General features: G+C 45.7%; 51 protein-coding genes and 1 riboswitch (2 of these 52 cut by a window edge). Of the genes, 14 read left to right on the forward strand and 37 right to left on the reverse strand.

All coding sequences use genetic code 11. From position 1 onward, the window contains the following. A protein-coding gene (locus tag DMI82_RS07240; protein ID WP_110102945.1) for a DUF11 domain-containing protein crosses the window boundary here: on the reverse strand, positions 1 to 888 show its start. The gene continues 1,146 nt to the left of window position 1, outside the view; the window shows 888 of its 2,034 coding nt (coding positions 1–888); the start codon lies at positions 886 to 888; its stop codon lies beyond the left edge, outside the window. Between the two features lie 565 nt (positions 889 to 1,453). On the opposite strand from DMI82_RS07240, the gene arcC reads away from it, so the two are divergent. Continuing rightward, positions 1,454 to 2,386 carry a carbamate kinase gene (arcC, locus tag DMI82_RS07245; RefSeq protein WP_015526125.1) on the forward strand — a complete coding sequence of 311 codons (933 nt, stop codon included), beginning with the start codon at positions 1,454 to 1,456 and terminating at the stop codon, positions 2,384 to 2,386. 163 nt (positions 2,387 to 2,549) lie between these two features. Here arcC and nrdD read toward each other — a convergent pair whose 3' ends face one another. Continuing rightward, a complete protein-coding gene (nrdD, locus tag DMI82_RS07250) occupies positions 2,550 to 4,685 on the reverse strand; it encodes an anaerobic ribonucleoside-triphosphate reductase (RefSeq protein WP_015526126.1) in 2,136 nt (711 codons plus the stop codon). Between the two features lie 199 nt (positions 4,686 to 4,884). Beyond that, a complete protein-coding gene (locus tag DMI82_RS07255; RefSeq protein ID WP_146207143.1) occupies positions 4,885 to 5,436 on the reverse strand; it encodes a hypothetical protein in 552 nt (183 codons plus the stop codon). Positions 5,437 to 5,652: 216 nt separating this feature from the next. Between DMI82_RS07255 and asnA the strand changes: the two genes are divergently transcribed. Then, the gene (asnA, locus tag DMI82_RS07265) at positions 5,653 to 6,663 is read left to right on the forward strand and encodes an aspartate--ammonia ligase (protein ID WP_110102947.1); all 1,011 of its coding nucleotides are present in this window, start codon (positions 5,653 to 5,655) and stop codon (positions 6,661 to 6,663) included. Between the two features lie 48 nt (positions 6,664 to 6,711). Then, on the forward strand, positions 6,712 to 7,146 hold the full coding sequence (locus DMI82_RS07270) for a CBS domain-containing protein (protein WP_021651604.1): 435 nt from the start codon (positions 6,712 to 6,714) through the stop codon (positions 7,144 to 7,146). Between the two features lie 90 nt (positions 7,147 to 7,236). On the opposite strand, the gene nagB is transcribed toward DMI82_RS07270, so the two are convergent. The 6 genes from nagB to DMI82_RS07300 form a co-directional block, all read right to left on the reverse strand. Beyond that, complete coding sequence (gene nagB / locus DMI82_RS07275) at positions 7,237 to 7,977, reverse strand: glucosamine-6-phosphate deaminase (protein ID WP_022426874.1); 741 nt, start codon at positions 7,975 to 7,977, stop codon at positions 7,237 to 7,239. A gap of 17 nt (positions 7,978 to 7,994) precedes the next feature. Next, entirely contained in the window at positions 7,995 to 8,834 is an 840-nt protein-coding gene (locus DMI82_RS07280) for a sugar phosphate isomerase/epimerase family protein (RefSeq protein ID WP_022426873.1), read from the reverse strand. 55 nt (positions 8,835 to 8,889) lie between these two features. Beyond that, positions 8,890 to 9,729, reverse strand: coding sequence for a carbohydrate ABC transporter permease (locus DMI82_RS07285; protein ID WP_022426872.1), 840 nt, complete (start codon positions 9,727 to 9,729; stop codon positions 8,890 to 8,892). Continuing rightward, complete coding sequence (locus tag DMI82_RS07290; protein ID WP_022426871.1) at positions 9,729 to 10,610, reverse strand: carbohydrate ABC transporter permease; 882 nt, start codon at positions 10,608 to 10,610, stop codon at positions 9,729 to 9,731. The genes DMI82_RS07285 and DMI82_RS07290 overlap by 1 nt, the downstream gene beginning before the upstream one ends. 145 nt (positions 10,611 to 10,755) lie before the next feature. Beyond that, a complete protein-coding gene (locus tag DMI82_RS07295; RefSeq protein ID WP_022426870.1) occupies positions 10,756 to 12,000 on the reverse strand; it encodes an ABC transporter substrate-binding protein in 1,245 nt (414 codons plus the stop codon). Positions 12,001 to 12,063: 63 nt separating this feature from the next. After that, positions 12,064 to 13,101, reverse strand: a complete 1,038-nt coding sequence (locus tag DMI82_RS07300; RefSeq protein ID WP_022426869.1) for a Gfo/Idh/MocA family protein — start codon at positions 13,099 to 13,101, stop codon at positions 12,064 to 12,066. Between the two features lie 494 nt (positions 13,102 to 13,595). Between DMI82_RS07300 and DMI82_RS07305 the strand changes: the two genes are divergently transcribed. Then, positions 13,596 to 14,801: an ROK family transcriptional regulator gene (locus tag DMI82_RS07305; protein WP_022426868.1), complete on the forward strand. Its 1,206-nt coding sequence runs from the start codon at positions 13,596 to 13,598 to the stop codon at positions 14,799 to 14,801. A 15-nt stretch (positions 14,802 to 14,816) separates the two neighbouring features. Beyond that, positions 14,817 to 15,875 (forward strand): Gfo/Idh/MocA family protein, encoded by a 1,059-nt coding sequence (locus tag DMI82_RS07310; protein ID WP_022426867.1) that lies wholly within the window; start codon positions 14,817 to 14,819, stop codon positions 15,873 to 15,875. Positions 15,876 to 15,970: 95 nt separating this feature from the next. Here the strand turns inward: DMI82_RS07310 and DMI82_RS07315 are convergent, their stop codons facing one another. The 3 genes from DMI82_RS07315 to DMI82_RS07325 form a co-directional block, all read right to left on the reverse strand. Continuing rightward, positions 15,971 to 16,714 carry an amino acid ABC transporter ATP-binding protein gene (locus tag DMI82_RS07315; protein ID WP_021651603.1) on the reverse strand — a complete coding sequence of 248 codons (744 nt, stop codon included), beginning with the start codon at positions 16,712 to 16,714 and terminating at the stop codon, positions 15,971 to 15,973. After that, complete coding sequence (locus tag DMI82_RS07320) at positions 16,701 to 17,393, reverse strand: amino acid ABC transporter permease (RefSeq protein ID WP_059086976.1); 693 nt, start codon at positions 17,391 to 17,393, stop codon at positions 16,701 to 16,703. The genes DMI82_RS07315 and DMI82_RS07320 overlap by 14 nt, the downstream gene beginning before the upstream one ends. A 144-nt stretch (positions 17,394 to 17,537) precedes the next feature. After that, positions 17,538 to 18,314 carry a transporter substrate-binding domain-containing protein gene (locus tag DMI82_RS07325; protein WP_015526132.1) on the reverse strand — a complete coding sequence of 259 codons (777 nt, stop codon included), beginning with the start codon at positions 18,312 to 18,314 and terminating at the stop codon, positions 17,538 to 17,540. 344 nt (positions 18,315 to 18,658) lie between these two features. Here DMI82_RS07325 and dapF point away from each other — a divergent pair, with 344 nt between their 5' ends. Continuing rightward, positions 18,659 to 19,513, forward strand: a complete 855-nt coding sequence (gene dapF, locus DMI82_RS07330) for a diaminopimelate epimerase (protein WP_015526134.1) — start codon at positions 18,659 to 18,661, stop codon at positions 19,511 to 19,513. Between the two features lie 49 nt (positions 19,514 to 19,562). On the opposite strand, the gene DMI82_RS07335 is transcribed toward dapF, so the two are convergent. From DMI82_RS07335 to DMI82_RS20255, 14 genes are all read right to left on the reverse strand, one after another. Beyond that, complete coding sequence (locus DMI82_RS07335; RefSeq protein WP_015526135.1) at positions 19,563 to 19,877, reverse strand: AzlD domain-containing protein; 315 nt, start codon at positions 19,875 to 19,877, stop codon at positions 19,563 to 19,565. Continuing rightward, complete coding sequence (locus tag DMI82_RS07340) at positions 19,867 to 20,586, reverse strand: AzlC family ABC transporter permease (RefSeq protein WP_015526136.1); 720 nt, start codon at positions 20,584 to 20,586, stop codon at positions 19,867 to 19,869. The genes DMI82_RS07335 and DMI82_RS07340 overlap by 11 nt, the downstream gene beginning before the upstream one ends. A gap of 229 nt (positions 20,587 to 20,815) precedes the next feature. Further along, positions 20,816 to 21,256, reverse strand: a complete 441-nt coding sequence (locus DMI82_RS07350) for a hypothetical protein (protein ID WP_021651595.1) — start codon at positions 21,254 to 21,256, stop codon at positions 20,816 to 20,818. A gap of 1,089 nt (positions 21,257 to 22,345) precedes the next feature. After that, positions 22,346 to 24,718 (reverse strand): ribonucleoside triphosphate reductase, encoded by a 2,373-nt coding sequence (locus tag DMI82_RS07360; RefSeq protein WP_110102951.1) that lies wholly within the window; start codon positions 24,716 to 24,718, stop codon positions 22,346 to 22,348. A gap of 214 nt (positions 24,719 to 24,932) precedes the next feature. Next, positions 24,933 to 26,168 carry a GTPase HflX gene (gene hflX, locus DMI82_RS07365; protein WP_110102952.1) on the reverse strand — a complete coding sequence of 412 codons (1,236 nt, stop codon included), beginning with the start codon at positions 26,166 to 26,168 and terminating at the stop codon, positions 24,933 to 24,935. A 1-nt stretch (position 26,169) separates the two neighbouring features. Next, positions 26,170 to 27,228, reverse strand: a complete 1,059-nt coding sequence (locus DMI82_RS07370; RefSeq protein WP_110102953.1) for a tetratricopeptide repeat protein — start codon at positions 27,226 to 27,228, stop codon at positions 26,170 to 26,172. A gap of 8 nt (positions 27,229 to 27,236) precedes the next feature. After that, positions 27,237 to 28,583 carry a phosphoglucosamine mutase gene (glmM, locus tag DMI82_RS07375; RefSeq protein ID WP_110102954.1) on the reverse strand — a complete coding sequence of 449 codons (1,347 nt, stop codon included), beginning with the start codon at positions 28,581 to 28,583 and terminating at the stop codon, positions 27,237 to 27,239. A 14-nt stretch (positions 28,584 to 28,597) separates the two neighbouring features. Further along, a complete protein-coding gene (locus tag DMI82_RS07380; RefSeq protein ID WP_015526147.1) occupies positions 28,598 to 29,515 on the reverse strand; it encodes a nucleotidyltransferase family protein in 918 nt (305 codons plus the stop codon). Between the two features lie 56 nt (positions 29,516 to 29,571). After that, entirely contained in the window at positions 29,572 to 30,648 is a 1,077-nt protein-coding gene (gene prfA / locus DMI82_RS07385) for a peptide chain release factor 1 (protein ID WP_015526148.1), read from the reverse strand. Further along, positions 30,641 to 31,528, reverse strand: coding sequence for a peptide chain release factor N(5)-glutamine methyltransferase (gene prmC / locus DMI82_RS07390; RefSeq protein ID WP_110102955.1), 888 nt, complete (start codon positions 31,526 to 31,528; stop codon positions 30,641 to 30,643). The genes prfA and prmC overlap by 8 nt, the downstream gene beginning before the upstream one ends. After that, on the reverse strand, positions 31,515 to 32,513 hold the full coding sequence (locus DMI82_RS07395; RefSeq protein WP_110102956.1) for a DUF1385 domain-containing protein: 999 nt from the start codon (positions 32,511 to 32,513) through the stop codon (positions 31,515 to 31,517). The genes prmC and DMI82_RS07395 overlap by 14 nt, the downstream gene beginning before the upstream one ends. Before the next feature lie 92 nt (positions 32,514 to 32,605). Further along, the gene (rpmE, locus tag DMI82_RS07400; RefSeq protein ID WP_015526151.1) at positions 32,606 to 32,809 is read right to left on the reverse strand and encodes a 50S ribosomal protein L31; all 204 of its coding nucleotides are present in this window, start codon (positions 32,807 to 32,809) and stop codon (positions 32,606 to 32,608) included. A 105-nt stretch (positions 32,810 to 32,914) separates the two neighbouring features. Next, positions 32,915 to 34,435, reverse strand: a complete 1,521-nt coding sequence (gene rho / locus DMI82_RS07405) for a transcription termination factor Rho (protein WP_110102957.1) — start codon at positions 34,433 to 34,435, stop codon at positions 32,915 to 32,917. A gap of 251 nt (positions 34,436 to 34,686) precedes the next feature. Then, positions 34,687 to 35,682: an anthrax toxin lethal factor-related metalloendopeptidase gene (locus tag DMI82_RS20255; protein WP_242981822.1), complete on the reverse strand. Its 996-nt coding sequence runs from the start codon at positions 35,680 to 35,682 to the stop codon at positions 34,687 to 34,689. A gap of 160 nt (positions 35,683 to 35,842) precedes the next feature. Next, a riboswitch (cyclic di-GMP riboswitch) is annotated at positions 35,843 to 35,930 on the reverse strand. Between the two features lie 129 nt (positions 35,931 to 36,059). Between DMI82_RS20255 and DMI82_RS07420 the strand changes: the two genes are divergently transcribed. Genes DMI82_RS07420 through DMI82_RS07450 form a run of 7 tightly spaced genes read left to right on the forward strand, consistent with a single transcriptional unit; the run spans position 36,060 to position 40,899 of the window. Further along, a complete protein-coding gene (locus DMI82_RS07420; RefSeq protein ID WP_186582425.1) occupies positions 36,060 to 36,977 on the forward strand; it encodes a transglutaminase-like domain-containing protein in 918 nt (305 codons plus the stop codon). A gap of 21 nt (positions 36,978 to 36,998) precedes the next feature. Beyond that, positions 36,999 to 38,042 carry a type II secretion system F family protein gene (locus tag DMI82_RS07425; RefSeq protein ID WP_110102958.1) on the forward strand — a complete coding sequence of 348 codons (1,044 nt, stop codon included), beginning with the start codon at positions 36,999 to 37,001 and terminating at the stop codon, positions 38,040 to 38,042. A gap of 12 nt (positions 38,043 to 38,054) precedes the next feature. Then, on the forward strand, positions 38,055 to 38,411 hold the full coding sequence (locus DMI82_RS07430) for a hypothetical protein (protein WP_022426852.1): 357 nt from the start codon (positions 38,055 to 38,057) through the stop codon (positions 38,409 to 38,411). Continuing rightward, positions 38,408 to 38,902 carry a DUF4860 domain-containing protein gene (locus tag DMI82_RS07435; protein ID WP_110102959.1) on the forward strand — a complete coding sequence of 165 codons (495 nt, stop codon included), beginning with the start codon at positions 38,408 to 38,410 and terminating at the stop codon, positions 38,900 to 38,902. Before DMI82_RS07430 ends, DMI82_RS07435 begins: the two co-directional genes overlap by 4 nt. Next, positions 38,899 to 39,351: a hypothetical protein gene (locus DMI82_RS07440; protein WP_110102960.1), complete on the forward strand. Its 453-nt coding sequence runs from the start codon at positions 38,899 to 38,901 to the stop codon at positions 39,349 to 39,351. The genes DMI82_RS07435 and DMI82_RS07440 overlap by 4 nt, the downstream gene beginning before the upstream one ends. Beyond that, positions 39,348 to 39,833: a hypothetical protein gene (locus DMI82_RS07445; RefSeq protein ID WP_110102961.1), complete on the forward strand. Its 486-nt coding sequence runs from the start codon at positions 39,348 to 39,350 to the stop codon at positions 39,831 to 39,833. Before DMI82_RS07440 ends, DMI82_RS07445 begins: the two co-directional genes overlap by 4 nt. Before the next feature lie 4 nt (positions 39,834 to 39,837). Further along, a complete protein-coding gene (locus DMI82_RS07450; RefSeq protein ID WP_110102962.1) occupies positions 39,838 to 40,899 on the forward strand; it encodes a type IV pilus twitching motility protein PilT in 1,062 nt (353 codons plus the stop codon). Between the two features lie 172 nt (positions 40,900 to 41,071). On the opposite strand, the gene DMI82_RS07455 is transcribed toward DMI82_RS07450, so the two are convergent. From DMI82_RS07455 to DMI82_RS07500, 10 genes are all read right to left on the reverse strand, one after another. Then, on the reverse strand, positions 41,072 to 41,572 hold the full coding sequence (locus tag DMI82_RS07455; RefSeq protein ID WP_059086725.1) for a COG2426 family protein: 501 nt from the start codon (positions 41,570 to 41,572) through the stop codon (positions 41,072 to 41,074). A 16-nt stretch (positions 41,573 to 41,588) separates the two neighbouring features. After that, positions 41,589 to 42,647: a histidinol-phosphate transaminase gene (gene hisC / locus DMI82_RS07460; RefSeq protein ID WP_022426847.1), complete on the reverse strand. Its 1,059-nt coding sequence runs from the start codon at positions 42,645 to 42,647 to the stop codon at positions 41,589 to 41,591. Between the two features lie 178 nt (positions 42,648 to 42,825). After that, entirely contained in the window at positions 42,826 to 44,001 is a 1,176-nt protein-coding gene (locus tag DMI82_RS07465; RefSeq protein WP_015526165.1) for an NAD(P)-dependent malic enzyme, read from the reverse strand. Between the two features lie 56 nt (positions 44,002 to 44,057). Continuing rightward, positions 44,058 to 45,251 (reverse strand): Ldh family oxidoreductase, encoded by a 1,194-nt coding sequence (locus DMI82_RS07470; RefSeq protein ID WP_015526166.1) that lies wholly within the window; start codon positions 45,249 to 45,251, stop codon positions 44,058 to 44,060. A gap of 294 nt (positions 45,252 to 45,545) precedes the next feature. Then, the gene (locus DMI82_RS07475) at positions 45,546 to 46,280 is read right to left on the reverse strand and encodes a FadR/GntR family transcriptional regulator (protein ID WP_015526167.1); all 735 of its coding nucleotides are present in this window, start codon (positions 46,278 to 46,280) and stop codon (positions 45,546 to 45,548) included. Between the two features lie 252 nt (positions 46,281 to 46,532). Then, entirely contained in the window at positions 46,533 to 48,134 is a 1,602-nt protein-coding gene (locus DMI82_RS07480; RefSeq protein WP_110102963.1) for an ATP-binding protein, read from the reverse strand. A gap of 154 nt (positions 48,135 to 48,288) precedes the next feature. Continuing rightward, positions 48,289 to 50,748: a glycoside hydrolase family 3 protein gene (locus tag DMI82_RS07485; protein WP_110102964.1), complete on the reverse strand. Its 2,460-nt coding sequence runs from the start codon at positions 50,746 to 50,748 to the stop codon at positions 48,289 to 48,291. A 20-nt stretch (positions 50,749 to 50,768) separates the two neighbouring features. After that, complete coding sequence (locus tag DMI82_RS07490; protein ID WP_044961860.1) at positions 50,769 to 51,614, reverse strand: carbohydrate ABC transporter permease; 846 nt, start codon at positions 51,612 to 51,614, stop codon at positions 50,769 to 50,771. Further along, entirely contained in the window at positions 51,614 to 52,567 is a 954-nt protein-coding gene (locus DMI82_RS07495) for a carbohydrate ABC transporter permease (protein WP_110102965.1), read from the reverse strand. The genes DMI82_RS07490 and DMI82_RS07495 overlap by 1 nt, the downstream gene beginning before the upstream one ends. Positions 52,568 to 52,639: 72 nt before the next feature. Continuing rightward, a complete protein-coding gene (locus DMI82_RS07500) occupies positions 52,640 to 54,007 on the reverse strand; it encodes an ABC transporter substrate-binding protein (RefSeq protein ID WP_110102966.1) in 1,368 nt (455 codons plus the stop codon). A 173-nt stretch (positions 54,008 to 54,180) separates the two neighbouring features. On the opposite strand from DMI82_RS07500, the gene DMI82_RS07505 reads away from it, so the two are divergent. Continuing rightward, positions 54,181 to 54,921 (forward strand): helix-turn-helix domain-containing protein, encoded by a 741-nt coding sequence (locus tag DMI82_RS07505; protein ID WP_110102967.1) that lies wholly within the window; start codon positions 54,181 to 54,183, stop codon positions 54,919 to 54,921. Between the two features lie 137 nt (positions 54,922 to 55,058). Here the strand turns inward: DMI82_RS07505 and DMI82_RS07510 are convergent, their stop codons facing one another. Then, positions 55,059 to 57,671: the 3' portion of a GH36-type glycosyl hydrolase domain-containing protein gene (locus DMI82_RS07510; protein ID WP_110102968.1), read on the reverse strand. Its footprint extends 87 nt past the window's final position; the window shows 2,613 of its 2,700 coding nt (coding positions 88–2,700); its start codon lies beyond the right edge, outside the window — the gene reads right to left on this strand; it ends in the stop codon at positions 55,059 to 55,061.

The raw sequence follows: 57,671 nt of genomic DNA on the forward strand, positions 1-57,671 counted from the left end.
GAAAAAGATCTCATCCTGCCCGTTCTGCTCCACGTTCAGCACGCTTTCCAGCTTTGTGATCTCTGTAGCTTCACCGCTCTGGCTCCTTACAGAAATCTGCTGTACAGCCATATTTTTCGGGACAGAATCCGTTTCCGGAACAAAATACTCAGAAATATACGTGACCAGCGTCAGTTTTTGAATCTCCTCAGACTCATATTCCTCTTCGTCACCTACATTTTCTTCTCCGGACGCCGTTCCTTCCGGTGTGAGCGGACCCGTTTTCTCCTGCTCTTCATCCTCCGGCTGTACTGTTTCCCCGGATGCCAGCTGCTCCATGTGCTCATATCCTTCCTCCATTTCTATTCCGATTCCTTCCACAACCTTATTCACCGGCAATTCCTGTTCTGTCTTCTCTTCCTGCTGCAAGTCATCCTCATCCTCTGGCTGCTCCTGTTCTGTCTCTTCTTCCTGCTGCAAGCCATCCTCTGGCTGCTCCTGCTCTGGCTCCTCTTCCTGCTGCAAGTCATCCTCTGGCTGCTCCTGCTCTGGCTCCTCTTCCTGCTGCAAGTCATCCTCTGGCTGCTCCTGTTTTGTCTCCTCTTCCTGCTCCACCGATGGATCTTCAATCTCCTGAAGTTCGTCGTCCCACTTCTCATTTTTCTCCTTATCCTCCGAAAACCTTCTCCCGGACAGCCATTCATTCAGGCCGCGGATCCGGATCCCAAGCTCCGCCTGTCCGGATTCTCTGTCTTTCCAGAACACACTCTGATCGATAAACGGTGCCTGTCCCGGCAAAAAATCTGCTCCCAGAGTCAGCTCCGGTTCTATTGTTCCTCCCAGCATGGCTCCTGCCAGCACTGTCACAATTCCGGCTTTCTTCATCTGTTTCCATATTCTGTTTTTCATGGCTCTTCCTCATTTCTGCCTGATCTGGCATTTCTTATACACATGTTTTTTTTACAGAAACTTACTTTTCCACAGACAAAGGCATCCCTCCCCGGCAAATGATGCATGATCAATATTTTTTTCGATAAAATAAAATGGATTTCTGCATCGAAACGATGCGTGAACAGATCCCGCAGAATGCAGGATCAAGACTTTTTCAATGTATCACATTTTCAGACCATGCGCAACCGGATATAAAAATTATAAAGTTTGTTTAAACTTTCTTTATAAATTTTCCATTTCTTTTAGATTAACGACATATTTTAAACATATTTTCTCTATATAATAGGTGTTGGATAGATGAAAAACCACTCTCTATCTCCCCCCTCAAAAAATAGTAGGAATCAAACCGTCTGACTGGATCAGGCGGTTTTTCCTGTCTCGGAAAACACTCGATTTTCTATTGCATTTCCCACATAGGTCTTTTATAATAAAATATAATATTCGTGCATCGTTTTCGATGTACTCGTTACTGAATACAGTAACTGATTTCATTCCAATTTTTAAGAGAAACGAGGTATTTCCTATGAGCGAAAAAACCGTAGTAGTTGCATTAGGCCACCGGGCACTTGGCACCACACTTCCAGAGCAAAAAACAGCTACAAAACTCGCAGCGAAGGTAATCGCAGATCTGGTAGAGGAGGGAACCCGCGTAGTGATCTCCCACAGCAACGGTCCGCAGGTAGGGATGATCCACACCGCAATGAATGAATTCGGTAAGGCACATCCTGATTATACATTTGCACCAATGTCCGTATGTTCCGCCATGAGCCAGGGTTATATCGGCTATGACCTTCAGAACGCCATCCGTGCTGAGCTTATCTCCAGAGGGATCTACAAACCGGTCAGTACAGTTCTGACACAGGTTGTCATCGATCCATACGATGAAGCATTTGCAGAGCCAGAGAAGATCATTGGACGTGTTCTTAACGCAGAAGAGGCCGAGGCTGAAGAAGAAAAAGGAAACTTTGTCACAAAGGTGGGCGAGGGCCAGTACAGACGTATCCTTGCAGCACCGAAGCCACAGAAGATCGTAGAGATTGAAACCGTAAAGGTCCTCTCTGCAGCAGAGCAGATCGTCATTGCCGCAGGCGGTGGCGGAATCCCGGTTCTTGAGCAGGGAACTCAGCTGAATGGTGCCAGCGCCATCATCGAGAAAGACCTGGCAGCAGGACTTCTTGCAGAAGAACTGAACGCTGACACTCTGATGATCCTTACAAGCGTCGAGAAAGTAAGCCTTGACCATAATACGGATCACGAATCTTATCTGGATACTATTTCCACAGAAGATGCCAAGAAATATATTGCCGGCAAACAGTTTGCGGCAGGCTCCATGCTTCCTAAGATCGAAGCAGGTGTTTCCTTCGTGGAGAAGGGAACCGGACGCCGTACCATCATCACAGACATGGCCCATGCAAAAGACGGCTACCGTGAGAAGACCGGAACTATCATTAAATGATCATTTTACGGACTCAGAATACAAAGTGAACTATAAAACTTCACTTTACATAAAAATATCCCGCAGACGGCTGCTGGTCTTACCGGCAGCTCTGCGGGATATTTTTTATACTGTCTGACTCTACATCCGATCACTGTTACACAGTTGATCGGGCAGCCAGTATTTACATAGATTTTCGCTCAGCGATCTCAGCCATCTTCGCCTCATTCAGGCGGGTATCTCCATGGACACGGCTGTAGGAAAGATATCCGTTCATACGGTCGATCTTGGTCAGATTTCTGGAACCGCAGACAGGGCATACATCCATCTCCAGTTCCTCATGACCACAATCGTCACAGTATGCAAGAGAAAGGTTCACTCCCTCATAATATCCCAGATCCATGGCTCTGCGGATCAGTGTACGGATAGCTTCCTTATTGTAGCCGATCGGATAACGTACATACTGAATCTTACCGCCATTGCAGAGCTCCCAGAAACGTCCCTCCAGATCCTGTTTCTCGATCGGAGTTACATCCTCTGTTACATGGCAGTGGAAGCTGTTGCTCACATATGGTCTGTCAGAAACGCCCTCAATGATTCCATACATCTTACGGAACTGCTCTACCTGCAGGCCACAAAGACTCTCTGCCGGTGTTCCGTAGATCGCATAAAGATAACCATCTTCCTTCTTGTACTGATTTACCTTGTCATTGATATATTTCAGGACCTCCAGAGCAAACGCCCCATCCTCGGCAATGGATTTGCCATTGTAAAGTTCCTGAAGCTCATTTAACGCTGTGATACCGAAGGAAGCTGTCATAGGCTTCAGGATCTTGCCAATCTTTTCATTCGGTTTCAGATGTCCGCCGTAGAAACCGCCTTCACAGTATGCAAGCGGGTTGGTGGATGCACGCATCTGTCCCAGATATTCGTAAGTGCGGATGTGCAGGTTACGGATCATTTCCAGATAGAAATCCAGAACCTCATAAAAATCTCTGCTCTCCGCTCTGGCCTTTGCAAGGATCATCGGAAGATGAAGGCTTACCGCACCAATGTTAAAACGTCCCACAAAAACAGGCGTATCATTCTCATCCGCCGGCTCCATACCGCCACGCTCATACCACGGACTTAAGAAAGCACGGCATCCCATCGGGCTGATGACCTTCTTGTATTTCCTGTACATACTGGAAATATAGCCTGCGCCGGACATAGACAGCCAGTCCGGATACATGGTTTTGGAGGAACACTCCACACCAGCCTCAAAAATATCCTCACAGCACTTTCCTGGACCATGGATCTCTTTGTCATAAAGGAATACGATCTTCGGGAAAAGTACCGGTTTCTTGTGTCCGGCCTTACCCTGTCCTCCCTGATGGACCTCAAGAAGGGAAATCGTACACATCTTCTCAAACTGCTCGGTTCCGAGACCAAGTGTCACCGTAACAAACGGATAATCACCTCTGGAAGAACCGACGGTATTCAGCTTGTACTCAATTCCCTGCCAGCCCTGGTCATAATCCCTGCGGACCTTATCAAGAGCATACTCAATAGCTCTCTCCTCACGGCCACTCCAGCTCTCGTCCGAGTATTTCATAAATTCGGAAATATATTTATCATAGCTCTTCTTTGCATACGGTGCCAGGATCTTATCAACCTCCGGCACTGTAAAGCCACCATACTGCTGTGCTGCTGTACTGAGAATGATATCCCCCATAACATCAAAGGCTGTATCCAGAGTCTTCGGCTCGTTATACCAGACATTTCCCATCTCAAAACCGCCACTTAAAACAGCTGCCACATCGAACAGACAGCAATTCATGGTATCCAGACGTGCAGACTGGTCATGAATATAAATGTAGCCGTCCTTACATGCCTGAAGCTCATTACGGTTCATAAAAAACTTCCGATAGAGTTCCTTGTTCAGCTCATTAAAGATCAGGCTTCGTTTCGTGGCAACAAGGGCGCTGTCTGTATTGGCATTACTTTTATCACCGATATAACGGATCGCCTGACTCTTGGTATAGACATCATCCATCATATGGATAAAATCCAGCTTGTAATTCCGATAATCACGGTAGCTCTTGGCAACTGCCGGATTCACACGCTCCAGAGCCCCCTCCACGATGTTGTGCATCTCCTGGATCTCGATCTCATTCTTTCCAAGGGAATCCGCATGCTCCTGGGCAAAACGGCAGATAAAATCCTTCTCCTCGTCTGAAAAAGTATAAAGAATACGCTCTGCGGATTTGTTCACGGCAGCCACGATCTTCTGCGGATTAAACTCCTCTCTTGTCCCGTCTTTCTTGATCACATATAACATTGCTCATCCCTCCCTGTGCTATATATAAGTCGCTATGCAAATACTATATATAGTACCTATATCCTCTATATATTGTTTTTCATCTATATGTTGTGCTAGGCATGAGTATAACACAGCTGAGGAGAAAAGAAAAGGGATATTTCTGTATACACGAAAATACAGACACTTAGCACTGCCTGATCTCACTGCAGAAATATTCTCACAAATTCGTTCCGATCCAGTCTGCAAGAAAATCCCATAATTTCGGAAGCAGAATGGCCAGTGTCACTATAAACCATATGATCCAGCCTGCCCCGCTGCTTTTCTGATCTTTTTTTTGCTGTTTTTTTCCCTGATCTAAAACTTCTGCACGATTTCTGCCCACCGTTGTTTTATTCCTGGTATTAACTGCCGCTGCAGTCTTACGTCCGGCTGCTGCACCTGTATTCCGGCTTCCGGTTAGATTCCGATTCAAATCGGTATTGCGGCTTGCATTCGTATTCCGGTTTATGTTTGTATTCCGGTTTATGTTTGTATTCCGGTTTGCGTTCGTATTCCGGTTTACGTTTCCGTTATGTTGTGTTGTTTGATCAGCATCCTGTCCATACTGCCGCATCATATCCCGCACTTTGGCGGAAGCATGTTTATAATGTATCTCCCGGGGCTCATTCAGATGATATAACACCTCATCATTTCTGTAAGGCATCCCACATAATGAACACCTGCCATTTACAACCTTACCCCCACAAACCTGACACCTTTGACCTGCCATAAGCTCCCTCCATTCTATCCGTCAAAACGGATATTTATATTTCCATCGTAAACATAAGCATTCTTTTTTCAGTATATCACACCAGGCATTTAATACCCAGTATTTTTCTACGATACCCCAAAAGACTTCCCCTCTCATTATATTGCCACTCCACCCATTTTCTGTTATAATACCCCACAGAGCAATAAGCCTAAAAATCATCAGGAGGAGCCGATAATGAATACAATCACAATCCCCGCAACCTATCATGCAGACCTGAACCTCCATGACACACAGATTGCGATCAAAACCGTAAAAGATTTCTTCCAGCAGACACTCTCCCAGAAGCTGAACCTTCTTCGAGTATCCGCTCCAACATTTGTAGCACCGGAATCCGGCCTTAATGACAACCTTAATGGTGTAGAGCGCCCGGTAAGCTTTGATATCAAGGCTATCGAAGGAAGCAACGCCGAGATCGTACACTCCCTTGCCAAATGGAAACGCTACGCACTGAAAAAATACGGATTTTCTCACGGAGAAGGTCTTTACACAGATATGGTAGCCATCCGCCGGGATGAAGATCTGGACAATATCCACTCTGTTTACGTAGACCAGTGGGACTGGGAAAAGATCATCTCCAAAGAAGAGCGTTCCATTGAAACTCTCAAGGAAACCGTACGCACCATTTACAGTGTCCTTCGTAAAACTGAGAAATACATGGCTGTACAGTATGACTACATCGAGGAGATCCTTCCGAAGGATATCTTTTTTATCACAACTCAGGAGCTTCTTGACATGTATCCGGACTGCACACCGAAGGAACGTGAATATCGGATCACCCGTGAAAAGGGCGCTGTCTTCCTTATGAAGGTAGGAAAAATGCTCACCAACGGCGAGCGCCACGACGGACGTGCCCCGGACTATGATGACTGGGAACTGAACGGTGATATCCTCGTATACTATCCGGTACTTGACATTGCCCTTGAGCTTTCCTCAATGGGAATCCGTGTTGATGAGGACGCACTTGACCGCCAGCTTACCGAAGCAGGCTGTGATGACCGAAGAGAGCTTCCATTCCAGAAAGCAATCCTGAACAAAGAGCTTCCGTACACCATCGGTGGTGGTATCGGACAGTCCAGGATCTGTATGTTCTTCCTTCGTAAAGCACACATCGGAGAAGTACATGTCTCTCTCTGGCCGAAGGAGATCACAGATGCTGCAGAGACACACGGACTTCAGCTTCTCTAAAACAGCCTACAGATTTATTTATAATTTTCGCGGAAATGAGGTAATAACGTGAACATTCTGTTTTTTCTGATTCCCAAAAGCGAAGTAGCCTACATCTTTGAGGATGAAACTCTTCGCCAGACCCTCGAAAAAATGGAGCACCGCAAGTACTCCTGCATTCCTATCCTCACCATGGACGGCAAATATCTCGGCACCATCTCAGAGGGAGATCTCCTCTGGGGCATGCGCCGTGCAGATATCCACGACATCAAGGAAACAGAGGGAATCCCAATCATGGCGATTCCACGCCGTGCCACCTACAAACCGGTCCATGCAGATTCCAATATGGAAGATCTCCTGGATCGCGCCATTAATCAGAACTTCGTACCGGTGGTAGATGACCAGGGCTCCTTCATCGGAATCATAACCAGAAAATCTATCATCAAATACTGTTACAACGAAATAAAAGCCGCACAAAAAACTGCCGGTGAAGAAATCCACTGAGCAGCGGAAAGAAAAAGGATGGCTTCCGTTCCTGCACAGGTAGGAATCGGAAGCCATCCTTTTTTGATCCGGCAGTTGTATTCCGGATTTTTATTTTATTTTTTCGCGGATCATACTCAGTGCATCTTCATCTGCCACAACCGTGAGATCCGGGTGAAGCTGCAGGATAGATGCCGGAACCTTCGGTGTGATCGGTCCGTACAGGGAATTATACAGGGCTTCTGCCTTGGATGTTCCCGTTGCCACAAGAAGGATCTTTTTTGCAGCCATGATATTCCCGATTCCCATAGTGTAGGCCTGTTTCGGGACCTCATCCATGCTTTCAAAAAACCTTGAATTGGCCCTGATGGTACTTTCTGTCAGATCCACACAATGGGTTTCTTTTTCAAAGGCATCTCCTGGTTCATTGAAGCCGATGTGTCCGTTCCCGCCGATACCAAGCAGCTGCATATCCACACCTCCGGTTTGCCGGATGATTTCGTTATACTGTGCACATGCCTTATCGCTATCCTCTTCCAGTCCGTCAGGCACAAAGGTCCGTGCTTTGTCAATATTTACATGGTCAAAGAGATTATGATCCATAAAATAGCGGTAGCTCTGGTCATTGTCGCCGGAAAGTCCCTTGTACTCATCCAGATTCACACTTGTCACCCTGGAAAAATCCAGATCCCCTTTTTTGTACCATTCTACCAGTTGTGCATACATGCCCACAGGCGTGGAACCGGTAGCCAGTCCAAGAACTGCATCCGGTTTCATGATAATCTGTGCAGACATGATATTGGCTGCTTTTCTGCTTACATCCTGATAATCTTTTCCTGCGTAAATAATCATAGTTTTTTCCTCAGCTCTTATTCTGCGATCAGTTTATCCAGAAGCTCCTTGGCCATACGGATATCTTTTTTCTGTTCCTCACCGGAGATCTCACGCTCAATGGTAATATCTCCCTGATAACCGATCTCTTTCAGCTTTGCAATAAATGCAGAATAATTTACTTTACCCTGGCCAAGGGGAACCTCATCACCCAGATGATGTCCATCTGTTGGATATTTTCCATCTTTTCCGTGAATTCCCATGACATACTCACCGAAAACCTCCAGAGCATCTACCGGATTTGCCTTTCCGTACATGATCAGGTTTGCAGGATCAAGGTTAATTCCCACATTTCCTTTTCCGACAGCTTTCTCAATATCCTGGATCGCACGCTTTAATGTTACAGGAGTCTCCTGTCCTGTTTCAAACAGGAAGTTCTGACCATTTTCCTTACATTTTTCCACAATAGCCTTACATGCAACCAATACTTCCTCGTATTTCGGGTCGTATGGATTTTCCGGCATATAGCCAACGTGTGTTGCCAGGTCTGTCACATGGATCTTTTTCGCAAAGTCAGAACCTTCCATAAGCATCTTCAGTCTCTCAACTCTGTAATCAGACGGAATCAGGCCAAGTGTCAGCTGTCCTTCATAGAAATCCCATACTCTGCGGCCTTCCCATCCGCACCAGAATGCGGTTGCGTGGATCCCGTATTTCTCCAGACCTTTATTAATAGCCTCTGCCATAGCATCGTCCTGAAGTGTTGGACGATCCCAACATACCAGCTGGCAGCTATCCACACCCATTTCCTTCAGCTCCGCAAATTTTGCATCAATATCTGTATTGCTTGTAAATTCGATCAAAACTCCAACTTTCATAGGTTCTGTTCTCCTTCCAGTATTATCTCATATTATACTACTTATACCACCAAGATCAGCCTTTTACCGCACCGGCAGTAATACCACCTACAATATGCTTCTGCATCACAACAAAGAAGATAAGACTCGGTATCATGGACATTACGATTCCGGGAAGTGCATGCTCCCAGTCTGCTGTCTGTGCGGAAAACTGCATGTACAGTGCATTCTGGATATTCATTGCCACTGTGTTTCCGCCAACGATCAGCTGGTTGGTGATGATATCATTCCAGGTTGCCAGTGCATCCAAAACAACGACCGTCGTGAGGATCGGTTTCAGAAGCGGAAGTACAATGCTGAAATAGGTGCGGATCTTACCTGCGCCGTCAATACATGCACACTCTTCCAGATCGATAGGAACATTTTTTACAAATCCATGGATCATGTATACTGCCAGAGGCATACATAAGCCCACACTTACCAGAATATATCCGGTTCTTGTTCCAGTCAGTTTCACGTTGGAAACCAGTCTTGTCAAGGTGATCATGTAAGACTGGAACGGAACCATCATCGGCATGATGATCAGAACAAAGCATATTTTGCTAAGTCTGCTTTTTGTTCTTGCGAGCTTATAGGCTGCCATCGGCGCCATAAGCACTACCAGGATGACAGTGCAGAATGTATAAAGCAATGTATTAAAGATCAGAGACGGGAAACCGAATTTCGTCCAGGTCTCCATATACATCTTCAGGCTCCATGACTTGGGCAGAGCCAGAAAGTCCTGCAGCATATCATTATAGGGTTTAAATGAGTTTATAAAGATCAATACCAGCGGCATCAGCCAGAAGATCGCACATACAAAAATAATGATCGTCAGTGCATTCACCTGCCGCAGGTTCTTTGGTTTCTTCTTCATTATGCCTCAACCTCCTTACTCTTGGTAATCTTCATCTGAATTGCTGTAATGATCAGAACAAATACTACAAATACAAGAGATTTGGCAGTAGCAAGACCATATTTGCTGTTAACAAAAGCTTCCTTATAAATATTATACGCAACGGAAACAGTTGAATTCGCAGGTCCGCCCTTTGTAAATACCATGATAATATCGAATAACTTAAACGCAAATGTCATTGATGTCAGCATACAGATCGAGATCGCAGGCATGATCATCGGAATTGTGATCTTGCGGAATACCTGGAAAGAGGTTGCTCCGTCGATTCTTGCCGCTTCCAGAAGCTCTCCCGGAACTGCAATGATTCCTGCGATATAATTGACCATGTAAAAACCAAGATTCTGCCATACTGCCATGACAACAACTACATAAAAAGCAAGCTTCGGTGTTCCAAGCCAGCTCCAGTTAAAGAATTCCCATCCTGTAACACTGTAAAGAGCCTCAAAGCCAGGTCCCAGGATAAATTTCCAGATCAGACTGATCGCTGTCAGACTGATGATATAAGGAATATAATAAAAAGCACGACCAAGACTGTTCACTTTGTTCTCACGTGCCATTACGACAGCGACTGTGAGAGAAACAATGTTTACGATAACAACATAAAATACTGCAAATTTAAGAGTAAATCTGACACCTTTCCAGAAAAGCGGGTCAGCAGTAAAGATCTTCACATAGTTGGCAAGTCCTACAAATTCCATGTTCTTGCCGATTCCATTCCAATTAAATACCGAATAGTACAGATTCATTACAAATGGAATATCTGTGGCAAACAGTACAAAAACGACTGCCGGAAAGACAAACAATGCAAAAATTGCCAGATCCTTTGTTTTTTTGTTTTTCAATCCTATCCCCTCCAGAAATTCATTTTTTCTTTGGTTTATATTTGGGAAACAGGCAAAGCTGCTGCCTGTCTCCCTCTTTTGTCAGTTACATTCCGTCAGCCCAAAATCAACAAATCTGTTTCTCTTCGGCTCCTGGAGTTCCTTGTTACTCTGCTGATGTCCAGAAATCCTGGAAGAGCTGTGTTACTTCATCTGCGCTCATGTCTCCAAGCATGTAAGACTGGAGATACGGACCACACTCATCTGCGTAGCTGCCAGGAGCAATCGTGTGGATCCAGCCGTTTGTCTTTCCAGCGTCGATATAGGTCTTGGCATCATTTGCAAGAGCGCCGGTCACTTCCATATCAGACTTTGCACCAGGAACAGCTCCTACACCTTCTGCCATCCATTTCTGGCCTTCTTCGGATGTAAGGATAAACTCACAATACTCTTTTGCAAGATCCAGATTCTTGGAATCTTTATTTACAATATAAGTCCAGTTACAGGAGGATAATACAGTTGCATCATCTTCACCGGCGCCTACCGGGAATGGAAGAAATGCAAGATTTGCATCCGGATTAAAGGAATCCAGTGTAGACTGGCACCAGTCACCCATATGGATCATAGCTGCATCGCCGTTTGCAAGCATATTCTCTGATGTCTCCCAGTCAACCTCAAGCGGCTTGTCCGGACCATACTCTACAGCAAGATCAAGGAACTTGTAAAGGTTCTCCCAGTTAGGCATATCTGCAAATGCTGTCTCACCGGATTTGATCGCATCTACTGTCTCAGCAGCTGTTTTGTCTTTGTCGATCATGAAATGTGTTGCAACCTGTCCTAATACCCATGTTTCCTTTGCAGCAAGTGCAAACGGAGTGATGCCTGCATCCTTCAGCTTCTTGCATGCCTCTTCCAGCTCATCCATGTTTGTCGGAAGCTTGTCGATACCAGCTTTCTCAAAGCAGTCCTTGTTGTAGATCAGGCCCATGTTCTCATAGGTCCATGGAAGAGATTTTACATTTCCCTCGTCATCTTTTCCAAGGTTTACAGCGTCCTCATTGAACTTGTCCAGAACTTCTGTATCATTGCTCCAGTCGTAAGCATAATCATAGTACATTTTCGCTTTTGTTCCGGCCTCAGCATCAAATACGTCTGGTGTATCACCGGAGTTTACTCTGGACTGAAGCAGTGTGTCGTAATCGTTGGCTGCATGCTGTACATCAACAGTCACACCCGGATGTGATTTCTCGAAGGCTTTTACCATCTCGTCATATTCTTCCAGACCATAAGCATGTGCATCAAATACATTCAGTGTTACATTTTCTTCAGCATGTGCAGTTACCCCTCCTGCAACTACCATTGATGAGATCATTGCTGCTGATAACAGAATAGAAATCACTCTTTTTTTCATTTGCATATCCTCCTTTTGAATAGCTTTTTTTATTTTTCTCACTGCCTTTCAGTGAAAATTTCATTATTTGTTTTCGTGTGTGTTTACATACTCTTTTGCCGCATTCCACTCTTTAATCCCAAGCTGTACGGATCTTACTCCTTCGATCAAAGGAGCAACCTCTACAGGTTTATCTTCTCTGACGCATTCCTGGAAATATTTGATCTCTGTATAATATGGTCCCAGATTGGAGACATTGATTCCCGCCACATCACTCTCGCCTTCATATTCAGCTTTGAGCTCTGGCGTCTCCACAGTTCCGTCTTTCTTATATACTGTCAGGCTCGGTGACTGAGCACCGTTAAATTCTATCGTAGCATCCTCAAAATGTGCACGGAACGCTGCATGGAACTTCATTGCCGATGACTCATCCCAAATACCCTCTGCTGTAGCAAAAACATCTCCGAATTCATACTCCGTGATGATATGATTGATCATGCCACTTTCAAATCTGCTGGCTTTTACCTGGAAGCTGTCCGGCTCACCCAGCATATAACGCAGAAAATCAAGATCATGCACGTGAAGATCCAGCACAACGGAACCACTCTTTTCTTCATTATGGAACCAATCCTCAAATCCCCATTTCACATCTCCGCTGATACGCTCCATAGTAATGGATTTCAGCTTTCCGAATTTTTCTGTGTCGTAAGCTTCCTTCAGATATTTATATTCCTCAAAGGAACGTACTACCTGTCCTACCATAACCTTCTTCCCGGATCTTTTTTCTGCTTCAAGAAGCATCTGGCAATCCTCTTCGGTCAGACATACCGGTTTTTCCACCAGTACATTCATCCCTTTTTCCAGTGCCTTCACTGCATGTTCTGCATGCAGATAGCTTGGAAGACAGATATGTACAATATCCAGCTGCTCCTTTTCGATCAGTTCCATTCCGTATTCATATGTGGCAGCTTCCGGAAAATATGATGCCGCTTTGTCCAGAAATTCTTTTCTGCAGTCAGACAGGGCAACTACCTCAACATCATCCTCTTTTTCTGATAAGACTTTCAGGGATAAGTAATGAGTCGTTCCCATTCCGCCGCATCCAATCACGCCTATTCTCATCTCTCTACCTCTCTTTATTTGTCCAGTGGCCTAACTAATATTTCAAAAAATAAAAGTTTTTTGCAAAAACATCTGTGTTTCTTGTTACAAACTCTCTTTTTTGCTGTTCTTAGCTTGGATTTAGGATAGCATTCTTTGCCGTATCTGTCAACATTCTTTCCCGTTTTTTCGTCTTTCAATGTGCATTTCTTCTATAATAAACAATATCTCGAGTATTTTTTGTGCATTTTGCACATTTGTAATCAATTATTTCTATCACTGTACTATTTATCTCCGTTTTTTTACCAGTCTTCCGAAAAAATGCCTGTATTATATTGCTCTTCATTTTAGAATTGTCGTATTTTTATATTTTTCCTTCTATAAATAGTCAATATTTTCTTTGTACAGCCACATATTGATTATTTTCTGCATCTATGATAGGATATATTTAGTACGGAGACTTTACCATTTTTCGGTACCGTTTATTTTTAAAGGATTGGAGATGAAAAGAAACTATGAAACTTGTTAATCAGCAGGTTATTAAGAACACGAATATGAAACGGCTCTATACTTCCATCTATTCCAGTCCCGGAATATCCAGAGCACACCTTGCCAAGCAAACGAAGCTCAGCAAAACAACCGTATCTACTCTTGTAGATGAACTGATCGAACGGGGATTCATTGTGGACAACGGTATCGGAGAATCCGACAGCATCGGACGTAAGCCGAACTGCCTTCAGGTCCGGATGAACAGCTACTACGTTGTTGTCATGAACTGGCATGAAAATGCTGTCGAAGCTTATCTTGTGGACATTGCCGGTACTTCCGTCTTTCATGAATCACGGAAGCTTTCCGAAGACGAAAATCATGTCGCATGCTCCGGCTCCTGTTTCCAGGAATCCATTCTGGAACACTGTGCTCCTGACCGTATCCTTGGCATCTGCATAGTAATGTCCGCCATGATCGACGCCTCCAGCAATGAAGTATATTCCACGACCCTGAATCTGCCTTCCATGGAAAGCACTCAGATCATTAAATCTCTGAAGACTGCATTCCCGGGATACCCGGTTGATCTTCTCAATGATACCGCCTGCTATTCCTACGCGGAAAAGGTCTATGGCAATATAAAAGAGAAAAATTTTGCTTTTCTCAATTTCGGCCGCGGCATCGGTGCCACCCTTTTCACAGAAGGAAGCATGCTTGGAACTGCCAGTGGTTCCTCTACCCAGTTCGGCCATTATTCCATCGATCCTCACGGTCCGGAATGTATCTGCGGAAATCACGGATGTCTGGAAGTTATGATCTCGGAGCAGGCTCTGAAAAACAGGATCCCGGAATTCGGACAGATTCCATCCTTAAGCGCACTTTCAGAAATCACCTTCTCAGATCTGGGAAAGGCTGCCACCTTCCGCGATCCAACCGCTCTTGCTATGGTAAAGGAGATGGCATGGGAGCTGTCCATCGCCCTGAGTAATCTGATCAGTACCGTAAATCCATCTCTGATCGTTCTTGGCGGAAAGATTCCGGATCTTGGCGAATATTTTCTCAATGAAGTACGGGAAGACCTGAAAAAAACCGGGTTCCGCAGGATGGTAGATAACGTGACTGTCCGTTACTCCCAGCTCCAGAGTGATTCGTTCCTGAACGGAGCCATGAAATACTTTTTTGATATCCACTATTCTTTTACAAATCAGGATCCGACGAATTTTTTTATCGGATGATATAAGGAGGAAGCCATGAAAAAACTGAAAGCTGCTATTGTAGGCTGCGGCCGTATTTCCGTCTCTTATGCGGATGCATTCCATCGTCTCAGCGATGAAGTAGAATTAGCATATGCCGTTGACAAAGATCCAGCTCTTGCCAAAGCCTTTGCAGAGGAATTTAACTGTTCCTGGACTACGGACTTTGATGAGATCCTGGATAAGGATATTGATGTGGTACATCTCTGTCTGCCGCATTTCCTGCACCCGGTCATGGCCATCAAAGCCATGAAAGCCGGCATTAACGTCCTTACCGAAAAGCCCATTGCCACCTGTCTTCAGGATGCAGACAGAATGATCCGTACCGCCGAAGAAACTCATGTAAAGCTGGGCGTTATCTTCCAGACCCGTTACACAAAAAGTGTAGAAAAGCTCCGCGAAATGATCCAGCGGGGTGATTTCGGAAAAATCCTTACCGCACGTTCCTATCTGACCTGGAACCGTCCGCTCGACTATTACAGCGGAAGTGACTGGAAGGGAACATGGGACAAAGAGGGCGGCGGTGTTCTCATCGACCAGGCGATCCACAGCATTGATCGTGTTCGATATATGCTGGATTCCGATGTGGAATGGATCGACGGAAGTGTTCATAATTATGTTCATCATTTTGTAAAAGTGGAGGATGCCGCAGACGCTGCTATCATGTTTAAAAACGGCTGTCTTTACAATCTCTATGCCTGCAACATTTACGGAGCCGATTCCCCGATCAATATTGAACTGATCGGAGAAAAAGGACGCCTGGGTCTTAAGCAGGACATGGGCTATTACGAGCTGGACGGCACCTATGCCGAGATCCGAAACACTTATGAGACCACAAATGTGGGCCCTGATTACTGGGGAAGCAGCCATCACCTGCAGATCCGTGACTTCTACCGTTCTGTCCGTGAGGATCTTCCTGTTGCCATCGACGGACTGGAAGGCAGAAAAACCCTTGAAATGGTAAAGGGCATCTACCTTTCCTCTGCCAGAAGAGAACGCATCTCTCTCCCCTTTGAGGATGTAACCTACAGTGATCTGAACCAGCCGGTGAAATAACTACGTCACTATTCTGTAACTATAAAAAACGGATGCTTTATCTCCTGCAGCATTTCCACAGGAGGATAAAGCATCCGTTTTTAATATTCTTATATTTATAATGTCTTTGAAAGAAACTCTCGAAGTCTCTTATTCTTTGGATTTGCAAAGAATTCCTTAGGAGAATTTTCTTCCTGGATCTTTCCTTCATCAATGAAGAGGACTCTGGTTGCCACCTCGCGGGCAAAGCCCATCTCATGAGTTACCACAACCATGGTCATGCCGGATCTTGCAAGCTCCTGCATCAGTTCCAGGACCTCTCCTACCATCTCCGGATCAAGAGCAGATGTAGGCTCATCAAACAGCATCACGTCCGGGTTCATGGCAAGAGATCTTGCAATGGCGATACGCTGCTTCTGACCGCCGGAAAGCATGTCCGGATAGGAATCTGCCTTATCCGGAAGACCTACTCGCTCCAGAAGCTCCAGTGCCGTTTTTTCAGCCTCTTCCTTACTCATAAGATTCAGAGTCACAGGTGCGAGCATAATGTTCTCTTTTACTGTCTTATGTGGAAAAAGATTAAACTGCTGGAATACCATTCCGATCTTCTGACGATGACGGTTGATATCCACCTTGGAATCTGTGATGTCGGTTCCCTCAAAGAGGATTTTTCCCCCGGTCGGCTCCTCAAGGAGATTCAGGGAACGGAGGAATGTAGATTTACCACAGCCGGATGGTCCGATAATGGCTACTACTTCACCTCTGCGGATCTGTGTGGTGATCCCGTTGAGAACCTGATTGCCGCCATAGGCCTTTTCAAGTCCCTGTACATCCAGAAGCACTTCATTACTTACGCTCATTGGTTCTCAGCCTCCTTTCAAGTCTTCCTACCAGATAGGTAAGGAAGCAAACGATCACAAGATAGATCGCAGCTACTACCAGCAGCGGGAACAGTGCACTGTAGGTCTGGCTTCGGATAATGTCTCCGCCACGGGTCAGATCCATAAGTCCGATATAACCACTGATGGATGTCTCCTTCAAAAGTACGATCAGCTCGTTTCCAAGGGCCGGCAGGATGTTCTTGACCGCCTGCGGAAGAATGATCTTGATCATAGTCTGTGTATAGTTAAGACCCAGGCTCCGTCCTGCCTCAAACTGTCCCTGATCAATAGACATGATACCGGAACGGACGATCTCAGCCACGTATGCAGCAGAGTTCATACCAAAGGCGATAATGGCAACAACTATCTTACCCGGATCTATGGTTGCAAAAATAACATAAAATACGATCAGCAGCTGTACCATCGTTGGGGTGCCACGGATCACAGTCAGATAAACACGACAGATCACATTAAGGATCTTAAGCTTACCTGTCTTATCATGTGTAGAACGGACAATAGCAATGACAAATCCCAGAAAAATACCAAGAAGTACAGCAAAAAAAGTAATGATGATGGTATTTTTCAGACCGGACAAAATGAACTGCCAGCGATTGTCGTCCAGAAAGTTAAACTGAAACTGTTCAATAAGACTCAAAATTTCCACCCTTTCCAAAACTACAGGTTCCGAAATCCGGAAAACATACCCGGATATCCGGAACCTGATCATTCGCTACTGAACCCTGCAACGAATATCTGTTTCTCAGCTTATCCGTTCAGAATCCTCTGATTTCTCTGTGCAAAATTATTTCTTTACAATAACAACCTGCTCTGCAGTTGTGTACGGATCAGTGAAATCAACGCTCTTTTTACGATCCTCTGTTACTGTCATTCCTGCAGCACCGAAATCAGCTTTTCCGGATTTAACAGAATTTACGATCGCATCAAACTCCATATCCTCGACCTTCAGCTCATATCCAAGCTTGTCGCAGACAGCCTGAGCGATATCAACATCAATACCTACGATCTTATCTCCGTCATAGTATTCGTATGGCTGGAAGGTTGCGTTTGTTGCCATGGTAAGAGTTCCCTTGGAGTGATCTGCATCCTTAGGAGTCTCATACGGTGTCTTACCTGCATCATCACCGATGTAGTTATCTCTGATGGAATCCAGAGTTCCGTCATCCTTCAGCTCCTTCAGCGCTTCGTTGAACTCTTTGGTAAGGTCTGCATTATCTTTGGAAAGACAGATTGCATACTCCTCTTTATCAAAAATATCCTCAACGATCTCAAGATCATCGTTTTTCTCAACAAATTTCTTAGCAGGCTCGCTGTCGATCACTACGCAGTCAATCTTACCCTGTTTCAGAGCCATAACAGCGTCATTACCTTTGTTGTATCTCTCTACTGTTGCGTCTTTAACCTCTGTAGCGTCTGCATCACCGGTTGTTCCAAGCTGAACACCGATCTTCTTACCCTCCAGATCATCTGCGCTCTTGATCTCATCTGCTGCAAAAACAGCGGATGTCATAGAAACTGTCATAGCTGCTGCAAGTGCAAGTGCCATAAATTTTCTCTTCATTTTTTCTTCCTCCTGAATTCTATGTACTTTACGTTAACTGTCTCTCTGCTTGTGTCAGTCCAATTCGTAATGTACAGCATAATTATACATCTCCATGCATATTACTTTGTTTTATGATACCATGTTTCTGACAAAATGCAAGCACATAAAATCCATAAATACGAAAATCCACTTCTAATTTACCGGAATTCCACAGGGAAAATTCACTTTTCGATAACAATTGTCCAATATACTATACTATTAAAGGCAACAAATGGAAAAAACCTGCGTGTTTTTTCCATGGGGTCTTGTGTTCCAACAGAAAAAACAAGTATAATATTCAGAAACAAGAGGAGGTTACTATTATGAAATTCACGAAAATGCACGGCATTGGAAACGATTATGTATATGTAAACTGTTTCGAGGAAACTGTTAAGGATCCGGCCGCAGTGGCAAAATTTGTCAGCGACCGTCATTTTGGCATTGGTTCCGATGGTCTGATCCTGATCCGCCCGTCTGAGATTGCAGACTGCGAGATGGATATGTACAATCTGGACGGCTCTCAGGGTGCCATGTGCGGAAACGGTATCCGCTGCGTTGCCAAATATGTCTATGACCACGGCATTGTGGACAAAACTTCTTTAAGCATCGCCACAAGAAGCGGTATCAAATATGTGGATCTTACTATCCGCGACGGCAAGGCCTCCATGGTAAAAGTCAACATGGGCTCCCCGATTCTCACTGCAAAAGAGATCCCGGTGGTTGCCGAAACCGAGCAGGTGATCGACGCTCCCATCACCGTCGACGGAAAAGAATATCACATGACCGCAGTTTCCATGGGTAATCCTCATGCCATCATCTACGTAGACGATGTGAACAGCCTTGACCTGGAAAAGATCGGCCCGTCCTTTGAAAATCACGTATGCTTCCCGGACAGAGTCAACACTGAGTTTGTTCAGGTGATCGACCGCCACACCGTAAAGATGCGTGTATGGGAGCGTGGCTCCGGAGAAACCCTTGCCTGCGGCACAGGCGCCTGCGCAGTTACGGTAGCTTCCATCCTCAATGACAAGGTTGACGGCAGCAAACCGGTTACTGTACAGCTTCTTGGCGGAGACTTAAACATCTCCTGGGAAAGAGATGAAAACCTTGTATATATGACAGGACCTGCAACTACGGTGTTTGACGGAGAGATCGATCTTGGATTTTTAGGTGAATAAATGAAAAAGGAGGGAGCTTTTCGAAGCTCCCTCCTGCATATTATACTTTTCAGATAAATACCAGAACCCTCTCCACGATAAACACCGCCGCACACGCCAGCAGGGCTACTGTGATCAGGCTTTTTTCCTTATATGCAGCAATAAGTGCTACCAGGAAACCTGCTGCACCGGAGATGATGCTGTCTGTGGCCTTCAGGATGGCCGGGAAGGTCATGGCTGCCAGACAGGCATATGGCACATAATACAGAAAGGACTTGATAAACGGGCTTCTGATCTCGTTTTTTGCAAGAGCAAGGGGCAGCATACGGATGAGATAGGTGACAATTGCCATCACCAGGATATAAAGATATACATTATGACTCATGAACGGCTTCCCCTTTCTCTTCCAGCGGGCAGAAATAAGCTGCCAGGCCTGCTACCAGAAGTGTTGTGATAATGATCATAAATCCGGATGATACCTGTTTTAACACCGGTGTCACCGCAAAAACAGTACTGACTGCCATGGATGCCACAACCACCCCAAGAACCGGTCTGCTCTTTTTGGACGGCGGGATGATGATGGCCAGGAACATTCCGTAAATGGCAACGCTCAACGCACTAAGCATAAAATCCGGCAAAAGGCTTCCGGAGATTCCTCCTGCCAGAGTTCCAAGAGTCCATCCGGGAATTGCCACGCACATGGCTCCGTAATTATAAAATACGCTGACCTTTCCCTCCTGGGCCGCACTGATCCCGAAAATTTCATCGGTGATACCAAAAGCAGCGATGTATTTCAGGATACCGGACTCCTCACGCCGGAATTTCTGGGACAGGGAAAATGACATCAGGCAGTATCTCAGGTTGATGATCAGCTGGGTCATTGCCATCTCCCACATGGAGCCTCCCGCAAAAATAATGTCCAGTCCCGCAAACTGACCGGCCGATGTCAGGTTGGTCAGGGAGATCAGAACTGCCTGCCAGATACGCAAGCCGCCGGCAACAGCCATCATGCCAAAGGTAAAGGATACCGCAAAATATCCAAGAGCGATGGGAACTCCATCCTTCATACCTTTTCTGAAACTTTCTCTTTTCATCGATTTCCTCCATTGTATGTACATTCCGTTATAAACGCAGCTGTGCCTACTTCTCCGATCTGTACAGCACTCATCAGAATCTCGCCACAGCTCGTTGTACATGTAAATAAGAGCGTGCCCGGAAACGTTTTTCCTGTTTCCTGACACGCTCTTTTATTGTAGCATTGCCCTGTCAAAACTTCAATACGTGAATACGTCATTCCTGTTTGTCATTTTCCGGAATATATCCTTACGCTTCTTCAACTCCATCCGGATCTACCAGACGATCCAGAACCTTGAATCCATTGTTACGAAGAACGCTCTCTGCAACAAGGAGATCCTCACAGTGCATGATCGCTACCGGGACTTTCAAACCTCTGTGGAAAAAGGTGTAAATGTAATGAAGGTTTACGTTGCTGTCGCCCATGACGCTGAGAAGCTTGTCAAGACCGCCGATCTCATCCTGAAGATCTACCAGGATAGCCTGAGTAATACGGGTCATATATCCGTTTTCTGCCATGATCTGGTCTGCTTTTTCCGGATCATCACATACCATACGAAAGTTTGCGAACTCCGGTGCATCGAAACAGCCGAAGCCGTAGATGTCGATCTGATTCTCTGCAAGGATCTTTGTGACTTTCTGAAGACTTCCCGGAGTGTTTTCTACGAAGACGATATTCTGTTTTACCATGATGTGATTTCCTCTTTTCCTGATTATTTTTTCTTGTTATTGTTTTTCTTATTATTCTTTTTTTATTCTAGCATGAAATCAATTGGAAGTGAATCCCTTTCCGGGAGGGAGCATTTCGCATGCGGTTTTTCCTTTCCAGGAGGGGCATTTCGCATGCGGCTGTGGATTTTCTTTCCAGGAGGAGCATTTCGCATGCGGCTGTGGATTTCCTTTCCAGGGGGAGCATTTCGCATGCGGCAGGTGCGAGGAGGGGAAGCATTCATAGTTGCGAAGGCCATCATCCCCTCCTCGCGCTCCTCCCCTCCCGGCCACGCCGCTGTTCTGTGTTGTGGAATGTGTTACTTTTCTGACGGGATGATGGATTCTACGGTATTGGATATTGTAGGTTGTGCCGATATAAGTAACTGATATGCTTTCTTGATTCAGGTCAAGCGGATATTCGCAATCCGCTTCGCTACTTGCTCATAACTGCTCCGCAGTTTATCAGATAGAGCCTGCACTTCTCCTGATACAAGCAAGTCCTCACCCACTGCTTATTGCTTTTCGCAACCCTGCAGGGGACTTACTTGATTCAGTTAAATATCACAGAACATAAATCTCATATCAGGGAACAGGCCCGCTATGCGGGCCGCTTTTCCGTCCGTCCTCATTCATCGGCTCAGCCTTGAATTCCCGATACAGTCGAATCCATCGCCCTATACAAAACGTATCACACACCACAACGTACGTTCAAAAAAGCGTGCCCGGAAAGGGGGAGCGCGAGGGGGAAAAACGGGCTTCGCAACTTTGAGTGCTTTCCCCCTCGCAAATTTCCGCCGGGAAACAATTCCCGGATTCCCCACGCGGTATCACAGCGATATACATATATTTATACATTAAAGTGTAACACTTTCAATCATTAAACCCATGTATAAGTATACCATCCCGACATGAAATGTCAACCATCTTTCCCCCAAAACGAAAATCCCCCAAAAAAACATAAAAACAAACGACAAAAAATAAAAAATTATATAAAAAAAGACCAGACGCACATCCAAACAGACATACGTCCAGCCATTTTAATTACAATTTACAATTGCCCCAAAGAGCTCAATCCAGCTCTTCATCCACATACTTCTGAATGTTAGAAGCATTCACATACTTCTTAACCTGTGCCCCGTCAGTGATCACAAGTGTAGGCGCCTGACGGATCCCATACTGCTTGACAAGCTCGGGATTCTGCTCAGCATCGATGATCTCCAGTTCTTCGCCTTCCAGCATTTTCTTTGCCATACGGCAGTTCGGACAAGTGCTGGTCGTAAAAAGATATTTATGAGATTCCACAGGCTGGATCTCCACCTCGTCACCCTTCATGGTCATCACACTGGTATGGACCTTTTTCAGCTGGGAATGGGTAATATCATAGAGGGTACGGTTCTTGTACTCCTGGGTCTTACCATCGTTCCAGTTCTGTACAGGACGGTAATATCCTGTGATACGGCTGTAAACCTCAGCCTTCTTTCCACATTTCGGGCAGGTGAAATGCTCGCCGCTGATGTAGCCATGCTCCTGACATACGGAATAGGTCGGTGAGATGGTGTAATAGGGCAGGCGATAATTCTCTGCGATCTTACGTACCAGCGCTGCCGCTGCCTTCCAGTCCGGAAGCTTCTCCCCAAGGAATGCATGGAATACGGTTCCTGAAGTATACAGAGTCTGCAGATCGTCCTGAATATCCAGTGCGTCAAAAATATCCGCAGTGTAATCAACCGGCAGATGAGAACTGTTTGTGTAATACGGAGTGTCGCCCTCTTTTCCTGCTGTTTTGATATCCGGATAACGGCTTCTGTCGTGTTTGGCAAGACGGTATGCAGTGGACTCTGCCGGTGTTGCCTCCAGGTTAAAAAGCTCTCCCGGATACTGCTCCTGATAGTCTGAAAGACGGCTTCTCATATGCTCCAGAACCTCTTTTGTAAACTTCTGGGTTTCCGGATCTGTCATGTCTTTTTTCAGCCAGCAGGCATTTAAGCCCGCTTCGTTCATTCCCACAAGGCCGATGGTGGAAAAATGATTGTCAAAGCTTCCAAGATATCTCTTCGTGTACGGATACAGTCCCTCCTCCAGAAGCCTGCTGATCACATCTCTCTTGATGTGAAGAGATCTTGCGGAGATATCCATCATGTGGTCCAGGCGCTGATAAAATTCCTTCGGCGTTCTGGAAAGGTATGCGATACGCGGCATATTGATGGTAACAACGCCTACAGAGCCTGTGCTCTCACCGGAGCCAAAGAATCCACCACTCTTTTTGCGGAGCTCACGGAGATCCAGACGGAGGCGGCAGCACATGCTGCGGATGTCGCTTGGCTTCATATCACTGTTGATATAATTGGAAAAATACGGAGTACCGTACTTGGAAGTCATCTCAAAGAGAAGACGGTTGTTCTCGGTATCAGACCAGTCGAATTCCTTTGTGATGGAGTAGGTCGGGATCGGATACTGGAATCCACGTCCGTTGGCATCTCCCTCAATCATGGTCTCGATAAATGCCTTATTGACCATATCCATTTCTTTCTTACAGTCTTTGTATTTGAAATCCATGTCCTTGCCGCCTACGATAGCCGGAAGCTCTGCAAGGTCGTCCGGAACGGTCCAGTCCAGTGTAATGTTGGAAAATGGTGCCTGAGTGCCCCAGCGGCTTGGAGTATTTACGCCATATACAAAGGACTCAATGCATTTCTTAACCTCCGGATAGGAAAGGTTGTCTGCCTTTACAAAAGGTGCCAGATAAGTATCAAAGGATGAAAATGCCTGTGCGCCCGCCCATTCGTTCTGCATGATACCCAGGAAATTCACCATCTGGTTGCAGAGTACACTTAAATGCTTTGCAGGTGCAGAAGTAATCTTACCCTCAATACCACCAAGTCCCTCTCGGATCAGCTGCTTCAGGGACCAGCCTGCACAGTAACCGGTCAGCATGGACAGATCATGGATATGGATATCTGCATTTCTGTGTGCATCTGCGATCTCGTTGTCGTAGATCTCAGACAGCCAGTAGTTTGCGGTAACTGCTCCGGAGTTGCTTAAGATCAGACCTCCTACAGAATAAGTAACCGTTGAGTTCTCCTTTACACGCCAGTCCTCAACCTTTACATAGCTGTTTACGATTTCTTTATAGTCAAGGATGGTGGATTTCATATTGCGGATCTTCTCACGCTGCTTACGATAAAGGATATACGCCTTGGCAACATCAGAATATCCGGCCTGGATCAGTACGTTCTCCACACTGTCCTGGATATCCTCAACAGAAATCCGGTTGTTCTCGATCTTATTCTGAAAATCCGCTGTAACACGAAGTCCCAGAAGATCGATCATATCCGAACTGTAATTCTTACCTTTGGCATCAAATGCCTTATCAATTGCCGCAGTGATCTTCCCCATTTTAAATTCGTCTAATTCACCGTCTCTTTTTACTACCTGAAACATAAGAAAATGCCTCCCTCATGCATTTATTTATAAGCGGATATTTCATTCCGCCTCACTTGCCTGCTTACGAACACACTCCGTTTCACGATCTGTGTTCAAAGCGCTGTAGGCTTATTGTATCAGACACGCCTCTTTGCGTCAACATAAAAAGCACCATATATAGTGCCCGTTTTGTTCACGGTACTATATATGGTACTGAGTAGATATTTTAACATTATGTGACTTTCGGATAGATTTCCCGCGGAACTCTTGCTTTTACAGCAATCCCTCCTTCGGTATACTCTTCCGAAAGAAGCTGTCCATACTCACGGATCAGCTGGATCTGACCGGCCTCCGAATAAGGAAAAAGCCGTTCCATATAAATCTGTCCTTCTGCCAGTATCTCAGAAAGAAGCTGCTTAAATTCCTCAAGCCCCTCTCCTGTCCGTGCGGAAATCTTCAGCGTATGGTCTGCCCGGAGATCCCGAAAGTTTTCCCCGGAAACACGGTCCTGCTTGTTAAAAAGTGTGATCGTCTTTTTTCCCAGAGCACCAAGCTCTTTCAGGGTTTCATATACGATATGCATCTGTATCTCCGCCTGAGGATTGGATGCATCTACCACATGAATGATATAATCCGCATATTTGGCTTCCTCCAGGGTACTCTTGAAGGCTTCCACCAGATTGTGGGGAAGCTTGCGGATAAAGCCTACGGTATCCGTAAGAAGAAGCTGCTGTCCATCATCCAGTGTCAGAAGACGGGTAGTCGGATCCAGTGTGGCAAACAGCTTATCCTCCGAAAGCACCGAAGCGCCTGTCAGTGTATTCAGAAGCGTTGACTTTCCTGCATTGGTATAACCGACAATGGCTGCTGTCTTCAGATTTCCCACAGCTCTTCTGGAACGGATCAGCTCTCTGTGCTTTTCTACCTGGGAAAGCTCCTGCTTCAGTGCGGATATCCTGTTCCGGATCAGACGACGGTCTGTCTCCAGCTTTTTCTCACCAGGGCCTCTGGTTCCGATTCCTCCTCCAAGTCGCGAAAGAGAAGAACGTAGTCCCACAAGACGTGCAGACCGGTAACGAAGCTGTGCAAGCTCTACCTGGATCTTGCCTTCACTTGTGACGGCACGCTTCGCAAAAATGTCAAGAATCAGCAGGGTACGATCCATAACCTTGCACTCCAGCTCCCGCTCCAGATTATTCATCTGGGCAGGAGAAAGCTCATCGTCACAGATCACACCATTGGCATCCAGGGCATAGAGAAGACCTTTTACCTCTTCGATCTTGCCTTTTCCGATATAGGTGCCCGGATGTACGGCCTCACGATTCTGAATGATCCTGCCTGCAACCGCCGCACCTGCCGTAGCCGCAAGTTCTCCAAGCTCATCCAGGGATTCCTCCATGTCATCCCCCCGATCTGCCTGGACACCGATCAGGATAACCCTGTCCTGTATTTCCTCAAAATATTCCATATCAGCCCTCCGAAGACGTTCTTGTTTTCAGAAAAGCCCGCTCTTTTTTTGCAGCGGAATCTTCAGGGAACATCTCAATATATTCCTGGACCTTGGTCAGTGCAGTAGCAAAATCCAGCTTTTTTTCATAGGCTACGATCTCATTGAACAGAAGACTCTGCATCTCGTCTGTGGTAGCTGTCGGAAGGCCCTTTGTGATGTTATCAAGAGCGGAATCATAATCTCCGCTTCGGATATCGCACAGTGCCAGACCATTATAGCCCTTGGCGGAATCACCCACTGCAGAAATATACTGCTTGTACATTGCCTGGGCATTTTCCACATCATCCTGGGCCAGATATACCATCCCCAGAAGAAGCAATGCTTCCGTATTATCCTTCTTGGTTGCTTCCAGAAGCTCTTTTTTTGCGTTGCTGTAGTCTTCCATATAATAGTAGACACGGCCTCTGTCACAGTGGTCCTGGGCATCCTTGGCCTCAGAAGAAAGAGCAGCTTCCAGATATCTGGTTCCGTCCGCTTCCATATCCTTGTCCAGATATGCCGCATAGATCTCGATCGCCATATCATAGGTGGAATCTTCTCCATAGGCCTGTTTGAAGTTAGATGCGGCTTCTTCGTAGGAATCCATGGCAAGGGCAACCTTTCCAGTGAGAAAATAACTGCCTGCATCCATGGAAAAATCTTCTCCAAGTGTCTGGCAGTCTGCCATGGCATCCTCGTATTTTCCAGACTTCAGCTCTGCAGTAGCCCGGTAGGACAGGATATCCTTACGAAGGCTTTTGCTTACTTTATCGCAGTTCAGAGCTTCCGTGAAGCTATTCACGGCATCCTCATATTTGCCAAGACGCAGGCTTGCGATACCTGCCCCGCGATAGGACTGTACCAGCTTCACTCCGTTCTGGATAGAGCTCTGGTACTCCTCCAGGGCATACTTGTAGCTTCCCTGGGAAAGATCCTTTCCGGCCTGTTCATATATTTTTGTTTTTTCACTGCCGCAGCCGCCCAGAAGCAAGGCTCCTGTAACGGCTGCAAGAATCAATACGGTCTTTGTTTTTTTCATGGAATTCCTTATTCTGCAACAAGCCCTTCGGCTTCCATCACATCAACAACACTATCTACATATTTATGGCAGAGATCATCCGTTCCCGCTTCTACCATAACACGGATCAGCGGCTCTGTACCACTCTCACGTACCAGGATACGTCCGTCATCGCCAAGTGCCTCTGCGGCTGCCTCAATGGCTGCTTTTACCTTTTCGTTCTCCAGTGCTGTTTTCTTGTCGGAAACACGCACATTCCGGAGAAGCTGCGGATAAACCTTCATCTCCTTTGCAAGGTCGCAGAGTGTGGCCTTCTGATCCACACATGCCTCCATGATCATAAGAGAAGTCAGGATCCCGTCACCGGTAGCGGAATAGCGGCTGAAGATGATATGTCCGGACTGTTCACCACCGATACTGTAATTGTTTTCCATCATGTTCTCGGCAACGTATTTGTCACCAACTGCAGTCTGCTCATAGTCGATGCCTTCACGCTCCAGAGACTTGTAAAGACCAAGATTAGACATAACGGTTGTTACAACTGTATTTCCGTTGAGCTGGCCTTTCTCTCTTAAATATTTGCCGCACACATACATGATCTTATCACCGTCAATGATGTTTCCGTGGTGGTCTACGGCGATACAGCGGTCTGCGTCACCATCATATGCAAAACCGATATCCAGGCCTTTATCTACCACGAACTGTCTCAGAACTTCAATGTGTGTGGAACCGCAGCCACGGTTGATGTTGGTCCCGTTTGGCTCATTGTTGATCACATAGGTTTTTGCACGAAGTGCGTCAAAAACGCTCTTGGCAATGGCGGATGAGCTTCCGTTGGAGCAATCCAGCCCAACCTTGATATTTTTGAAATCATGGCACGGGATAGAGATCAGATGTCCGATATAACGGTTTCTTCCGGATGCAAAATCCACAGTACAGCCGATATCTTCTCCGGTTGCCAGCGGAAGCTCCTCGATCTCGCCGTCCAGATATGCCTCGATACGTGCTTCAATATCTGCGGAAATCTTCTGTCCGTTCTCATTAAGGACCTTGATCCCATTATCATTAAACGGATTATGGCTTGCGGAAATCATGATACCGCAGTCAAAATCTTCTGTACGTACCACATAGGATACACTTGGAGTTGTGGTCACATGAAGCAGATAGGCATCTGCTCCGGATGCGGTAAGTCCTGCCGCAAGGGCATACTCAAACATGTAACTGCTTCTTCTTGTATCCTTGCCGATCACAATCTTCGCCTTGTGATCTCTGCCGTAATACCAGCCGAGATAACGTCCCACACGAAATGCATGATCTGCTGTAAGCTTTACATTTGCTTCACCACGAAAACCATCTGTTCCGAAATATTTACCCATAATGTTCTCCTTTATTACTGATACAGTCCTTCCGGATAAACGCCGTCATCTGTAAGTTTTTTGAATGCAGCCTGTACAGATGCCTTATCCTCCTGATAGGTAACACCGAACCACTCGTCCTTTGTCTCAAGAACATCTACCGCTGCTTTTCCGGAATGGATCAGCTGGTCGATAAGCTCAGGAAGAAGATACTCTTTTTTGATGTCTCCCTCTTTGATCCCGCCAAGGAACTCAACGAAGCCTTTCTCAAGGATCTCCATAAATTCCGGTGTCAGTCCCCACATATTCATGGAAACAAGGCTCTTTGTATCCAGTGTTTCTGCTGTACCATCATCATTTCTTGTCTCTGCGCCGTCTGCTGTCTTGAAGATGTTATGTGTCTCTGTAACGCCCACAAGCTTGCCGTCCTCAATATGGCACACTCCTCTTGTGACGCTTCCGTTGTCACTTAATGTATTCCCAAGGCGGAAACCTGCCATGCAGATGTGCATCGGGCCATCCTGCGGATGATCCTGTACCAGGTAGTCATGCACCTTTACGTAGGCTTCTTTTCCGTAGTAGTCATCTGCATTGATCACAGCGAATGGCTCGGAAAGGACTTTCTTTGCTGCCAGTACAGCGTGTCCGGTCCCCCATGGCTTGGTACGGTCCGCCGGTTTTGTAAAATTGCCCGGAAGATCGTCGATCTCCTGGAATGCATAAGCAACTTCTGTAATGTTGGAGATACGGTCTCCGATCACTTTTTTGAATTCATCTTCAAGGTCTTTACGGATGATAAATACGACCTTGTTGAATCCTGCCTCCAGTGCATCATGGATGGAATAGTCCATAATGATCTCGCCCTTCGGGCCTACCGGTGCAAGCTGCTTGATTCCTTTTCCAAAACGGCTGCCGATACCGGCTGCCATGATCACCAGTGCTGTCTTTTTCATTTTCGTTTCCTCCTGATTTATTATAATTTTTTGAACGCTGTAGCTGTAATCAGCGCTTACTCCTGTTCATTCAGCTTTGTCAGCTTTACTGCCTGGTCTGCTGCGATCAGACTGTCAATGATCTCATCCAGATCTCCGTTAAGGATATTCTCAAGACGATGAAGGGTAAGCTTGATCCTGTGGTCTGTTACACGTCCCTGAGGGAAGTTGTAGGTACGGATCTTCTCGGAGCGGTCACCTGTACCGATCTGGCTTCTCCTTGCCTCTGCCTCAGCGTCATGCTGCTTGGCAAGCTCCATCTCATACAGACGGGAACGGAGCACACGAAGTGCTTTATCCTTGTTCTTAAGCTGAGACTTCTCATCCTGGCAGGAAATCACGATTCCTGTGGGGATATGAGTAAGACGTACTGCGGAGTCTGTGGTGTTGACACACTGACCACCGTTTCCGGATGCACGGAACACATCGAATTTACACTCATTGAGATCCAGATGGAAATCAATTTCTTCCGCCTCCGGCATGATCGCTACCGTACAGGTAGAGGTATGGATCCTTCCGCCGGACTCTGTCTCCGGTACTCGCTGTACACGGTGAACACCGCTTTCGTATTTCAGTCTGGAATATGCACCCTCACCCTTGATCATGAAGGTAACCTCCTTAAAGCCGCCGATGCCGTTCTCATTGAGGCTGAGCATCTCGGTTTTCCAGCGGCGGGACTCCGCGTATTTCACATACATACGATAAATCTCTGCTGCAAAAAGTGCTGCCTCATCACCGCCTGCACCCCCACGGATCTCAACGATAACGTTCTTGCTGTCGTTAGGGTCCTTCGGAAGAAGAAGGATCTTCAGCTCATGCTCCAGCTCCTCCACTCTCTTTTTTGCATCGGAAAGCTCTTCCTTCAGCATTTCACGCATCTCTTCGTCCTTCTCGCTCTCCAGCATGGAAAGACTGTCCTCGATGGTTTCCTTATTTTTCTTATATTCTTTATATGCGTCAACGATTGGCTGCAGGTCGCTCTGCTCCTTCATCAGCTTCTGAAAATGTGCCGGATCGTCGGTTACTCCCGGTTCTCCCAGCTCATTGAGAAGCTCTTCAAAACGTACCAGCAGATCATCCAGTTTATCAAACATGTATTTCCTCCTGTTTCTGTCCAAGCACCACACGGTCAAGGCCCGGCAGATCCTTTACGATCTGAACCCCGGTAAGCCCGGCTGCTTTCATCATTGTACTGACTGCCTCACCCTGGGTGCAGCCGATCTCATACAGAAGCCAACCTCCCGGCTTCAGATATTTCCCGGCCTCTTCGGTGATCTTTCTGTAAAAATAAAGCCCGTCTTCCATTCCGTCAAGCGCCTTCCTCGGATCATGAAGGCGGACTTCTTCCATCAGTGTTTCAATTTCTTCTGTTGCGATATAAGGCGGGTTTGAAATAAGGATATCATATTTCCCACTATCTTTTCCACCTTTTTCACAAAAATACGGTGCTGAGAACAGATCGCTTTCCACAAAATCCGCCCGGTTCTCCACCTTTAGAATACCTGCATTCTTTTTTGCCACTTCCAGTGCTTCCGGTGAAACATCCACACCGGTCCCACAGGCATCCTGCCGTTCCAGAAGAAGGCTGAGCAGGATGCAGCCGGAGCCGGTACACATATCCAGGATCTCCGGTTTTTCCACATCCCCAAGGTGTTTCAATGCCTCTTCCACCAGAGTCTCCGTATCCTGTCTCGGGATCAGCACGTTTTCGTTTACATAAAACTCATAGCCCATAAAAAAAGCCTGATGAGTCAGCTGCTGTACAGGAATATGCCCTGCCCGCCTGTCGATCAGCGTAAGATACTCTGCTGCGGTCTCATCAGACACCGGTTCATCTCCATGCGCAAAATAATATGCCCGATTCTTTCCGGTCTTAAATTCCAGAAGGAGCCAGGCATCCAGCCCGGCTTCTTCCAATCCGTTATCTTTCAGTATTGTTGTACCTTTTTTCAGAATGGACTCAAGAGTCTGCATTTTCTGTCTCCTCTGTCTCATATGGGATGTCCAGGCCAAATTCCTCTTTCAGATAAGCTCTCCAATCAAAAACAGCCTCAACTGCTTTAATGGCTACCTCTGCCATATCTGCAGCAGGCTCCTTTGTGGTGAATTTCTGCATGGCAAGACCTGGTTTACTCATAATGTCCGCAAATTTACTGTCTGTTCTTCCTGCCCACTGGATGATCTCAAAGGAAATCCCCGCAACTACCGGCACCATGAGAAGTCTTCCCAGCAGTCTCACCCAGTAAAACGGCACCGCCACAAACACAAAATGCAGCACAATACTTACCAGCATGACCAGAAACAGAAAGCTTGTTCCACAGCGCTTATGAAACCTGGAGCTCTTTAACACATTCTCTACCGTCAGAGGCAGACCATGCTCCACACAGTTGATACATTTGTGCTCCGCACCGTGATACATAAATGTCCTCTGGATATCCTTCATTCTGGAGATCAGGAACATATATCCCATAAACAGTGCCAGCTTCACAAAGGCTTCCACTATGGTGACCAGAAATTCCGAAGCACCTGCCCCTCGGATCAGACTGGCCAGTACATACGGAAGAAACATAAAAGCAGCCACAGAAACCACCATGGAGGTAGCTACCGTAATGTAAAGAAGCCACTTGAACTGCTTATCCTCTTTGGCTTTCTTTGCAGAACGCTCTTCTTCTGTAAGCTGCTCATTCTTCCTGGCTGTTTCCTCATCTTCCTCGTCTCCTGCGATCTCCGCAGAATACATCAGGCATTTCGTGCCTACCACAAGAGAATCCACAAAGCTTACCATACCACGGATGATCGGTTTCTTCAGAAATGCGTGATTTCCGAAGATACATTTATAATCCTCTACCTTCAGCTCGATCTCCTGGTCCGGGCGGCGCACTGCGATAGAATATTTGTCCTTGTGGCGCATCATGATGCCTTCCATGACCGCCTGTCCGCCGATATTCGATGATCTCATTCATTCTCTCCTGTGCAAATTAAAAATTTTTCAGTTAAAGAAAGGTTGAGATTTCCCAACCTCAACCTTCTCATTTCCTGTATTCGTAATAATTACTTATTCAGGCCGTATTTCTTATTGAACTTATCGATACGTCCACGAGCCTGTGTAGCCTTCTGCTGTCCTGTGTAGAACGGATGGCATTTAGAACAGATCTCAACATGGATGTCCTCTTTTGTAGAACCTGTTACGAAAGTATTTCCGCAGTTGCAGGTTACAGTTGCCTGATAGTAGTTCGGATGGATTCCTTCTCTCATGATTTTCACCTCTCTATATATTTAATATTATTCGTATTCAATTGACGAATTCCATTTTAAACAGCTTGCTAAGTATAACATAGCTTTCCCTAAAATGCAAGGACTTTATAAAAATTTCTGTTTCTTTACAGTCTGTACCAGTTCTGCATTGTTCCTGGTTCTGGCAAAGGTATTCAGGATCTGTTCTACTGCCTCATCCGCTTTCATTCCGTTGAGAGCTTTTCGCATAATATAAACCGCTTCCTGTTCATCCTTGCTGAGAAGCAGATCCTCTCTTCGGGTTCCGGATTTCTGGATGTCAATGGCCGGGAATACCCGTTTCTCCTGTAATTTACGATCCAGGACAAGTTCCATATTACCGGTTCCCTTGAACTCCTCATAAATAACATCATCCATCTTGCTTCCGGTATCCACAAGTGCGGTTGCCAGAATCGTCAGGCTTCCGCCCTCGCGCATATTACGGGCTGCACCAAAAAATCTTTTGGGCATATGGAGAGCCGCCGGGTCAAGACCACCGGATAAGGTTCTTCCGCTTGGCGGGATGATCAGATTATAGGCTCTGGCAAGTCGTGTGATCGAATCCAGAAGAATGATCACATCCTGTTTATGCTCTACAAGACGGCGCGCACGCTCCACAACCATCTCGGAAACTCTCTTATGATGTTCCGGAAGTTCATCAAATGTAGAATAGATCACTTCCACATTCGGTCCCTGGATCGCCTCTCTGATATCGGTAACCTCCTCAGGACGCTCATCGATCAGAAGAATGATCAGATGCATATCTCTGTTATTCCTGAGGATAGACTTGGCAACGTCTTTCAGAAGGGTTGTCTTACCTGCCTTTGGCGGAGATACGATCATTCCTCGCTGGCCCTTTCCGATAGGACTGATCAGATCCACGATACGCATGGCCGTTGTACCGCCTGCACGCTCCATGACAAGTCTCTCATTCGGAAAGATCGGTGTCATATCTTCAAAATTATACCGTCTCTGTCCCTCACTCGGATGGAAACCGTTAATGGAAGATACGTAGAGAAGGGCACTGAACTTCTCTCCCTGGGTCTTGATGCGGATATTTCCCTGGATGATATCACCTGTCTTTAAATTAAAGCGGCGGATCTGGGAAGGAGAAACATAAATGTCGTTCTCACCCGGCATATAATTCTCACATCGGATAAAGCCATATCCATCCGGAAGGACCTCCAGGATCCCGTTAGCCTTTTCACCACTGTCCAGCTGGGTGGATTCTGACGGGACATTCCCGTTCTCCCTTGTAGCTTCCCGGTTATATTCACGGTTGTACTCTCTGCGGATATTTGTGCTTCTGTGTTCCTGATCATTCTTATCACTACGATATTCCTTCCGCTGCTCCTGAAGTCCTTCCCCTGCCGGACGGGTACGATATTCTGTTTTTTCCGAATCATAGCTTTTTTCTTTTACAGTATTTTCTGCCGGTGTACTTTTGTGTACTTCTTCGGGATTTCCTCTGTCGGACTCTTTGGCGTCCTCCTCCAGCATCCGCTCGATCAGTGCCGGTTTTCTCAGAGTAGAAATTCCCTTCATCCCTCTCGCCTTTGCCAGATCCTTCAGCACCGCCAGAGATAATGATTCATACTTTTCTCTCATATTAAATCCTCTATTCTTAAATCTGATAAATTATATATTTGTTGTTTATGGAATCAGATACAACCTGACATGGCTGCACTTTTTTTGAATGAAAGCATGTTTTCAGCTTATGTTTCATTATACACACCTTATAGAGTCTATTGCAAGAAATATTTATCGACATTTTTTTTATACTTTTCTCACAAAAAAGAAAAAAATCTGCCCGGGAGATCTCTTCCCGGACAGATCCAACGTTCCTGTATGCTTCTTTTTTAGCTCCAGAACGGTCCGTATATATCCATAACCCTCTGGATACGTTCATCAGTAATTTTATTCAAAGCCGCCACGATCGCTGCATACGTTTTTGGTCTCTGTCTCTTAAGTGTTGACGGACTTGTTACATACTCAAGCACTGATTCTGCAAAATATTCTGAACTGTTCTGCGTTGCATAGCTTCTGTTGATACCTGTAAATTTGGATTTTTCGCTGTTATAAACTGCGGCAAAATCACTTGTTCTGTCTACGTTTCCCGCAACAAAAGCAAGGAAATGTCCCAGTTCATGGTAGATTGTCTCATTTTCAAAACGAAGGATGATGCTTCTTGAATGTGCGTTAAAGCAGCCTCCGTAGTTAACAGACGGATCGATCGTTACAGTAAATCCAAGCTTCTTGTAGGCTTTGAGCACCCTGCTGTCCATCTTCGGTGCAATGGAAGCAATATTGCTTACTGAATATTTGCTGTCCATGCTGATGCTTTCTACTTTTTTTGTGGAAGCTGCATTCGCTTTGCCGGCAGTAGCTGAAGCCGCCATGACTGTTGTGGTCGTCTGAATGATTGTAGTTACTTTCCGTGTCTGAACGGCTGTTTTTGATTTCTTTGTGTATTTCTGTGTTGTTGCAGTCTTAACTGTCTTTAATGTTTTTACGGTTGTATTTCTGTTTGTTTTCTTTGTGGTCGTACTCTTCTTATTGGTAGTCGGAAGCTTCTTGGTATAAGTCTTGGTCGCCGCTTTTTTCAGCCTAACTTTTTTTCTGGTTGTCTTGGTATTTGAAGTCGTTTTGGTAGTCACCTTCGGTTTTGAAGCAAGTGGAGTGTCGTCCTCTGTGATGGTAGTCTCCACTACCGGATCTGTAAAATCCGGAAATTCCGGAACCTGTGACGACTGCCAGACATTAAAGCCACCTGCCAGTACAATAACAGCTGCAAGGCATCCTGCTAAAGCTTTTTTCCTGCCTGTAAAAATTTTATGGATATCTGTTCTTTTCATATCATTCACACCTTTCTGAAAGCCGACGTTTCAGTTTCCAACCTAAACCGGATTTTAGGCATCAAAAAAGCCGCTTATTCTAACGAAATAAACGGCCGCATTAACACACAGATTCTTGTTCATAGATGTTATCTGAATACGTCATTAAATCGGAATTTAATGCGGCAACCGGCTGTCATAGTCATCCTTCGGACCTTAGACCCATGGCTTTGCGTCCCTGTCTTTCAACAGGTTTGCCTTTATATGCATAGTATATGTTTTTTTCCCTGAAATGTCAACATTTTCCACTGCATTTTGAGCCCTACTCCTGTCTTTTTTTCACGGAATCTGCTATACTGTTCAAAAAGAAAGCATGATATAACAGGAGAACGGAAACAATGTCAAAATTTTTACCAGTCCGTCTCTTTTTTGTATGGCTGCTTTTCGGAATCCTGCTGGCAGGCTGTGGAAATTCTCCTTCCTCCGATGAAGAACCTCCGGTATATTCTCCGGCCAGAGTCCTCACCCCGGAGGCCCCCGGCAAAAAAACACTGGGCAGTTCCCCTCTGATCCTGGATATTTCCAATCAGGATCAGGGGTATCTGACTGCAGAATCCGATTCCGATGATTCCCGCATGAACATTCAGCTTACTGCTCCCTCCGGTGTGGTCTATTCCTATTTTCTGGAACCTGATGAACAGACGGTACTTCCTTTTTCCGAAGGCTCCGGTGAGTATCTCATCACCTGCTATCAGCAGATTGATGGAAACCAGTATGCCGCCCTTTACACGGAAACGCTCACAATAAAGCTTCAGAATGAATTTCTTCCGTTTCTGTATCCAAACCAGTACGTGGACTTTTCTTCCAAAAGTGAAGCCTGCAAACTGGCAGCCTCTCTTGTCAAAGAAGACATGACCGATATCGACATCCTGAAAACCTTCTATACATATGTTACCAGTCATATTTCCTACGATTATGACAAAGCTGATTCTGTCGAAGCCGGTTATCTTCCTGATGTAGATGATACTTTAAGCACCGGCACGGGGATCTGTTTTGATTACGCTGCACTGACTACTGCAATGCTCCGCAGCCAGGACATTCCCTGCAAGCTTCAGATTGGCTATTCCGGTGATGTAAAGCATGCATGGATCGATGTTTATATCCGTGGCAGAGGCTGGGTGACAAAGGCAGTATCTTTTGACGGAGACACCTGGAAGCTGATGGATCCCACCTTTGACGCCAACAGTGATGGTGATGAAGCGATCCAGGAATATATCGGTGATGAAAGCAATTATACGGTACAGTTCACGCGCTGACCTACTAAAGGAGACCTTATTATGAAAAACAAACTGACAGCCCGGGAATTATCCAGTTTCTGCGGGCAGATGGGAATGCTTCTGCATTCCGGCATATCCACAGCTGAAGGACTTCACATCCTCTGTGACGAAAGCAAGACCGATGCAGACCGGCAGATCCTCACACCCCTGATCCGTTCCGTGGAAGAAAACGGTTCTCTTTCCCGGGCTCTTGACGAATCCGGTATCTTTCCCACATCCATGACCGCCTATGTCCGGACCGGTGAGGAAACCGGCTGCCTGGATGAGATCATGGAAAGTCTCAGTTCCCGCTATGAACAGGAGGAAGAAATCTCAGGACAGATACGGTCTGCAGTCACTTACCCGCTGCTCATGCTTGGCATGATGGCTGTTGTGATCCTGGTCCTTCTGATAAAAGTCCTGCCGGTATTTCAACAGGTATTTAACCAGATGGGAATGGAAATGAACGGGGTTTCCCGGGGACTTCTGAATGCAGGCAACGTGATCAGCCGGTATTCCTCTGTTTTTCTGATCCTCGCCGTAGCCCTCATTGGCTGCATCCTGTTTTTCAGTCTTACGGAAAATGGTCACAGCCAGCTGCGAAAAATAGTCATCCATCTCCCGTTTTTCCGTGAGATCCCGGTTGCCATGGATTACAGTCGTCTGACCCAGGGCCTTTCCCTGGGGCTTCGGAGCGGACTTTCCCCGGAAACCAGCCTGGAGCTTACAAAGGATCTGATCTCACAGCCGGTGATACTCGAAAGACTCCGGAAGGCTTCCTCTATCCTGGATAGCGGAGAAACTTTTTCCAGGGCTCTTACAGAATCCGGTCTGTTCGGCGGCATGGAAGGCCGTCTCATCACGATATCCTTCTATTCCGGTTCCAGTGACGAAACCTTCCGCAGGCTTTCCCGGCAGTACACCGAAAGATCCATAGATCTGATCTCACAGGCAGTCTCCATTGTGGAGCCTACCATCGTGATCCTGCTGTCTCTTCTTGTGGGGCTGGTCCTTTTATCCGTCATGATGCCGCTTCTGGGGATCCTCTCAGATTTTGCAATGTAAGGTGGTGACCGCATGGAACTTTTTGAAAGCCGCAGAACAAAATTTCTCAGAGCATTTTTTCTTCTCTTTCCGGCGCTGCTTCTGGTTTTATCCTGCACCTTGTTTGTGGCAGGTGTCAGCAGCACATCCGACCAGGCCGTACACAAAGAACAGGATGCTCTGGAACAAGCACTGAAAAACGGTGCCATCCGTACCTATGCCCTCACAGGCACATATCCCGAAAGCCTGTCCCAGCTTCTCTTGGATTATCATATCACTTATGACAAAACTAAATTCGTAGTAGAGTATGTTCCTAACGGTTCCAATCTCCTGCCGTCTATCAGCGTGATCGCTCTGTCCGGCAGTGCGAAAGGAGGGAATGCCTCATGAATCACCGGAAGAACACCGGACATTCCGTTTCTTCTCTTTTTTCGCTTCTTCTTTTCGGTGTTTTTGTTCTGTTCCTTATACTGATGCTGCTATTTTCCGCCCGAATTTACCAGCAGACTGTGAAACAGACTGACTCCGATTCCGAGCTTGGGACCGCAGCAACTTATCTGACTACCAAATTCCGGCAGCACGACCGCGGCGATGAGATCTTTTCCGGTTCCCTGGATGATATTCCTGCCCTTTGTTTCCGGGACGATATCAAAGGAAAAGAATATATCACGTATATTTACCTGAAGAATGACAGTCTGATGGAGCTTTTCACTGCAAAAGGCTCTCAGGCCAGTTCCGATGCAGGAACCGTCATCTCACAGCTTTCCGATTTCCGGTTTTCGGAAATGGAAAATGGTTTTTACCACTTTTCCCTGGAAAGTACCACGGGAGTCCGCTCGGAATTCCTGCTTCATCGCACTGGCAAAAAGGAGGCATCATGAAAGAATCAAGACATAATTCCGGTACCAGCCTTTTTCTGATGGAAATGATCCTTGCCCTTTTGTTTCTGTCACTTTCCTCAGCTGCCTGCATCCAGATCTTCGCGGCAGCACGAAAAAACCGGCTCCAGGCAGAACAGTGGAACCAGATCCAGGCTCTCACAACCTCAGTGGGCGAGATACTGGAAGGCACTGACGGAACCGATGAACAGTTCCTCTCCCTGCTTCCGGGGGGCATCAAAAAGAACACCAACCTGATCTGGTATTATGACCGTAACTGGCAGAGCTGCTCTTCCGGAGAAGCCGCCTGTGAAATGATCCTGGAAACAGATATTTCTTCTTCAGAAAAATCCGGCGAGCTTTCTTTCCGGCAGCTTTCCAACGGCAGTGAGCTTTACCGGATCACCCTGCGTTTTCCTGTTGATGACTACAGAAGGGAGGCTGTACATTGAAACAGAAGCATACGTTTTTTGTAACTGTCGGCATTCCTTCCTTGTTTCTTATCTTCTCTGTGCTGTGTCTCTGTGTACTTGCTCTGCTTACTCTTGGAAGCTCCAGATCCAGTCTTAACACAGCCAGACATTCTATGGAACAGACCGAAAATTATTACACCGGCTGCGCAAGCGCCACGGAAACCGTTTCAGAAATCCGTGATGATCTGGAGCAATACAGGGAAAAAGCTTCCGATGAGACCAGATATTTTTCCATGATACAAAAGCTTGCGGACACAAGGAACGATCTCAGCTGGGATTCCCACAGTCACACCCTTTCCTTCTCCGTTGGAATTTCCGAGACACAACAGCTTTCTGTAGTGCTTGAGATTTTTTACCCGCAGAAAAAAAGCTCTTCCGCTTATCAGATCCTGCAATGGAACACAGAGCTTACCGGATCCTGGCAACCTGACAACCACCAGAATGTATTTAAAGGAGAATAAACCTATGGATACCCCTATTCCTGAATTTTTAGCAGAAGCTGCCAACCGGCGTGTCTCTGATATCTTTATCATCGCAGGCCGCCCCCTGGCAGAAAAGATCGACGGTCATCTTTTGGACCGTGGTGACAGGCTGATGCCTGATCAGACAGAAAATTTACTCCGCACCATTTACGGCCTTGCGGAAAACCGCGATATATCCCGTCTTATGGAAACCGGTGATGATGACTTTTCTTTTTCCATTCCCGGTGTTTCTAGATTTCGTGTCAATGCCTACAAGCAGCGTGGTTCCCTGGCTGCCGTGATCCGCGTGATCGCCTTCCGGCTGCCGGATCCTGCAGAGCTTTCCATTCCCGAGGATGTGATGAACATCTCCGAATATACCCGTGGCATGGTCCTTGTTACCGGTTCTGCTGGAAGCGGTAAATCCACCACCATGGCCTGTCTGATCGACCGGATCAACCATACCCGGGAAGGCCACATCATCACTCTGGAGGATCCTCTGGAATATCTCCACCGCCATGATCGCTGTATCGTCAGCCAGCGCGAGATCTGTACCGACACCGAAAGCTATCTAACTTCTCTTCGTGCCACACTACGCCAGAGCCCGGATGTGATCCTTCTTGGAGAGATGCGTGATCATGAAACCATCCAGACTGCCATGACCGCTGCGGAAACCGGTCATCTTGTCCTTTCCAGCCTGCATACTCTGGGAGCAGCCAACACCATCGAACGCATCATGGACGTGTTTGAACCATCCCAGCAGCATCAGATCGCCCTCCAGCTTTCCATGGTCCTTCAGGCTGTGATCTCCCAGCAGCTGATCCCGGATGTGGACGGACGCAGCATTCCTGTTTTCGAGATCATGCGCCTGACTCCTGCCATCCGCAATATGATCCGCGACAATAAAGTACATCAGATCGAAGGCGTGATCTCCACATCCGGTCAGGAGCAGATGCGTTCTATGGACCAGAGCCTTCTGGAATTATATAAAAAAGGCCGTATCACCAGGGATACAGCTCTGAAATACGCTTTAAACGCGGACATGCTGAAGCGCAGATTTATGTAAGGATCTTCTCGGTATACCTCTGCCTGATATGTAAAAACACATAAAGAAATCCCTTACCGATCTCTGATATGTTTCCGGAATACAGAACACATATCATTTTACAGATCCGGTAAGGGATTTCTTTATTTTCAATCCGATCTCGATCAAAAAGACATTCCTTCTCTGCGATCGATCAATGCACTACATTTCCTACAATTCCATAAGAAACAATATACATAATGGCACTTGCCATAAAAAGTCCGCACAGGATCGCAATGGAGGATTTTTTGATATCCACCTCAAGAAGAGAGGCGATCAGTGCACCTGTCCAGGCTCCTGTGCCCGGAAGAGGGATTCCCACAAACAGCAAAAGTCCCAGAAATTCATATCTCTTGATCTGGTCACTCTTTCCCATAGCTCTGTTTTCCAGCTTTGTGATCAGACCTCTGAACGTCTTTGTTTTTTTCATCCATTTAAAGATCTGCCGGATAAAAAGCAAGATAAACGGAATCGGAATAATATTTCCCACGATACAGATCGGCAGTGCCTTCGCAGCCGATATCTTCAGCAAAGAAGCTGCCAGAAGGCCGCCGCGAAGCTCCAGTATCGGGATCATAGAAATGATGAACACAGCTCCCTCGGGAGAGATAAACTGTGCAAGGTGGTGTGAAAACCATTGTACCAGTACTTCCATAGTACCTCCTTAACTGTTATTTCTGCAGATATTCCGTCAGGAATTCTACCAGCTTTTTCATCTCCTCATCGGTACCGATGGTGATACGGAGATGATTGTCGATCCTGTCCTTCGGGAAATATCTTACATAGATATGTTTCTCCCTCAGTGCTGCGAAAAGCTCTTTGGCCGGACAGCTCTCATGTGTGGCAAAGATAAAGTTGGATCTGGAATCCTGAAAGGAAAATCCAAGCTTCCTGAGCTCTGCCTTTGTCCACTCTCTTGTTGTAATGATCTTATGGCAGCATTCCTCAAAATATGCCTTATCCTCCATAGATGCCACACCAGCCGCGATGGTAGTACGATCCATGGTATAGGAGTTAAAGGAATATTTCACATCATTGAGATATTTGATCAGCTCCGGATTTCCGAAGGCATATCCGATACGCATTCCTGCTAGGGATCTGGACTTGGAGAAGGTCTGCACAACAAGCAGATTATCATATTTTTCGATCAGCGGCAGTGCGGATGCTGCTCCGAAATCCACGTACGCCTCATCTACGATCACGATACTCTCCGGATTCTTTGCCACGATCTCCTCGATCTCGGAAAGAGGCATTTCCACGCCGGTCGGTGCATTGGGATTAGGGAATACGATTCCGCCGTTTTCACGGAAATAATCTTCCTTACGGATATGGAACTCCTCATCTAATGCCGGGCGCTCATATGGGATCCTTAAAAGATCTGCCCATACATCATAGAAAGAATAAGTAATGTCCGGGAACAGGATCGGTTTCTCTGAATTAAAAAATGTGAGAAAACACATAGCCAGTACGTCATCGGAACCAACGCCTGTAAATACCTGCTCGTCCTTCAGGCCGTAGAACGCGGCAATACTGTGTACCAAGTCTCCTGCTGTCGGATCCGGATAAAGTCTCAGGGTATCGGCATCAAGGGCCTTCAGCGCCTTCTCCACACCCGGAGCCGGTGAATATGGATTCTCGTTTGTATTCAGTTTGATCATGCCGCTCTCATTTGGCTGCTCGCCAGGAGTATACGGCACTACTTTTCGTATATTAGCTTCCCATGGTTTCATGCTGTGCTTAACCTCCTATCATATTCTTTTGCTATTGTACTCACTGCGAAGACATTTGTCAAAGGGTAATACCACCTGCTGGGAAACAAAAAGACACCCGTACCGGGTTACGGAGTACGGGTGTCTGATATATTCTTCTTAATGAAGGGCTGTTTTGGTTCGTATCAGGCGTTTAAGATCAGATACGTGCTACGCCTGTTGCTTTTGCTGCCTCTGCTACTGCTTTTGCGACAGCCGGTCCGACTCTCTTGTCGAATGCCTTCGGAATGATATACTCCGGAGAAAGCTCCTCATCTGTGATCAGATCTGCAAGAGCCTTGGAAGCTGCGATCTTCATCTCATCGTTGATATCACTTGCTCTTACATCAAATGCACCACGGAAGATTCCAGGGAATGCAAGAACGTTGTTGATCTGGTTCGGGAAGTCACTTCTTCCTGTGGAGATAACCTTTGCTCCGCCTGCTTTTGCGTCATCCGGGAAGATCTCCGGTGTCGGGTTTGCGCATGCGAAGATGATGGCATCTTTGTTCATGGTCTTAACCATCTCTGTTGTAACTGCTCCAGGAGCGGAAACACCGATAAATACATCCGCGCCAACCAGCATCTCTGCAAGAGATCCCTGTTTCTTCTGAAGGTTTGTGAGCTTGCTCATCTCTTCCTTAACCGGGTTCATTCCTTCTGTACGTCCCTCATAGATGGCACCCTTTCTATCGCAGAGTGTAACATCCTTGAAGCCTGCTTTCAGAAGAAGTCTGCAGATAGAGATAGCAGCTGCACCTGCACCGTTCATAACGATACGAACATCCTCTTTCTTCTTTCCGACAACCTTCAGAGCGTTTGTCAGACCTGCAAGTGTGATGACTGCAGTTCCGTGCTGATCATCGTGGAAGATCGGAATATCACATTTCTCTTTCAGTTTTTTCTCGATCTCAAAGCATCTCGGAGCGGAGATATCCTCAAGGTTAACACCACCGAAGGATCCGGAGATCATGTAAATAGTATTTACGATCTCGTCTACATCATGGCTCTTAATGCAAAGCGGGAATGCGTCTACATCGCCGAATGCTTTGAAAAGTACACATTTACCTTCCATTACAGGCATACCGGCTTCCGGTCCGATGTCACCAAGACCAAGAACTGCGGAACCGTCTGTTACAACAAGACACATATTCCATCTTCTTGTAAGCTCGTAGGATTTATTGATATCTTTCTGGATCTCAAGGCAAGGCTGAGCTACACCTGGTGTATATGCAAGAGAAAGGTCGTCTTTATTCTCAACCGGCACTCTTGTAACAACCTCGATCTTACCTTTCCAATCTCCGTGCAGTCTTAATGACTCTTTTGCATAATCCATTTTCTTTTCCTCCTTGGATAATTATGATATATTTCATTTCAAAAGGATTACCTGAATTAATAATTACCATTGAAGAATTTACTGTCCTTCGGAAGCTCATAGCCTTCAAAATAAGAGCCAAAATCAAGCTTCAGATAACTGCAGAGATCAGCAAGCTCTACCATGGTATTGTCGTTGACCGGAATGCCATTCTCTTTTCTGTCTTTTTCAGCAGCTACCTCTTTCTCGCCGTGTGTATAGATCCTGTCCTGACCGTCTGCCTTCGGACTCTCCCGAAGCGCCTCAAGATATTCTGAAAAATGCTTGCGGATCGCATCCGGATCTCCGAATGCCGCCGGGTTGATCGCCATAAATCCATGGCAGATACCGGTCTTGTCCGGGAATGTACAGCATTTGTCGGAGGTAACGCCCATGGAAAGAATAGAGCTGAACAGCTCACAGAGCATTCCATAGCCATATCCCTTATGGCTTCCGCTGACTTCCTCGTTTCCACCAAGAGGCATGATTCCGCCGCCCTTCTTGGCTACGATGTTTGCAAGTACATCCGGTGCATTATTGCTGGCATGACCGTTTTTGTCAAGTGCCCAGCCATCCGGAAGAGGCTTGCCCATCTTATTATACATTTCCAGTTTACCTCTGGTTACAACTGTTGTGGAACAGTCAAAGAAAAACGGATACGGGTCTGCAGGCATAGCGACTGCGATCGGGTTGGAGCCCAACATAGCCTTTCTTCCAAAAGTCGGTACCATGATCGCCTCGGAGTTGGTACATGCCATTCCAAGAAGGCCTTCATGGCAGGCCATGTTCGCATAATATCCTGCAATACCGAAATGGTTGGAATTTCGTACACTTACGATTCCCACACCAGTTGTCTTTGCCTTCTCAATTGCCTTTTCCATGGCAAAATGGCTGATCAGCTGACCCATTCCGTTATGTCCGTCTATCACAGCAGAAATCGGTGTCTCAAAAACAACTTCCGGTTTCGCCTGGGGATGAATAGTCCCCTTCTCGATTCCTTTATGGTAACGAACCATTCTCTGCATTCCGTGGCTCTCGATCCCATACAGATCAGCAGTCAGAAGAACATCTTTAATGATGCTTCCTTCTTCCTCAGAAAAGCCAAACGCTTTAAAAACATCTCCGCAGAAATGGTTCAGTGTGTCATAACTCCATTTTACATATCCCATAATCGCAAGTCCTTTCTCCTGATATTTCCGGCAGGTTACCGCCCACGCTGTGGCCTGCTGCATATTTTATATGATACTGCAGGGGTACAGTAACCTTCATCCTGTGCTGTCTCGTCTTATGCTGTCCTGCCTCATGCTATCTTACCTTACGCTGTCTAGTCTCATGCTGTCCCAACTTACGCTGTCTCATCTTATGCTGTCTCGTCATGAAGCCTTCAGGATGCTGCCATAATATCAAACTTTTTTGGTATTACCAATACAGTCCCTATTATAGCACGCGGTCTTACCAAAATCAATAGTGGTCTTACCAGATTAACGGGATTTTTACTGAAATTTTATTTAATTTTTTCAGGTGGATCAGCGATGAAATACAAGGCTGTTCTCCCCCTGCTGCTGCGCAATCTCCAGTATATATTTCTCAATGGTTTCCATATGTTCGCGCATCAGCTTCTCCGCCTGGTTCCGGTCTCCGGAAATAATGGCTTCCACCAGCCTTCTGTGCTGCTCATCCACCTCCAGAGCGGAATTATGTTTCTGCATAATATAGGCTCGGGTGCCGGAAATGATCTCCTCAGTCAGCTGCGCTGCCGCATCCAGGACATTGTAGATCATAGGATTCCCTGCGATCCTGCCAATCTTCGTATGAAGCTTCTTATCAAGACCTGCACGGGCTTTCTCGTCCTCTGAGCTCTCCAGCTGTGCCAGGATGGAACGCAGATCTAATGCATCCTTCTCCGTACAATTCCCGGCTGCAAGAAGCGCAGCCTCCTGCTCCAGCGCAGAACGAAGTTCCTGTACCTGCTGTACATGGCTGTTATTCAGCTGAAAAAGAAGGGCCAGTGGTGCAGAAAGCCACTGATCCATATTCTCGGTAATATAGTTGGCTCCGCCGCGGACCGTTGTGACAATTCCCATCAGCTCCAGTGCCCGCAGGACTTCACGGACAGCAGGTCTGGAAACTCCCAGTGATTCTGCCATAACACGTTCCGCAGGTAAAGTGTCCCCCGGCTTCAGTTCTCCCCGCCGGATATTTTCTATGATCTGCGCTAATATTCCGTCAAATGCTCGTTCTTCTGTAATCTTTGTAAACATGTCGTCCGTTTCGGCCGCCTTCCTTTATTATTGTGTTGCCTTCCTTTACATAAAAATCCCGGAATATAGACAAGTGGATATTTACCATTCTCAGTCATCATGCAGTTCTGCACCAAATGATCGCTCTGCAGCCATTCAGCCAGTCTGTGCATTTTGACTATTTGCCCTCTCTATTTTCCGGACTTTTATAGTAAATATTATACGATAATTCCCCAATTTAATCAATAGTAAATAATAAATTGGTAAGACATATTATTTTATTCCATTATTGAGAATGTTTTCCACTTCCTCCATCTGGCCCAGAAGCATTTTCTGGCGGTCGTCAAAAAGAAGACCTTTATTATGCCTGTAATACTGGTCAGAACCGTTCTCCCGAATGAACCAGAGACTATAATAGTTGGCATTCAGTTCTGTGATAAATGCCACCATTTCCTGGCTGTCCCCAAAAGCAGCTTCCATGAAGTCGAAGACGTTCTGAAGAGTAAGAGATATTTCGTCGGTTCGGTTTTCGTAGGCTTCGGTTTCGGATTCGAAGAGGACTTTCACAAACTCATAGTTCCTGTTTGATGATGGAATTTCCGATTCTGCTGCGGCACTTCCGCCTCCTGCCAGCTCTGAACCTGATCCGGTTTTATCTGATCCGATTGATTCCGATCCAATTGATCCCGAGGTTGATTTCAATCCGGACGCATTTTCAAAGAATGACACAACACGTTTCTGTATACGCTCCTGCTGTTTTGTAAGAAGCTCACTCTTTTTGTCCTTTTCAAAATCCGCCTCTGCTTTTTCCATGAGATTTTTTGCTGTGAGGCTGTCCTGATCTTCTCTGAAGTACACCATATAATCATACAGTTTCGTGAGGTAGGCATCGGTAAGATAGCATTCTGTAAAAAGCTCGCTGAGCTTTCCGTTGAGAAGGCTTACAATGCTCAGATGCTCGTCCAGGGAGGCTGTACGGATCTTGCCCAGAGTAATGGGATCCCACTTTCCTTTCAGGATGTCCTCCACTTTATAATCCGTTCTGTATTTATAATAGAGAGCCAGATAGCTGGCAAAATCCTTCGCGATCATCCTGTGCTGAATGTACTGGCTGACCACCTCACGGTCTACGGTTTTTCCAAGGATCTCATAAACCTGGATCAGACGGGAAAGATCCTCCCAGCCTCTGGCTGTGGCAAAGATCTTTCCGTCTACGGTATTCTCCACCCTGTAGAAATTTTTTCTGCGAAGCTCCAGATAGGAGATCACCGCCGGATGAATTCCCTGCTGATAGGCGTATTCCTTCCATACATCAAAGTCTGCCTCCACATCGATCTTCTTGATACGGTCCAGAGTGACCACATCGAATTCCCGGACGGATTTGTTATATTCTGGCGGGTTGCCTGCTGTGACGATTACCCAGCCTTCCGGCACCTTCTGGTTTCCGAAGGTTTTTCCCTGAAGGAACTGCAGCATCATCGGCGCTAGTGTTTCAGATACGCAGTTGATCTCATCAATGAACAGGATGCCTTCTTTCAGACCTGTTTTTTCCATTTTGTCGTAAACGGACGAAATGATCTCACTCATGGTATATTCCGTGACAGAAAATTCTTCCTCACCATAATTCTTTTTTACAATAAAAGGAAGTCCCACAGCACTCTGCCTGGTGTGGTGGGTAATGGTATAGGAAACAAGAGCAATCCCGCATTCCCTTGCTATCTGTTCCATAATCTGTGTCTTTCCGATTCCCGGAGGGCCCATAAGAAGGATCGGTCTCTGTCGGATTGCCGGGATCCGGTACTCACCGAATTCGTCCTTTAAAAGATATGCTTCTATGGAATCTCTGATCTCCTGCTTTGCTCGTTTTATATTCATGGTATTCTCCTTTTCACGGCATATAAAAAACTGCCTGCAGGATCCTCCGCCTAAAACGGGTTGCCTTGCGCGACATCTGCAAAAAATATGCCTGAATCCAATGATAAATCGAAAATTGAATTCAGGCAAGTTTTTCACTACTATATAATTTTTTTTATTCTGCTGTCAGTGTGTGTATCAGGTTCAGAATACGTCCCGCACACATTCTGACAACTTCTTCCGAAAGCTTTCCGTCTTCAAAAGCTTTTCGGATATTTTCTGCGTCGTCTGCATTACCAGGCATGATAATATCATTTCCTGCTGTCACGCATTTCCACGGAATACTTCCATCTTCCGGAACCGTTGTATTCCAGTCTGACATGATCACACCGTCAAATCCCCATTCTTTTCGGGCAATGGCTGTACAGAGATCAACACTGTTTGCAGCATGGACACCATTCAGTAAATTATAGGAAGACATGATTGCCACTGGTCTGCTTTCTTTAACTGCAATCTCAAAACCACGCAGGTAAATTTCCCTCAGGGCACGTTCTGATACCTGTGCATCTACGCCCATACGATTATCTTCCTGATTGTTGCAGGCAAAATGCTTAACGGTAACACCGCAGCCAGGTCTGCTCTGCACTCCTTTTGTCATGGCTGCTGCCATAGTTCCGGAAAGCAGCGGATCTTCGGAATAATACTCAAAATTTCTGCCGCACAGAGGGTTTCTCTGAATATTAAGACCAGGTGCTAGCCAGAGATCTATGTGGAATTCTTCCATTTCTTCTGCCACTGCTATTCCAACTTTTTCCACAAGGGCAGTATCCCAGGTCTGAGCCAGTGCAGTTCCAACCGGAAATGCCGTACAGAACTGATAATATCTGTCTGCGTTTTCGTGAGTCTCATCTGTTCTCAGGTATCCATTTTCCAGAGATCCAAGGACACCGATTCCATATACTGTGTCTGTTTCTCTGTCTACTTCATAATTCTGCTGAAGTCTCAGTCCTGCCGGCCCATCGGCCATGATCAGTGGGGAAACGCCATATTGCTCATAAAGAGCAGCCGTGGTCTCACCGGCAGAGCCAGGAACACGGATTCCTGCCGCCCCCAGATTACTGGAGATTCCAGCAATATTCCCATAAAACAGCGGGAGCAGATCCTTTGCAGGAATCTTATTTTCCGGTTGGCAGGTGCATTCTGTTCTCTTCTCTGGTTCAGGATAATAGATATATCTTCCAATCTTCTCATTCTCTGCCTTCTCTTTCCATTTCAGAGTTCTGGCAGAAAGATTCTGGCGGTCATAAACTTCTTCAGTAATATCAGTCTGATTCTCAAGGATATTCGTTTTATCCAGGATCACACTCTCCGGCACTTCAAGCATTGCAACCAGCGTAAGCGATGCAATGCTGTTTCCGACCCAGACAGCATAATAACCTTTTTCAGCAATCCAGGCATGCTGCTCTTCGGAAAAATATGCCAGTGTCTTTCTGTCGATCCTGATTTTCAGCAGTTCTTTTTCCCCCGGCTTCAGAAGTTTTGTTTTTGCAAAGCCAGCCAGTCGACGGTATTCCTTCCCTAATTCATCCTGTGGAAGAGACACATAGACCTGCACGACCTCTTTTCCCGAAAAAGTTTCTCCTGTATTCGTTACCTCTGCTTCAACTTCAACGCCATCCCCTGATGTTTTCATCCCATGGAAACGTATCTGCATTTCTGTGTAAGAAAGTCCATATCCAAACGGAAACAGCGGTTTTACACCAAAAGTATCAAAATAACGATATCCTGTATAAATTCCTTCCTTGTACTCTTCTCTTTCAAGCTTGCCATTGAGATAGCTGTATTCCTCTGCACACGGATAATCCTCATACCTTCTGGCCCATGTTGCAGTCAGCTTGCCGCCTGGAGTTACCTTTCCCAGAAGGACATTGGCGAGGGCAAGTCCGCCTCTTTGTCCAAGCTGGGAAATATTCAGGACAGCACAGATATTTTCTGTTTCTTCCAGAATATCTGTCAGTTCTACCGGACCGCCGGAATTCAGGATAAGTACTGTAGGAATCTTCTGTGCATCAAGGAACCGGATATCCTCCCGCTCCCGTCTGCTCAGATAATAATCTCCCTCGACCCTGCGCCTATCCTTTCCCTCACCGGAAATCCTGCTTACCACATAGATTGCTGTCTGGGCATCGACAGTATCTTCTGCTGTGACTGCACGGCCTTCCGGCATTGCAAAGGGATTTTCCGCATAGGCATCAAAAGGATTTTCCACAAACTTTGCTTCTTCCAGTATTTTTTCTTTCCATGCCCGGCGTGCTTCTGCGTATATTGACTCATAATTGGCCAGCCATTTCTCGCTTACGACCTGAATACCGTTTTCTTTCAGTCCCTGATAAATAGAAATGTTACTTCTGTTATTCACATCACCGGAACCTGTTCCGCCTTTCACTGTCTTTCCCGCACCGGCGCCGTATAAACCTATTTTCGTGGAAATATTCAGAGGGAGTATTTTTTTATCATTTTTCAGCAGTACAATACCCTCCTCTGCTGCTTTTTCCGAAAGAAGACCGTTTCGTATTTCACGGTCTGACATGCTGTGTTTCTTTGTTCCGCTGTGTTTCCATTTCTTAACTGTCATATCTTACCTGCTACCTTTTGTTATTCTTTTACGCCTCCAAGTGTCACTCCTGCGATGATAAACTTGGAAAGAAGGAGATATACGATAATGATCGGCACAATGGCAACTGTGATCATCATGTAAATCTTACCCATATCAAAATTCATATAATCTGCTCCACGAAGTGTTGCAATCAGGATTGGAACAGTCATCTTGCTTTTAGACTGGATAACCAGAGCAGGAACGAAATAATTGTTCCAGGAGCCTACAAATGTAAAAATCGCCTGTACAGCGATTGCCGGCTTCATGATTGGCAGGACAATACTGTTGAAAGTACGGAATTCTCCGGAGCCGTCAATTCTGGCTGCTTCTACCAGTGACATCGGCAGTGAGGACTGCAGATAGCTGTACATAAAATAGAATACGGCTGGTGACGCAACAGACGGAATGATCAACGGAAGCAGGGAATCATATAATCCCATCTTTGTGATCAGACGAAGGAAGCCCATTGCAGTTACCTGTGTCGGCATGACGAGGATCGCCATGATAAATGTAAACGCTACATTCCTTGCCTTGAAATCATAGGCATAAAGACCATATGCTGTCAGTGAGGAAAAATATGTACATAATACTGCACTGCATCCGGACACGATAATACTGTTAAGAATTCCCCTGAACATCGGAAAGCTTCCGTCATTTGCAACATTCATCAGGTTTTTCCAGAAATATTTTCCAGGAAGAGCAGAAAATCCCTTCTGAAGCTCTGCATGAGAATGAGACGCATTCACGATCAGTACATAAAAGAAAAAGAGACACATAAAGGAAAGAATAATAAGTACCACATGTGCCACGATACTTCTGATCCTGCTGGCTGTCTTATCTTTCATCATTTTGTTTTTCTCCTTTCTGCTCTTGCTCTCTTTTTCGCTGCTTTCTTAGATCCGTCCGGATCATTGTCGTTAGTCATACGATATACAAAGAAGCAGAGGATTGCACTGATAATAAACAGGTATACAGACAATGCTCCGGCCATACCATAATTCTTGCTCTTCAGATGGCTGTTCAGGAACATAATCAGTGTCATGGATGTTCTGTCCGGATTACCCTGTCCGTTTGTGAGGATCTGCGGTACATCAAACATCTGAAGGCCACCGATGATGGAAGTGATCAGAGTATAGGAAAGAATCGGACGAATCAGTGGAAGCGTAATATAGACGAAACGCTGAATGCTGTTGCATCCGTCCAGATCCGATGCTTCAAAAATATCCATACTGATTCCCATTACTGCTGCCATCAGCATGATGGTCGTGTTTCCGAACCACATCAGGAAATTCATGAAACCTACCAATGATCTTGTTCCCAGAACAGAGCCCAGAAAATCAATCGGTTCCTTTATCCAGCCCAGTGAACACAAAATGGAGTTTACAGGTCCGTTTGTGGAAAACATGGTAAAAAACAGAAGTGCAAATGCTGATGCCATGATCAGGTTCGGCAGATAAATTACAACCTTAAAAAACTGCTTGCCATGAAGCTTCAACCTGGCATCAGTAAACCAGCATGCAAGCACCAGTGCAACAACGATCTGCGGAACAAATCCGATCACCCAAAGGATCAGTGTATTCAGTCCGTATTTCAGCATGTCAGAATGCAGAAGACTGACATAATTGGCAAGTCCTACAAAATTAGGACCAATCTGCTTGATTCCAGAACGGAAATATTCAAAAAAGCTGTATCTCACTGTATCAAACAGCGGAATCAGCGAAAAGATAAAATAGATCACAAAAAACGGAAGAATAAATATGTATCCCCATTTTCCGTAATTAACGCTCTTTTTCTTCATAATGCTCTTCCTTTCCAGCAAACTGCAGGATCCAAAGATCCTGCAGCATCAACAATTATCCTCATGTGGTATTTATTCCGGCCACTGGATCTCTGTGATCTCCGGATAACGCTCCTGAATAGCTGTCTCAAAGTTGGCTTTTGCTTTGTCAAAGTCTACTTTACCCTGGAAGTAATCACTGAAAGCGTTCTGGATCAGCTCTACACAACCCTGGTCATATGCGGAAAGCGGTGCGATCTTGATATTCTCTGCAACCGGTGCAAAATACTCAAACGGGTTCTGTCCACCAAGGAAATCAGATGCGAAATCTGCATTTGTAGCTGCATCTTTCATACCGGATTTTGTATTTGTAAAATCAGAGTATTCTTTGGAAATCTTAAGAAGATTATCCTTATTTCCCGTCATTGCCAGAATAATATCTTTGACATGTTCCGGATCATCTGTTCCTGTTGCAGCCTGAATGTAAGAACCACCCCAGTTGTATTCCTGCGGAGGATTTGTAACAGCCCAGTCACCTTCTGCTCCATCCCAGTTTGGTTTCAGAGTAAAGTCGATACCCCATGCCGGGAAGAGGAATGCGAATACCTTGGACTCAGAACTCATTGCCTTGTTCCAGTCATCGTTCCACTGACCTTTTACAGTTTTGTTAAGATAACCTGCATCCAGCCACTCTTTGGAATCTTTTACCCAGTCCATGATCTTTGAATCTACTTTGATCACAGAATCACCGGACTCTACCCACGGATTCTCAATGCTGTTTCCATATAAACGAAAAGTGTCTGCATAAGAAGCAAATGTATAATATCCTTTTTCTTTCAGCTGAGCTGCTGTTTCTTTAGCTGTATTCCAGTCTTTCATCTTCTCGCCAACTTCTTTCGGGTCATCAGTACCGAAAACATCTTTCGCAATGTCACGACGATATACAAGGACACCCGGGCAGCACTGCCATGTGGCGCCTCTCTGTACTCCATCCGCATCAGAAGCTGTTGTTTTCGTGAAATCATACTGATCTGCAAGATCCTTGTCCGGATCAATGCCAAGATCAGTAAGAGGCATTGCAACATCTGCATCTTTGTCTGTATATTTGAATACATAATCTGTCTCAGAAAGGAATATGTCTACCTTATCATCTGCACTTGCATCAGCCTGGTTGAGAAGTGCCTCATCCAGTTTCTGCTGATATACGCCATCCTGGTTCGGATTTACGATCCAGTGGATCTCTGTACCATCTTTCAGTTTTGTAACTGTACCATCTTTGGAAGTGGACTCTACTTCCGGATAAACAGCTTCCAGTCTCTGACGGAACTCATCATTCCAGGAATAAATATTGATCACTTTTCCCTCATCCGATCCTTTTGCAGATACACAGCTTACATTTGCTGCCATCATTCCACAAACCATTGCTGCTGCAAGGATCATAGATACCGCTCTTTTTTTCATAGTATAAATCCTCCTTTTTCTGTAGCATCCCCGATGCTTTACCTTTGATGATAAAAGTATACCATTTTTTTATCTGCGATTATATTATTAATCTTAACAAAATGTCAGATTCATGTCATAATATAAGAAACCAATACATTCCTTAAACATCAACATATAAGGAGGATATCAATATGTCCATTTCCCAAGACTGGATTACTAATGAACTGGAAGATACAGAACTGGAAGCTCTTCATCGCTCTCCCTCTGTGGAATATTCTTTTTACAATGCCGTAAGAGCCGGTGATATGGAAGCTGTAAACAAAAACTGCGAGGAAGACTCTTTTCTTCATCTGAAGGGAACCGGTATCCTCTCCAAAAATCCTCTGATCAACCTGAAGTATCATTTCGTTGTCACTACTGCCATGCTCACCCGTTACTGTATTGACGGTGGACTGGAGCCTGAACAGGCATATCGTCTCAGCGATTTTTACATTCTGAAAATGGATTCCTGCACCACTGTACGCCAGATTGCAGATCTGCATCATATTATGGCCAGAGATTTTACCGGAAAAATGATCCTCCAGAAAAAAAGCTCTATTCTTTCCAGACCGGTCATGCAATGCGTGGACTATATTTACGGTCACATTAAGGAGCGTATCACCATTCAGGATCTGTCAGAACATACCGGACTCTCTCCCAGTTATCTGTCCAGAGTATTCAAACAGAATCTTGGAGTATCCATAAGTGATTACATCCGCGAAAAAAAAATCGAAAAAGCCACTCACCTGCTCCGATACTCTGATAAAGCAGTCGTTGATATCGCCAATTATCTGAATTTCTCTTCACAGAGTCATTTTATCCAGATCTTTGAAAACTTCACCGGCCTTACCCCAAAGAAGTACCGTGACAAATATTACAAATCCATGTGGTAAACATCCTTATTATTATGGCTGATATTTTTTATCAGCATCAAAAACGACATCCCGCAGCTTTTTACAACTGTGGGATGCCGTTTTCCTATTGATACTTCTGTTTCTGTAATTTAACAATTATGTATAACCGATTTCGGTTACATCAGTTCCACTTTGATCCTGTGTGTTTCTTTTACAGAAAGCTTTTCGAGCAGTTCCCGATCTATACGTACACAGGTACTCTGTTTGTTTTTCATTTCCTTTTCATCGCACCATACTGTTTTTATTTTATATTCTGAAGGAAGTTTTTTCTCCGGATTGCAGATACAGATCTCCAGCTTTCTTCCGGCAAATTCCATAGTAAGAGATGCCTGTCCATTCTCATTATACTGCTTCGGCATCAGTGCCGGCGCGATCACCAGATCTCCAAGATCTCCTCTGACGCCAAATACCTCTGTGATCATAGTCAGCATATACCAGCTTGCAGCACCGGTAAGATATGCATACAATCCTCTTCCCTGATTATCAAAATATTCCGGAATTCCAGGATACATCCTGCTGTTCTCAAAATCCATGGCAGCGTCCAGAAGCGTTTCCAGAACTTTATATCCTTCTTTTGCATAGCCGTTTTTATACAGTGCATTGCCATACATAACAGCCATATGGGAAAATACCGCTCCGTTTTCCTTTTCTCCATAAGCAAACCCGAACATTCTTCCCAGATCAAATTTTTCTTCATGGAAATTGGTATTCAGGCGATATCCTCCTGCCTGACGGTCAAAAAGATATTTATCCGCACTTTTACAGATAGACTCAATCTGATCTTTCTGTGCGGTTTTACTCATGATCGCAAATACCTGACTGGTAAGCATCATACGTACCTGGCTGTTTTCTGCCCTTTCCACAGGACGTTTATGATCATCATAATATCCGTTGAACCAGCCGTTTTCTCCGTCTTTTACCCATTCTCTTCTGCGGATGTTTTCCATCATCCAATCTGCCTTTTCATCCAGATTCCGGCTAAGCTGGTCCAGACGGATCACAATAGTATTTCCGCTGATATCATGTGCACATTTTTCTGTGTACTGTCTCAGAAGCTGCTGCTTTTTCTCCGGGCTTTCATAAAGCTCACGGTCTCCGGTAAACAGGATTTCCATTTCTTCCGCAACTTCAATCCTGTCAAACATTTCCTTTTCCTGAAGTTTTCTCAGATATTCTGCGATGTTCTTCATATTTCCAGCATATGCACAGGTAAATGCCACACTCTCACCATTTTCCCATGCCATATCCATGGCATCGTTCCAGTCTGCCCCGTGAAGTTTCATCTCGTTGTGCTCTCCTACATCATAAAAAGCACAGAGATTTTCCAGCAAAATGTGTTCCAGAACCGTTCCGTAATAAACCTCACCGGATTCTGTTTTCTGATTTTCTCCATAGGCACTGCTCCATTTTTCATCATGCGCAGTTCCTCTTTTTGTCTGAAGATCCTTGAAATATGGAATCTTCTCAAAAAGGACATTCATATCCCCGGTCTGATCCATATAAAGCTTCGTTGTCACAAATGGCCAGAAAGCATGATCCATCCACACGCGGGCAATGTTGTTGCGGTCTGCGATAAATTCCCCCTGTCTGTTTCCGATGATCGTGGCATTGGTTCCATCGATGCGTACTCCACCGTAATTATCGACGATCATCTGACGTACAACAGAAGGCTCCATGATCAGAAGTGCCAGACAGTCCTGCCAGAGATCACGCCAGCCTCTTCCACCTTTTCCATAATCATGATACGGTAGGAATGAACAACCGTAAATTCTTCTTAATATCGGCTGGAAACAGATCCATTTCAGATAATTATCTCTGTCCTCATCACCTGTCTCAAAAGAAACATTCACTTTTTCTGTCCAGTGTTTTTTTACATGTTCAAATTCTCTTGCAACCTGTTTTTCAGTTCTGTAAAACCGTGCAGTCTCCTCCGGCAGCTGATTTTTTTCAGATATTCCCGCTGTCACAACATATACAGCTGTTTCATGTGGTCTCAGAACCCTGGATGCAAAACGAATACCACCGACAGCTTCCTTTCCTTCAATTTCTGTCCCTGCCGGAACACCTTTTTTCTCTTCTCTGACCACCTCCGGAATCAGGAAAGAACCGCCTTCTCCGATAAACATTTCCACATCAGGATAAAAGCTTTCCGGTTCCGTTCCCTCGCCTTCAGATCCATATACAAAATATGCAGTATTATTCTTCTGATGACCTCTTTCATCAAAAGAAAGCACCGGTTTTACTTCAACACCGTACTCCGTTGTTCTTATCCTGTGCAAAAGGGAAGTCACATGCCTGTGATCTCTGAGATTGTCTGCACTTCTTCCATATACAGGTATTACAGCAACCGGTGTGATCTCCTGTTCTTCCTCTTCAATATTGGTAATCTTTACAAGATGGACCTCCGCATCACCTTTCACTGTCACAAAAGACAAAATCTCTGACTGAAGTCCGTATTTCTCAGAAGTTCTGTGCAGCTTCTGCCACATAAATCCGGCTTCCAGGCTGCTTTTATCCTGTTTATCAGTATATTTCTGAAATTCCTGTTCTGCCGAAACTCCGCATGCTGACCAGTAACCTTTTCCTTTTATCTTGCACCAGAAATTTCTGGTGTTTCGATTATTATGAAGATTCTCAATGCTTACCGGTTCCAGCAGAAAATGATTCTGATCCAGTTTGCTGTCTCCTCCCAGAGAAGGGGTGATCGCGGATTTCAATCCGTTTTCTCC

This window comes from Blautia sp. BCRC 81119, assembly GCF_003184505.1.
GTDB lineage: Bacteria > Bacillota > Clostridia > Lachnospirales > Lachnospiraceae > Blautia_A > Blautia_A fusiformis.

Coding starts and splice junctions, on each gene's coding strand:
- asnA (WP_110102947.1), top strand. CDS start 5,653: ATGAATACAATCACAATCCCCGCAACCTATCATGCAGACCTGAACCTC.
- DMI82_RS07425 (WP_110102958.1), top strand. CDS start 36,999: ATGAAAAACAAACTGACAGCCCGGGAATTATCCAGTTTCTGCGGGCAG.
- DMI82_RS20255 (WP_242981822.1), bottom strand. CDS start 35,682: ATGAAAAGAACAGATATCCATAAAATTTTTACAGGCAGGAAAAAAGCT.
- DMI82_RS07300 (WP_022426869.1), bottom strand. CDS start 13,101: ATGAGAATAGGCGTGATTGGATGCGGCGGAATGGGAACGACTCATTAC.
- glmM (WP_110102954.1), bottom strand. CDS start 28,583: ATGGGTAAATATTTCGGAACAGATGGTTTTCGTGGTGAAGCAAATGTA.
- DMI82_RS07450 (WP_110102962.1), top strand. CDS start 39,838: ATGGATACCCCTATTCCTGAATTTTTAGCAGAAGCTGCCAACCGGCGT.
- hflX (WP_110102952.1), bottom strand. CDS start 26,168: ATGGAATATTTTGAGGAAATACAGGACAGGGTTATCCTGATCGGTGTC.
- rho (WP_110102957.1), bottom strand. CDS start 34,435: ATGAGAGAAAAGTATGAATCATTATCTCTGGCGGTGCTGAAGGATCTG.
- DMI82_RS07305 (WP_022426868.1), top strand. CDS start 13,596: ATGAAACTTGTTAATCAGCAGGTTATTAAGAACACGAATATGAAACGG.
- DMI82_RS07295 (WP_022426870.1), bottom strand. CDS start 12,000: ATGAAAAAAAGAGTGATTTCTATTCTGTTATCAGCAGCAATGATCTCA.
- DMI82_RS07255 (WP_146207143.1), bottom strand. CDS start 5,436: ATGGCAGGTCAAAGGTGTCAGGTTTGTGGGGGTAAGGTTGTAAATGGC.
- dapF (WP_015526134.1), top strand. CDS start 18,659: ATGAAATTCACGAAAATGCACGGCATTGGAAACGATTATGTATATGTA.
- DMI82_RS07465 (WP_015526165.1), bottom strand. CDS start 44,001: ATGGATTATGCAAAAGAGTCATTAAGACTGCACGGAGATTGGAAAGGT.
- DMI82_RS07335 (WP_015526135.1), bottom strand. CDS start 19,877: ATGAGTCATAATGTATATCTTTATATCCTGGTGATGGCAATTGTCACC.
- prmC (WP_110102955.1), bottom strand. CDS start 31,528: ATGCAGACTCTTGAGTCCATTCTGAAAAAAGGTACAACAATACTGAAA.
- DMI82_RS07380 (WP_015526147.1), bottom strand. CDS start 29,515: ATGAAAAAGACAGCACTGGTGATCATGGCAGCCGGTATCGGCAGCCGT.
- DMI82_RS07475 (WP_015526167.1), bottom strand. CDS start 46,280: ATGTTTACAAAGATTACAGAAGAACGAGCATTTGACGGAATATTAGCG.
- nagB (WP_022426874.1), bottom strand. CDS start 7,977: ATGATTATTTACGCAGGAAAAGATTATCAGGATGTAAGCAGAAAAGCA.
- DMI82_RS07490 (WP_044961860.1), bottom strand. CDS start 51,614: ATGAAAGATAAGACAGCCAGCAGGATCAGAAGTATCGTGGCACATGTG.
- DMI82_RS07440 (WP_110102960.1), top strand. CDS start 38,899: ATGAAAGAATCAAGACATAATTCCGGTACCAGCCTTTTTCTGATGGAA.
- prfA (WP_015526148.1), bottom strand. CDS start 30,648: ATGTTTGATAAACTGGATGATCTGCTGGTACGTTTTGAAGAGCTTCTC.
- DMI82_RS07325 (WP_015526132.1), bottom strand. CDS start 18,314: ATGAAGAGAAAATTTATGGCACTTGCACTTGCAGCAGCTATGACAGTT.
- DMI82_RS07350 (WP_021651595.1), bottom strand. CDS start 21,256: ATGGTAAAACAGAATATCGTCTTCGTAGAAAACACTCCGGGAAGTCTT.
- rpmE (WP_015526151.1), bottom strand. CDS start 32,809: ATGAGAGAAGGAATCCATCCGAACTACTATCAGGCAACTGTAACCTGC.
- hisC (WP_022426847.1), bottom strand. CDS start 42,647: ATGAAACCATGGGAAGCTAATATACGAAAAGTAGTGCCGTATACTCCT.
- DMI82_RS07340 (WP_015526136.1), bottom strand. CDS start 20,586: ATGAAAAGAGAAAGTTTCAGAAAAGGTATGAAGGATGGAGTTCCCATC.
- DMI82_RS07485 (WP_110102964.1), bottom strand. CDS start 50,748: ATGACAGTTAAGAAATGGAAACACAGCGGAACAAAGAAACACAGCATG.
- DMI82_RS07315 (WP_021651603.1), bottom strand. CDS start 16,714: ATGAGCGTAAGTAATGAAGTGCTTCTGGATGTACAGGGACTTGAAAAG.
- DMI82_RS07495 (WP_110102965.1), bottom strand. CDS start 52,567: ATGAAGAAAAAGAGCGTTAATTACGGAAAATGGGGATACATATTTATT.
- DMI82_RS07430 (WP_022426852.1), top strand. CDS start 38,055: ATGGAACTTTTTGAAAGCCGCAGAACAAAATTTCTCAGAGCATTTTTT.
- DMI82_RS07480 (WP_110102963.1), bottom strand. CDS start 48,134: ATGAATATAAAACGAGCAAAGCAGGAGATCAGAGATTCCATAGAAGCA.
- DMI82_RS07455 (WP_059086725.1), bottom strand. CDS start 41,572: ATGGAAGTACTGGTACAATGGTTTTCACACCACCTTGCACAGTTTATC.
- DMI82_RS07360 (WP_110102951.1), bottom strand. CDS start 24,718: ATGTTTCAGGTAGTAAAAAGAGACGGTGAATTAGACGAATTTAAAATG.
- DMI82_RS07420 (WP_186582425.1), top strand. CDS start 36,060: ATGTCAAAATTTTTACCAGTCCGTCTCTTTTTTGTATGGCTGCTTTTC.
- DMI82_RS07505 (WP_110102967.1), top strand. CDS start 54,181: ATGTCCATTTCCCAAGACTGGATTACTAATGAACTGGAAGATACAGAA.
- DMI82_RS07280 (WP_022426873.1), bottom strand. CDS start 8,834: ATGAAAGTTGGAGTTTTGATCGAATTTACAAGCAATACAGATATTGAT.
- arcC (WP_015526125.1), top strand. CDS start 1,454: ATGAGCGAAAAAACCGTAGTAGTTGCATTAGGCCACCGGGCACTTGGC.
- DMI82_RS07285 (WP_022426872.1), bottom strand. CDS start 9,729: ATGAAGAAGAAACCAAAGAACCTGCGGCAGGTGAATGCACTGACGATC.
- DMI82_RS07500 (WP_110102966.1), bottom strand. CDS start 54,007: ATGAAAAAAAGAGCGGTATCTATGATCCTTGCAGCAGCAATGGTTTGT.
- DMI82_RS07435 (WP_110102959.1), top strand. CDS start 38,408: ATGAATCACCGGAAGAACACCGGACATTCCGTTTCTTCTCTTTTTTCG.
- nrdD (WP_015526126.1), bottom strand. CDS start 4,685: ATGTTATATGTGATCAAGAAAGACGGGACAAGAGAGGAGTTTAATCCG.
- DMI82_RS07370 (WP_110102953.1), bottom strand. CDS start 27,228: ATGAAAAAAACAAAGACCGTATTGATTCTTGCAGCCGTTACAGGAGCC.
- DMI82_RS07395 (WP_110102956.1), bottom strand. CDS start 32,513: ATGAGATCATCGAATATCGGCGGACAGGCGGTCATGGAAGGCATCATG.
- DMI82_RS07470 (WP_015526166.1), bottom strand. CDS start 45,251: ATGCAGCAGGCCACAGCGTGGGCGGTAACCTGCCGGAAATATCAGGAG.
- DMI82_RS07310 (WP_022426867.1), top strand. CDS start 14,817: ATGAAAAAACTGAAAGCTGCTATTGTAGGCTGCGGCCGTATTTCCGTC.